The sequence below is a fragment of the Candidatus Latescibacter sp. IFSED24 genome, assembly GCF_058273205.1.
The window spans coordinates 1611603-1668779 of sequence record NZ_CM177850.1 but is presented as its reverse complement, the minus strand read 5'-3'; the positions used below and the strand labels follow the sequence as shown (position 1 = coordinate 1668779).

Annotated in this window: 53 protein-coding genes, 4 tRNA genes, 1 other RNA gene and 1 riboswitch (2 of these 59 running past the window's edge); of the genes, 56 read left to right on the top strand and 2 right to left on the bottom strand. The window is 69.9% G+C overall.

From position 1 onward, the window contains the following. From IFSED24_RS06915 to IFSED24_RS06720, 40 genes are all read left to right on the top strand, one after another. Positions 1–1557: the 3' portion of a hypothetical protein gene (locus tag IFSED24_RS06915; RefSeq protein WP_491334484.1), read on the top strand. 291 nt of this gene lie to the left of the window's left edge; 1557 of the gene's 1848 nt are visible here — the last part of the coding sequence; its start codon lies off the left edge, out of view; the stop codon is at positions 1555–1557. Next, positions 1554–3704 (top strand): SMP-30/gluconolactonase/LRE family protein, encoded by a 2151-nt coding sequence (locus IFSED24_RS06910; RefSeq protein ID WP_491334483.1) that lies wholly within the window; start codon positions 1554–1556, stop codon positions 3702–3704. The genes IFSED24_RS06915 and IFSED24_RS06910 overlap by 4 nt, the downstream gene beginning before the upstream one ends. Then, entirely contained in the window at positions 3701–4192 is a 492-nt protein-coding gene (tadA, locus tag IFSED24_RS06905; RefSeq protein ID WP_491334482.1) for a tRNA adenosine(34) deaminase TadA, read from the top strand. The genes IFSED24_RS06910 and tadA overlap by 4 nt, the downstream gene beginning before the upstream one ends. A 42-nt stretch (positions 4193–4234) precedes the next feature. After that, positions 4235–4322, top strand: a tRNA-Ser gene (locus IFSED24_RS06900). Positions 4323–4348: 26 nt separating this feature from the next. Continuing rightward, a tRNA-Ser gene (locus IFSED24_RS06895) sits at positions 4349–4438 on the top strand. 72 nt (positions 4439–4510) lie between these two features. Next, a tRNA-Ala gene (locus tag IFSED24_RS06890) sits at positions 4511–4586 on the top strand. A 36-nt stretch (positions 4587–4622) separates the two neighbouring features. Continuing rightward, positions 4623–4720: signal recognition particle sRNA small type (gene ffs / locus IFSED24_RS06885), an RNA gene on the top strand. A gap of 71 nt (positions 4721–4791) precedes the next feature. Then, positions 4792–6525, top strand: coding sequence for a DNA polymerase III subunit gamma/tau (dnaX, locus tag IFSED24_RS06880; RefSeq protein ID WP_491334481.1), 1734 nt, complete (start codon positions 4792–4794; stop codon positions 6523–6525). 41 nt (positions 6526–6566) lie between these two features. After that, positions 6567–6887: a YbaB/EbfC family nucleoid-associated protein gene (locus IFSED24_RS06875; protein WP_491334480.1), complete on the top strand. Its 321-nt coding sequence runs from the start codon at positions 6567–6569 to the stop codon at positions 6885–6887. A 1-nt stretch (position 6888) separates the two neighbouring features. Next, positions 6889–7527 carry a recombination mediator RecR gene (gene recR, locus IFSED24_RS06870; RefSeq protein ID WP_491334479.1) on the top strand — a complete coding sequence of 213 codons (639 nt, stop codon included), beginning with the start codon at positions 6889–6891 and terminating at the stop codon, positions 7525–7527. Between the two features lie 135 nt (positions 7528–7662). After that, positions 7663–8160, top strand: coding sequence for a roadblock/LC7 domain-containing protein (locus tag IFSED24_RS06865; RefSeq protein ID WP_491334478.1), 498 nt, complete (start codon positions 7663–7665; stop codon positions 8158–8160). Between the two features lie 39 nt (positions 8161–8199). After that, on the top strand, positions 8200–8796 hold the full coding sequence (locus IFSED24_RS06860) for a GTP-binding protein (protein ID WP_491334477.1): 597 nt from the start codon (positions 8200–8202) through the stop codon (positions 8794–8796). Positions 8797–8927: 131 nt separating this feature from the next. After that, positions 8928–9830 (top strand): ABC transporter substrate-binding protein, encoded by a 903-nt coding sequence (locus IFSED24_RS06855; protein WP_491334476.1) that lies wholly within the window; start codon positions 8928–8930, stop codon positions 9828–9830. Continuing rightward, complete coding sequence (locus IFSED24_RS06850) at positions 9802–10530, top strand: ABC transporter permease (protein WP_491334475.1); 729 nt, start codon at positions 9802–9804, stop codon at positions 10528–10530. The genes IFSED24_RS06855 and IFSED24_RS06850 overlap by 29 nt, the downstream gene beginning before the upstream one ends. Before the next feature lie 75 nt (positions 10531–10605). Continuing rightward, complete coding sequence (locus IFSED24_RS06845) at positions 10606–11091, top strand: phosphatidylglycerophosphatase A family protein (protein ID WP_491334474.1); 486 nt, start codon at positions 10606–10608, stop codon at positions 11089–11091. 11 nt (positions 11092–11102) lie between these two features. Further along, positions 11103–12362 (top strand): nicotinamide-nucleotide amidohydrolase family protein, encoded by a 1260-nt coding sequence (locus IFSED24_RS06840; protein WP_491334473.1) that lies wholly within the window; start codon positions 11103–11105, stop codon positions 12360–12362. Continuing rightward, the gene (gene thpR / locus IFSED24_RS06835) at positions 12359–12916 is read left to right on the top strand and encodes an RNA 2',3'-cyclic phosphodiesterase (protein ID WP_491334472.1); all 558 of its coding nucleotides are present in this window, start codon (positions 12359–12361) and stop codon (positions 12914–12916) included. The genes IFSED24_RS06840 and thpR overlap by 4 nt, the downstream gene beginning before the upstream one ends. 128 nt (positions 12917–13044) lie before the next feature. Beyond that, positions 13045–14157, top strand: coding sequence for a recombinase RecA (gene recA / locus IFSED24_RS06830; RefSeq protein ID WP_491334471.1), 1113 nt, complete (start codon positions 13045–13047; stop codon positions 14155–14157). Between the two features lie 12 nt (positions 14158–14169). Beyond that, a complete protein-coding gene (locus tag IFSED24_RS06825) occupies positions 14170–14793 on the top strand; it encodes a regulatory protein RecX (RefSeq protein WP_491334470.1) in 624 nt (207 codons plus the stop codon). Between the two features lie 70 nt (positions 14794–14863). Next, complete coding sequence (rfbD, locus tag IFSED24_RS06820) at positions 14864–15733, top strand: dTDP-4-dehydrorhamnose reductase (RefSeq protein WP_491334469.1); 870 nt, start codon at positions 14864–14866, stop codon at positions 15731–15733. Beyond that, positions 15730–16347: a D-sedoheptulose-7-phosphate isomerase gene (locus tag IFSED24_RS06815; protein WP_491334468.1), complete on the top strand. Its 618-nt coding sequence runs from the start codon at positions 15730–15732 to the stop codon at positions 16345–16347. Before rfbD ends, IFSED24_RS06815 begins: the two co-directional genes overlap by 4 nt. Further along, complete coding sequence (locus IFSED24_RS06810; RefSeq protein ID WP_491334467.1) at positions 16340–17533, top strand: glycosyltransferase; 1194 nt, start codon at positions 16340–16342, stop codon at positions 17531–17533. Before IFSED24_RS06815 ends, IFSED24_RS06810 begins: the two co-directional genes overlap by 8 nt. After that, a complete protein-coding gene (locus IFSED24_RS06805) occupies positions 17526–19001 on the top strand; it encodes an undecaprenyl-phosphate glucose phosphotransferase (protein WP_491334466.1) in 1476 nt (491 codons plus the stop codon). Before IFSED24_RS06810 ends, IFSED24_RS06805 begins: the two co-directional genes overlap by 8 nt. Then, positions 19001–19903, top strand: a complete 903-nt coding sequence (locus IFSED24_RS06800; RefSeq protein WP_491334465.1) for a decaprenyl-phosphate phosphoribosyltransferase — start codon at positions 19001–19003, stop codon at positions 19901–19903. The genes IFSED24_RS06805 and IFSED24_RS06800 overlap by 1 nt, the downstream gene beginning before the upstream one ends. A gap of 17 nt (positions 19904–19920) precedes the next feature. Beyond that, a complete protein-coding gene (locus IFSED24_RS06795; protein ID WP_491334464.1) occupies positions 19921–20889 on the top strand; it encodes a hypothetical protein in 969 nt (322 codons plus the stop codon). Next, on the top strand, positions 20886–21806 hold the full coding sequence (ispE, locus tag IFSED24_RS06790; protein WP_491334463.1) for a 4-(cytidine 5'-diphospho)-2-C-methyl-D-erythritol kinase: 921 nt from the start codon (positions 20886–20888) through the stop codon (positions 21804–21806). The genes IFSED24_RS06795 and ispE overlap by 4 nt, the downstream gene beginning before the upstream one ends. A 50-nt stretch (positions 21807–21856) precedes the next feature. Further along, the gene (locus IFSED24_RS06785; protein WP_491334462.1) at positions 21857–22189 is read left to right on the top strand and encodes a SpoVG family protein; all 333 of its coding nucleotides are present in this window, start codon (positions 21857–21859) and stop codon (positions 22187–22189) included. Between the two features lie 33 nt (positions 22190–22222). Further along, a tRNA-Gln gene (locus tag IFSED24_RS06780) sits at positions 22223–22297 on the top strand. Positions 22298–22383: 86 nt separating this feature from the next. Further along, positions 22384–23322 carry a ribose-phosphate diphosphokinase gene (locus IFSED24_RS06775; RefSeq protein WP_491334461.1) on the top strand — a complete coding sequence of 313 codons (939 nt, stop codon included), beginning with the start codon at positions 22384–22386 and terminating at the stop codon, positions 23320–23322. A 192-nt stretch (positions 23323–23514) separates the two neighbouring features. Beyond that, positions 23515–24171 carry a 50S ribosomal protein L25 gene (locus IFSED24_RS06770; RefSeq protein WP_491334460.1) on the top strand — a complete coding sequence of 219 codons (657 nt, stop codon included), beginning with the start codon at positions 23515–23517 and terminating at the stop codon, positions 24169–24171. Between the two features lie 81 nt (positions 24172–24252). Then, positions 24253–24927: an aminoacyl-tRNA hydrolase gene (locus IFSED24_RS06765; RefSeq protein WP_491334459.1), complete on the top strand. Its 675-nt coding sequence runs from the start codon at positions 24253–24255 to the stop codon at positions 24925–24927. Between the two features lie 187 nt (positions 24928–25114). Then, complete coding sequence (gene rpsF, locus IFSED24_RS06760; protein ID WP_491334458.1) at positions 25115–25480, top strand: 30S ribosomal protein S6; 366 nt, start codon at positions 25115–25117, stop codon at positions 25478–25480. Positions 25481–25548: 68 nt separating this feature from the next. Then, complete coding sequence (gene rpsR / locus IFSED24_RS06755; protein WP_491335035.1) at positions 25549–25800, top strand: 30S ribosomal protein S18; 252 nt, start codon at positions 25549–25551, stop codon at positions 25798–25800. 21 nt (positions 25801–25821) lie between these two features. Further along, positions 25822–26790 (top strand): DUF2232 domain-containing protein, encoded by a 969-nt coding sequence (locus tag IFSED24_RS06750; RefSeq protein ID WP_491334457.1) that lies wholly within the window; start codon positions 25822–25824, stop codon positions 26788–26790. A gap of 36 nt (positions 26791–26826) precedes the next feature. Continuing rightward, positions 26827–27285 (top strand): 50S ribosomal protein L9, encoded by a 459-nt coding sequence (rplI, locus tag IFSED24_RS06745; protein WP_491334456.1) that lies wholly within the window; start codon positions 26827–26829, stop codon positions 27283–27285. Between the two features lie 34 nt (positions 27286–27319). Next, a complete protein-coding gene (locus tag IFSED24_RS06740; protein WP_491334455.1) occupies positions 27320–28408 on the top strand; it encodes a mannose-1-phosphate guanylyltransferase in 1089 nt (362 codons plus the stop codon). Positions 28409–28488: 80 nt separating this feature from the next. Next, positions 28489–29706, top strand: coding sequence for a peptidylprolyl isomerase (locus IFSED24_RS06735; RefSeq protein WP_491334454.1), 1218 nt, complete (start codon positions 28489–28491; stop codon positions 29704–29706). Positions 29707–29814: 108 nt separating this feature from the next. After that, positions 29815–30234: a DUF2914 domain-containing protein gene (locus tag IFSED24_RS06730; RefSeq protein WP_491334453.1), complete on the top strand. Its 420-nt coding sequence runs from the start codon at positions 29815–29817 to the stop codon at positions 30232–30234. 6 nt (positions 30235–30240) lie between these two features. Beyond that, positions 30241–30702, top strand: coding sequence for a bifunctional nuclease family protein (locus IFSED24_RS06725; RefSeq protein WP_491334452.1), 462 nt, complete (start codon positions 30241–30243; stop codon positions 30700–30702). Then, on the top strand, positions 30699–32564 hold the full coding sequence (locus tag IFSED24_RS06720) for an ABC transporter substrate-binding protein (protein WP_491334451.1): 1866 nt from the start codon (positions 30699–30701) through the stop codon (positions 32562–32564). Before IFSED24_RS06725 ends, IFSED24_RS06720 begins: the two co-directional genes overlap by 4 nt. Here IFSED24_RS06720 and IFSED24_RS06715 read toward each other — a convergent pair. Both IFSED24_RS06715 and IFSED24_RS06710 read right to left on the bottom strand, forming a co-directional pair. After that, positions 32542–33327 carry an energy transducer TonB gene (locus IFSED24_RS06715; RefSeq protein ID WP_491334450.1) on the bottom strand — a complete coding sequence of 262 codons (786 nt, stop codon included), beginning with the start codon at positions 33325–33327 and terminating at the stop codon, positions 32542–32544. The two genes, IFSED24_RS06720 and IFSED24_RS06715, sit on opposite strands and share 23 nt — an antisense overlap. A gap of 13 nt (positions 33328–33340) precedes the next feature. Next, positions 33341–35746, bottom strand: coding sequence for an N-acetylmuramoyl-L-alanine amidase (locus tag IFSED24_RS06710; RefSeq protein WP_491334449.1), 2406 nt, complete (start codon positions 35744–35746; stop codon positions 33341–33343). A 183-nt stretch (positions 35747–35929) separates the two neighbouring features. On the opposite strand from IFSED24_RS06710, the gene selA reads away from it, so the two are divergent. From selA to IFSED24_RS06630, 16 genes are all read left to right on the top strand, one after another. Further along, positions 35930–37351: an L-seryl-tRNA(Sec) selenium transferase gene (gene selA / locus IFSED24_RS06705; protein WP_491334448.1), complete on the top strand. Its 1422-nt coding sequence runs from the start codon at positions 35930–35932 to the stop codon at positions 37349–37351. A 5-nt stretch (positions 37352–37356) separates the two neighbouring features. Continuing rightward, the gene (locus tag IFSED24_RS06700; RefSeq protein ID WP_491334447.1) at positions 37357–38994 is read left to right on the top strand and encodes an SPOR domain-containing protein; all 1638 of its coding nucleotides are present in this window, start codon (positions 37357–37359) and stop codon (positions 38992–38994) included. A 66-nt stretch (positions 38995–39060) separates the two neighbouring features. Then, positions 39061–42717 carry a chromosome segregation protein SMC gene (gene smc / locus IFSED24_RS06695; protein WP_491334446.1) on the top strand — a complete coding sequence of 1219 codons (3657 nt, stop codon included), beginning with the start codon at positions 39061–39063 and terminating at the stop codon, positions 42715–42717. Continuing rightward, on the top strand, positions 42717–43754 hold the full coding sequence (gene ftsY / locus IFSED24_RS06690) for a signal recognition particle-docking protein FtsY (protein WP_491334445.1): 1038 nt from the start codon (positions 42717–42719) through the stop codon (positions 43752–43754). Before smc ends, ftsY begins: the two co-directional genes overlap by 1 nt. A gap of 429 nt (positions 43755–44183) precedes the next feature. Further along, positions 44184–44302, top strand: a riboswitch (FMN riboswitch). Positions 44303–44396: 94 nt separating this feature from the next. Continuing rightward, on the top strand, positions 44397–45557 hold the full coding sequence (gene ribD / locus IFSED24_RS06685) for a bifunctional diaminohydroxyphosphoribosylaminopyrimidine deaminase/5-amino-6-(5-phosphoribosylamino)uracil reductase RibD (RefSeq protein ID WP_491334444.1): 1161 nt from the start codon (positions 44397–44399) through the stop codon (positions 45555–45557). After that, complete coding sequence (locus IFSED24_RS06680) at positions 45542–46249, top strand: riboflavin synthase (protein ID WP_491334443.1); 708 nt, start codon at positions 45542–45544, stop codon at positions 46247–46249. The genes ribD and IFSED24_RS06680 overlap by 16 nt, the downstream gene beginning before the upstream one ends. Further along, complete coding sequence (locus IFSED24_RS06675) at positions 46246–47487, top strand: bifunctional 3,4-dihydroxy-2-butanone-4-phosphate synthase/GTP cyclohydrolase II (protein WP_491334442.1); 1242 nt, start codon at positions 46246–46248, stop codon at positions 47485–47487. The genes IFSED24_RS06680 and IFSED24_RS06675 overlap by 4 nt, the downstream gene beginning before the upstream one ends. A gap of 25 nt (positions 47488–47512) precedes the next feature. Further along, positions 47513–47986, top strand: coding sequence for a 6,7-dimethyl-8-ribityllumazine synthase (ribH, locus tag IFSED24_RS06670; RefSeq protein WP_491334441.1), 474 nt, complete (start codon positions 47513–47515; stop codon positions 47984–47986). Positions 47987–48115: 129 nt separating this feature from the next. Next, the gene (gene nusB / locus IFSED24_RS06665) at positions 48116–48538 is read left to right on the top strand and encodes a transcription antitermination factor NusB (RefSeq protein WP_491334440.1); all 423 of its coding nucleotides are present in this window, start codon (positions 48116–48118) and stop codon (positions 48536–48538) included. Continuing rightward, positions 48535–49323, top strand: a complete 789-nt coding sequence (locus IFSED24_RS06660) for a class I SAM-dependent methyltransferase (RefSeq protein ID WP_491334439.1) — start codon at positions 48535–48537, stop codon at positions 49321–49323. The genes nusB and IFSED24_RS06660 overlap by 4 nt, the downstream gene beginning before the upstream one ends. Next, the gene (locus IFSED24_RS06655) at positions 49320–50444 is read left to right on the top strand and encodes a glycosyltransferase family 4 protein (protein ID WP_491334438.1); all 1125 of its coding nucleotides are present in this window, start codon (positions 49320–49322) and stop codon (positions 50442–50444) included. The genes IFSED24_RS06660 and IFSED24_RS06655 overlap by 4 nt, the downstream gene beginning before the upstream one ends. Beyond that, a complete protein-coding gene (locus IFSED24_RS06650; RefSeq protein ID WP_491334437.1) occupies positions 50441–51436 on the top strand; it encodes a lysylphosphatidylglycerol synthase transmembrane domain-containing protein in 996 nt (331 codons plus the stop codon). The genes IFSED24_RS06655 and IFSED24_RS06650 overlap by 4 nt, the downstream gene beginning before the upstream one ends. 160 nt (positions 51437–51596) lie before the next feature. Continuing rightward, a complete protein-coding gene (locus IFSED24_RS06645) occupies positions 51597–54857 on the top strand; it encodes a glycosyltransferase family 117 protein (RefSeq protein ID WP_491334436.1) in 3261 nt (1086 codons plus the stop codon). Beyond that, on the top strand, positions 54854–55906 hold the full coding sequence (locus IFSED24_RS06640; RefSeq protein ID WP_491334435.1) for an NAD-dependent epimerase/dehydratase family protein: 1053 nt from the start codon (positions 54854–54856) through the stop codon (positions 55904–55906). Before IFSED24_RS06645 ends, IFSED24_RS06640 begins: the two co-directional genes overlap by 4 nt. Then, positions 55896–56834 carry a glycosyltransferase family 2 protein gene (locus tag IFSED24_RS06635; protein ID WP_491334434.1) on the top strand — a complete coding sequence of 313 codons (939 nt, stop codon included), beginning with the start codon at positions 55896–55898 and terminating at the stop codon, positions 56832–56834. Before IFSED24_RS06640 ends, IFSED24_RS06635 begins: the two co-directional genes overlap by 11 nt. Further along, on the top strand, positions 56827–57177 hold the 5' end (the start) of the coding sequence (locus IFSED24_RS06630) for a glycosyltransferase family 2 protein (RefSeq protein ID WP_491334433.1). Its footprint extends 603 nt past the window's final position; the window shows 351 of its 954 coding nt (coding positions 1–351); the start codon lies at positions 56827–56829; its stop codon lies off the right edge, out of view. Before IFSED24_RS06635 ends, IFSED24_RS06630 begins: the two co-directional genes overlap by 8 nt.

Genomic DNA, 57177 nt, shown 5'->3' with positions numbered 1-57177 from the left:
GACGACGGGCGGCTGCTGGGCGCGGTGGCCTTCGGCTGGCCCGGCGCGCTGCGGCCCATCGCCGGGCTAACTCCGGCGGCGGAACTGGACGAAGCGGCCGCGCGCGACGACATTAAGGTCTCCCGGGCGACCATGTCGCCGGCCAGTCCGGTCGACCTGCTCGGCACCCCGGCCGCCACGAACCTGGCCGCGGCTCTCCTCGGCGGCACCGCCCCGCCCGCGATCACACCGGCCGCAAGCGAGCCCTGGCCGTCGCCCGAGGCCCTGGCCCTCCGCCTGTTCCCGCCGGCACCGGACGCACCGGCCGCGGGCAACCTCGCCCCGCTGGAGATGGGACTCTACGCCCTGCCCGCCGGCATGGCCGCCAGCGCGGTCACCACCGTGGCGCCAACGCTGGTCCCCGGCTCGGCCTGCGCCGTGGCCCTGGTCACCGGCGACGCCCAGCTCGGCGCCATCGGCACCGTCAGCACCGTCGACGGCGCGCGCGTGGTCTGCATGGCCCACCCGTTCATGCAGTTCGGTCCGGTGGATCTGCCGCTGGCCATCGCCGAGATCGTCACCCTGTTTCCGAGCCGCGAGATCAGCTTCAAGATGGGGTCGGCCGGTCCGGTGGTCGGCCGCATCACCCACGACCTGCGCGCCGGCCTGGCCGGCGAACTCGGCGCCAGCGCGCCCACCACGCAGGTGCAGGTCACGGTGGACCTGCCCACCGGCCGCCGCGACTTCCGGTTCGACGTGGCCCGACAGACCCAACTCACTCCGCAGCTCGTCCTCTGGTGCCTCTACAACACCCTGCTGGTGGAGGGCGACGACCGCAGCGACCAGCTCGTCCGCTACGACCTCTCCCTGGACCTGGCCGACAGCCGCGGACGACCCCTGGCGCCGGTGACCCTCGAAGGCGTCACCGGCGGACCCGGCGGGGTGGCCGCCCTGGCGGCGGACTGGCAGGCGCCGCTGGCCATCCTGCTGAACAACCGCCACGAGCCGCTCTCCGTCACCGGTATCGAGGCGCGGCTCGCAGTCGAGCGGCCGGCCCGCGCCGCCTGGATCAAGAGCCTGCACGCGCCCGCCCGTATCGCTCCGGGCGAGGAGTTCACCGTGGAGGTGGAGCTGGAGCAGCGCCACGGGCCCACCAGCCGCGAGCGCTTCACCCTCACCGCGCCGACCGACCTCGGCCCGGGGCCCCTGCGCCTGGGCGCCGCCAGCGCCCGCGAGTTCTTCCAGCTCGACGCGGTGCGCGCCGCGGGGCTCTTCGCCGACCACGGCCTGGCGGCGACCTTCGACCTGCTCAACCGGCCCCGCTCGCTGGACGAGCTGACCGTGGCCCTGGTGGCCGCCGAGCCCGGGCTCACCGCCGGCGGACGCGAGCTCGTCAACCTGCCCGAGTCGATCAAGCACACGCTGCGCGGCGGACCGCCGGGTGCGGTCCAGCCCACGATGGCCGCGTACAAGCTCCGCACCGCGCGCCGCCTCGGCATGATCCTGAACGGGTACGCCGTGCAGGACGTCGCCATCCACAACCAGTCCGCCCCCCGAGCCGAGGGAGACCGTCCATGATCCGCTGCTTCGTCACCGTGCTGTCGCTCCTGCCCGCGATCGTGGCCAGCGCCGCCGGTCCCGCGTTCTGGGACAGCCCCGAGATGGTGCCCTTCACCGACGGCGAGCTGCGCGGCGCCGGCCTCGACGCCCGCGGCAGCCTGGTGCCCGGACTGGTCGCCGAGACCCTGCTGGCCGACAGCAGCCTCGTGTTCTGGTCGGTGGCCAGCGCGGACGAGATGCTCTGGGCCGGCAGCGGCCACGAGGGGCGCGTCTGGCGTCTGAACCGCCGCGGCGACGCCAGCCTGCTGGCCGATCTGCCCGCCGAGGAAGTCTTCAGCGTGCTGGTCGACCAGGAAGGCGTGATCGTGGGCTGCGGTCCGGGCGGACAGCTCTACGCCATCGATGGCGAGGGCCGGAGCACCGCGCTCGGCGCCATCCCCGGAGGCTATGCCTGGGATCTGGAACGGGCGCCCGACGGTACGGTCTACATCGCGGCCGGCAGCCCGGCGGCGGTCTATCGCCTCGATTCTGACGGACCGGTGCTGGTCACCGAGCTGCCCGCGAGCAACGCCCTGGACCTGGCGGTCCTGGACGACGGCACGCTGCTGGTGGCGTCGCAGGGGCCAGGCCGCGTCTTCCACGTCGAGCCCGGGCCCCGGCGCTGGGCGCTGGTGCTGGCCATGGATCAGGACGAGGGGCGGCAGGTGCTCCGCGGACCGGACGGCTGGTATGCCCTGGGCTACCAGGGCGAGGACGGCCACGGCGGCCAGAACGGCAACGGCCGCCAGAGCATGGATTTCGACAACCCGTTCGACATCATGGTCACCGCCGACGCCGACGTGCAGCCCGTGCGCGCCGCGCTCTACAGGCTGGACGGCGGGGCGCCGCACCGGGTCTGGACCAGCGAGTACATCCTGACCAGCGTGGTCTGGAGCGCGGACCACGGCTGGCTCGGCGCCGGCTCCCGCGAGGAGGCCGGGCCCACGGTGATCTACGCGCTCGAGGCGCCCAACGGTCGCCGTCCGCTGGCCACCTTCGAGGGCGGCGACGTGGTCGACCTGGCGGTTCACGAGCGCGACGGCAAGACCGACGAGATCCTGGTGGCCCAGGCTCATCCCGGACGCATCACGCGCCTGCACGTGGCCGGCAAGAACGAGGCGGAGGCGCTGGGCCCGCCGCTCGACGGCAAGCTCCCCATGCGCTGGGCCCGCCTGACCTGGCGCGGTCCGGCCGGAGGCAACGAGCCCCGGTTCGCCGTGCGCACCGGCATGAGCCCGAGCCCCGACGAGTCCTGGACCGAGTGGCGGACCCTGGGCAAGGGTCGCGATCTCGACCTCGCCGATCTCCCGCCCGCCCGCGGCCTCCAGTGGCGCGTCACCCTCTCTCCGGGCAGCCGCGTGGACGCGGTCACGGTCTCGGCGGTGGAGCCCAACCTGGCCCCCGCCATCACCCATTTCACCGTGCAGCCCGACGGGCAGATCTACCAGGGCAGCATGATGCAGCCCCCCGGCAACGCGACCCAGAGCTTCCGCGACGGCCTGCAGGTGGAGTACTCCACCCAGAGCCGCGACGACCGGCGGCTCGACCGCGATCGCGCCGGTTCGCTGCGTCCGCTGCGCGCGCTCACCTGGCACGCCAGCGACCCGAACGAGGACCGCCTGGGCTTCCGCCTCTTCTACCGCCGCGAGGGCGATCAGGACTGGCGGACGCTCGACGGGCCAACCCGCGAGCAGGTGCGTAGCTGGGACACCGCGGGCCTGCCCGACGGCTGGTACGAGGTGCGCCTGGTGGCCAGCGACCTGCTCGATAATCCCGCCAGCGAGGCACGGACCGCCGAGAAGGTGATCGGCCCGGTGCCGGTGGACAACACGCCGCCGGAGCTCTCGAACTGGCGGCTCACCCACCAGCGCGACGGCTTCCAGATCGAGCTGCGCGCCGAGGACGCCTTCGGCCCGCTGGCGGGGGCCGAGGTGGAGCTGCCCGACGGCAGCGTCGAGCGGCTCGATCCCCGGGACGGGGTCTGCGATGCCGCCCGCGAGGAATTCGCGGTGGCGCTGCCCTACCCGCGGGCCTGGAGCCAGACCGCGCCGCGGCCCTGGCGCGTCCGGGTCCGGGTCTGGGATCTGCGCGGCAACGTGGCGCACGTCGAGGGGATGCTGCCGTGAGCGAGAGCTTGCTCGCGGGCTTCCAGAGCCACGAGCACTGGATGCGCCAGGCGTTGCGCGAGGCCGAACTGGCCGCAACCGCGGGGGAGGTGCCCGTGGGGGCGCTGGTGGTGCGCGACGGGCAGGTCCTGGGGCGCGGCCACAATCAGGTCGAGGGGCTCCAGGACGCCACGGCCCACGCCGAGGTGCTGGCGATCACCGCGGCGAGCACCGGCTGCGGACAGTGGCGCCTCGACGACGCCACGCTCTACGTCACCCTCGAGCCCTGCACCATGTGCTGCGGAGCGCTGCTTTTGAGCCGGATTCCGACGGTGGTCTTCGGGGTGCACGATCCGCGGGCCGGCGCGGTGGTCTCCACGGCGCGGCTGCTGCAGGGCCATCCTTACCGCTACCCCGTGGAGGTGGTCGGAGGGATCCTGGCCGGCGCCTGCGGCGACCTGCTGACGAGCTTTTTCCAGCAGCGTCGAGAAACGCCCGGGGAGTGTTGATTTCCCCGCAAGCCGATGTTATATTGCGCCCTCCGATTCGGCGGAGAGGTGCGAGAGTGGCTGAATCGGCACGACTGGAAATCGTGTGAGCCTCCGGGTTCCGAGGGTTCGAATCCCTCCCTCTCCGCCAGGCGACACGACGAGCCAGAACCTCGCGGAGAGGTGCCGGAGCGGTTGAACGGGGCGGTCTCGAAAACCGTTGAGCTCGCAAGAGTTCCCAGGGTTCGAATCCCTGCCTCTCCGCCAGTTTACGACGATCGCCCGGGCGATCGTTGGCGCCGGCCCGGGCCGGTGCTACGTTACAATCGAATACCGGGTGGGGATGTAGCTCAGCTGGGAGAGCGCCTCGTTCGCAACGAGGAGGCCGTGGGTTCAAGTCCCATCATCTCCACCACCGATTTTCCCGGGCACCCAGCCCGGGACACGGTTGGGCCAGGCCCGGCGTGACGTCGGAGCGCTAACCCCGCCAGGGCCGGAAGGCAGCAACGGTACGCTCACTCCGTCGTGTGCGTCGTCAGCCTGGCCCTCTATTTTGGCGGCGCTCCGGACCCAGGTCTGGCCGCCGGCCCCACTATCGCCTCGACCTGGAGCAACGCTGCATGTCCTACCAGGCCATCGCCCGCAAGTACCGCCCCGAGACCTTCGCCGACGTGGTGGGACAGGAGCATGTCACGGCCACGCTGCGCGCCGCGTTGCGCAAGGACAAGCTGAGCCACGCCTACGTCTTCAGCGGTCCGCGCGGCTGTGGCAAGACCACCGTGGCGCGGCTGCTGGCCAAGGCGCTCAACTGCACCGCCAGCACCGACGGCGACCCCTGCGGCGCCTGCGCCAACTGCCAGGCCATCGCCCGCGGCAGCTTCCTCGACGTGCTGGAGATCGACGCTGCGAGCAACACCGGGGTCGACAACATCCGCGAGCTGCGCGACATGGCCAAGCTCGCCCCCGGCGAGGGCCACAGCCGGGTGTTCATCATCGACGAGGTCCACATGCTCTCCAAGGGCGCGTTCAACGCGCTGTTGAAGATCCTCGAGGAGCCGCCGACCAAGGTCTTCTTCTTCTTCGCCACCACCGAGCCCAACAAGATCCCGCGCACCATCCTGTCGCGGTGCCAGCGCTTCGATTTCCGGCTGCTCTCGCGCGACCAGCTCGCCGGCCGGCTGGAGGCGATCTGCCGGCAGGAGGCGGTGGACATCGACGAGAGCGGCCTGCGAGTCCTGGTATCGCTGGCCGAGGGCAGCATGCGCGACGGCCAGAGCCTTCTCGATCAGGCCATCGCCAGCTGCGAGGGGACCATCGACGAGGCCGCGCTGGTGGCGCTCTTCGGCCTGGTGCGCTCCGAGCTCTACATCGAGCTGAACGCCGCCATCTGCGCCGCCGACGCCGCCCGCGCGCTGCGCCTGGTGGACCAGCTCGCCGCCGCCGGCCAGGACCTGACGGTCTTCGCCCGCGGCCTGGTCACCAATTTCCGCAACCTGCTCATCCTCAAGGTCGACCCGGGCCTGCGCGAGGCGGTCGACCTGACCGACGACCAGATCGCCCAGCTCCAGCCCGTGCTCGAGCGCTTCGGCGAGCAGGACCTGCTGGCCATGCTCGACCGCGCGGGCGTGCACTACGACCGCATCCACCGCAGCACCCAGCCGCGGATCCTGCTCGAGGCCGCGGTGGTGGAGCTGGCGCGCTGGGAGGAACGGGTGGTGCTCAGCGACCTGGTGCAGCGCCTGCGCCGGCTCGTGGCGTCCGGCGGCGTGCCCACCGCCGGCGGCAGCGGCGGCGCCCGCCCGGCGACCCCGTCCGCCAGCATCCGGCGTCCGGCCACCGGCAGCGGCGACCAGGCGGCGCCGGCGATCGCCACCGCGCCGTCCGGTCGCGACGCCCGGCCCGCGGCCGGAACCCTCGAGAGCTGGACCGAGTTCGTCAACACGGTCATGCAACAGAACCCCGGCCTGGCCTCGTGCCTGATGACCGGCCTGCCCGAGATCGACGACGCGACCAGCCGCCTGACCGTGGCCTTCGCCGCGGAGAATGCATTCAAGCTGAAGCTGCTCGAGGACGGCCGCGCCGAGATCGAGCGGCACGTCCAGGCGTTCTTCGGCCGCCCGCTGCGCCTGGAGCTGCAGCTCGTGGCCGACCACGCCGGCCCCACGCACGAGGTGCAGGAGGCCATCCGGCGCGAGGTGGCTCCCACCGATCGTGAGACCCTGACCCGCGATTGCGCCAGCGACCCCGACCTCGGCCGGCTGGTCGACCTGGTCCAGGGGCAGCCGCTGGCCGAGACCGAACGAGAGAAGTGGGCCGCGCCCGCGGCGCCCGACGAGGACCCCGACGAGGCCTGACGCCCCGTCACCATCGCGGCCCGGTGGCCGCTGGAGGCAAGATGGACATCCGACAGCTCATGAAGCAGGCCCAGCAGATGCAGGCCAAGATGCAGAAGACCCAGGAGGAGCTGGCCCAGAAGACCGTGACCGCCGAGGTCGGCGGGGGGCAGGTCACGGTGACCATGAACGGCAAGCACCAGCTCCTGGACCTCGTGATCAAGCCCGAGGCCATGGACCCCGACGACGTGGAATTCCTGCAGGACATGGTCCTCTCGGCGGTGAACGAGGCCGGCCGCAAGGTGGACGAGCTGGTGGAGCAGGAGATGGGCGGCGCCATGGGCGGCATGAACATCCCGGGCCTGAACCTGCCGGGGATGTAGCATGTACGCAGGCGGCGGGGCCGGCAATCCGGGCGGCGAGTTCCAGTCGCCCGCCCTCGAACAGCTCGTGCGCAACCTGCAGCAGTTGCCGGGGCTCGGCCGCAAGTCGGCCACCCGCATCGCCTTGCACTTGCTGCAGGATCACGATCATGCTGGTCGCCTGACCGCGGCCATCGAGACCGCGCGGGCCCAGGTCACCCAGTGCTCGCGCTGCGGTGCCATCACCGAGCCCGACCCCTGCACCATCTGCACCAGCGGCGCGCGCGACGCGACCCTGCTCTGCGTGGTCGCCAGCCCGGTGGATATCCTGCCCTTCGAGAAGGCGGCGTTCTTTCGCGGCCGCTACTTCGTGCTGGGTGGGCTGCTGTCGCCGCTGGACGGTGTCCGCGCCGAGGACCTGCCCTTCCCGAGGCTTCTCGAGAGACTCGACGAGGACCAGGTGCGCGAGGTGATCCTGGCGCTGGACACCAGCGTCGAGGGCGAGACCACGGCGCTGTATCTGCAGCGCCTGTTCGCGGGCCGCGACCTCCAGCTGACCCGCCTGGCCACGGGCATTCCCGTGGGCGGCGCCCTGGCCTACACCGACGAAGCGACCCTGCAGCGGGCGTTCCTGCACCGGCAGGGCGTCGAGGGCGAGTGATTTCCGCCGGGTCTTGAGGCTTTCTTCACATTCCGGGACACCGACGCTCAAGCTCCATGCTCCCGGGTCGATAACACCGGTGTACAGACGCCCGCACGTCGAATCGAGCCGCCGAGAGCGGTCGGGAGTGAACCCATGGTCAGAGCCGAATGGGCCATCTTCGAGGAAGATTACTGGGCCATCACCAACGCCCTGGAGGCGCTGGTCCAGAGCAGTCAAGCCAAGCACGTGCTCCTGGTGGATCGCACGGGACAGCTCATCGCCCAGACCGGCCTGGATCCCGAGTTCGACACCCAGAGCTTCGCCTCGCTCTGCGCCGCGGACTTCGAGGCCAACTACGCGCTGGCCAAGCTCATCGGCGAGGATGACTTCTCCACGCTCTACCACCAGGGCGCCCGCGACAGCATGTACCTCGGCAAGATCGAGAAGGGCGTGGTCCTGGCGGTGGTCTTCGACCGGAGCACCACGCTGGGGCTGGTGCGGTTGCGCGTGAAGAAGGCCGTGGAAGAACTGAACGTGATCATCGACGGGCTCTACGACAAACTCCAGTACCGCAACGAGGAATACGACCCCTTCGACGACGAGTTCTCCGTCGGGGTCGAGCAGGAAATCGACAATCTGTTCGTGGATTGAGTGCCAGCCGGCTGAGCCGGCCACGGAAGGGGCAAGGACGTGTCGCTGATCAACTACTCCTCCCGCGAGATCAATTGCAAGATCGTGTACTACGGTCCCGGTCTGGGGGGCAAGACCACGAACATCCAGTACATCTATGACAAGCTCGCTCCGGACACCAAGGGCAAGCTGGTCACCCTGGCCACCGAGATGGACCGCACGCTGTTCTTCGACTTCCTGCCGCTGGAGCTGGGGGAGGTCAAGGGTTTCAAGACGCGGTTCCACCTCTACACCGTGCCCGGTCAGGTGTACTACAACGCCAGCCGCAAGCTCATCCTGCGCGGCTGCGACGGCATCGTCTTCGTGGGCGACAGCAGCGAGGCGCGGTTCGAGGCCAACGTCGAGTCGCTGTACAACCTTCACGAGAACCTGAAGGAGTACAACCTCGAGCTGGGCAAGATCCCCTTCGTCATGCAGTGGAACAAGCGCGACCTGCCCGACGCCATGCCCATGGCCGAACTCAACGAGGAGCTCAACCCCGAGGGCTTCGAATCCTTCGCGGCGGTGGCCTACCAGGGTGACGGCGTGTTCGACACCCTCAAGTGCGTGGCCAAGCAGGTGCTCCGGCAGCTGCAGACCCAGCCCGCAGGGGTCTAGCTCGGATTTCCGCAGCGGGGCCGATCCGGATCTTCTCCGGATCGGCCTCGCTTTTTCTGTGCCTGGCTCCCGAGGTTGCTTGAGGCTGCGGCGAAATGGGGTATTGTTCGGCTGCCTGGAAGGAGCTGAACATGCGACGACTCGGATTCATGATCGTGGCGATCCTGCTGGCCGGCTGCGGCGGAACCGGCGACGAGACCTTGGTGCTGGGGCTGATCAAGCCCTCGCTCGACCATCTGCCTTACGATTTCGTGGAGCTCGCCGACGATCCGGCGCTCGCCGGTGTGTCGATCCGCTACTTCACCAGCGGCTGGGAGGCCAACGAGGCGCTGGCCGCCGGCAAGGTCGACGCGGCCATCCTGCCCTTCACCTACGCCTGGACCGACGTCGACCGCGGCCTGCCCGTGAAGATCGTGGGCTTCCTCGAGCGCGAGAGCGACGGCATCGTGGCGCGACGCGAGTTCGCCACGCTGGCCGACCTCGCCGGGCGCCGCATCGGCGTGCTGCGCGCCTCGACCCTGGAGGTCCTGGCGGTGATGGCGCTCGCGGAGCGCGGCATCGCGGCCGAGCTGGTCCCCCTGCGCAGCCCGGCCGAGATGGCGGCGGCGCTCCAGGCCGGCGAGGTCGACGCGCTCAGCTTCTACGTGCCGCCCATCCTCGGCTTCGGTGACGAGTACCACGTGGTGCACTGGTACGGCGACGACCATCCCGGGCATCCCTGCTGCGACCTGGCCGTGCACGCGCCCGCGGCCGCGCGCAAACGCGAGGCGCTCGATCGGCTACGCACCGCGCTGGCCGTGGCCGCCACGCGACTGGAGTCCGACCGCGACCAGGCGGTGGCGGCCGCCGCCGAGATCTTCGCGCTGTCGCCCGACCTCTCGACCCGGGCGCTGGAGCGGCTGCGGTTCCACGCCGGCCGCGAGGAGGCCGGCCGCCGCTTCGAACTCGCCGCGGCCAGGGTCATGCACGATCTGGGCTATCTCGAGGCCATCCCGGACACCAGCGATGTCTATCTCCAGCTCGCGGACCGCTAGGCTCGGCGGCTACTTGCTGCTGGCCGGCCTGCTGGTGGGGCTGCTGCGCTCGCTGCACCTCACGGCCGCCGACCTCGCCGAACTCCGCCTGTCGTGGCCGCGGCTGGCCCTCGACCTCCTCGTGTCGCTGGCCCGTACCACGGCGGCCTGCCTCGTGGCCTGGCTCGCCGGCAGCCTGGCGGGCTATCTGCTCTGGACCCGCCCCTGGCTCGACCGTCTCTGCTTGCCCCTGGTGAACTTCGTGCGCGCCGTGTCCCCCTTCGCCTGGCTGCCCTTCGCGGTGGTCTGGTTCGGCCTGGGGGAGCTGCCGGTGGCGTTCATCCTCCTGGTGGCGCTCTTCTTCCCCTGCGTGGTGGCTGCCCGCGACGCCTTCGGCCAGATCGACCGCGATTACGTCGACGAGGCCCGCGTCCTCGGCGCCGCCGGCTGGTGCCTGCTGGCGGAGGTCATGGGCCCGCTGGCCCTGCCCGCGCTCGTGTCGCTGTTGCGCGTGGCCTGGGCCCTGGGCTGGGGCACGGTGGTGGCCGCGGAGATGCTCGGCGTGGACAGCGGCCTCGGCTTCCGCCTGCTCGAGTTCCGCTTCCTGGTGCAGTATCCCGCCATGCTGGTCTACCTGGTGGTGATGGGACTGGTGGGCATCGGGGTCGACCGGAGCCTGCGCCGCCTGGCCGCCACGGTGGCGCGCTGGCGAGGGGAGTGACCCGCAGCAGCGTTGACCCTCGCGCGCACCCCGCCTATCTTCCCGCCGACGCGCACTCGCGAGAAAGGACCCCTCATGACCCGCGCCCTGGTTCATCTCATCGGCACCTTCTTCGGCTCCGGTTACGCTCCCATCGCGCCGGCCACCGCCGGCAGCCTGCTCTACGCCGTGCTCTGGTTCGGCGCCTGGACGCTCTGGGGCCCCATCCCCATCTGGATCCAGCTGGTGGCGCTGGCCCTGGTCACCGCGGTGGGCATCTGGGCCGCCGACCGGCTCGAGCGCGAGCACGGCGAGGATCCCGGCCTCTGCGTCATCGACGAGGTGGCCGGCATGCAGGTCACGTACCTGTGGTTGAGCGGCGGCCCCCTGGTCTGGCTCGGCGGGTTCCTCTGGTTCCGTTTCTTCGACATCCTCAAGCCCTTCGGCGTGCGCAAGCTGGAGCAACTGGGCGGCGGCGGCGGCGTGGGGATCATGGCCGACGATCTCGGCGCCGGCGTGCTCGCCTGCCTAGCCACCCACGCCTCGGTGGCCGTGGCGGCCTGGCTGGGGTTCACGTTGTGAACGAGGTGCCGGTGCGGATCATCGCGGTGGGGGACGAACTGCTCGAGGGCCGCACCAGCGACACCAACAGCACCCGCATCCAGCGTGCGCTCGGCAGCCACGCGGTCACCGTCCGCGACATCACCGTGGTCCACGATCGCGAGGAGGACATCACCGCGGCGCTGGACCGCACCGCGCCCGGGGACATCGTCTTCCTCTGCGGCGGCCTGGGCTCGACCCGCGACGACCTGACCCGCGAGGCGCTGGCCGCCTGGGCCGGCGTGCCGCTGCACTTCCGCGCCGACGTGGCCGCCGAGCTGGCCGCGCTGCGCCGCCGCCGCGGCCTGCCCTGCCACGTCGAGGGCGACAAGCAGGCGCTGGTGCCGGCGGGCTGCGAGCCGGTGACCAATCCGGTGGGGTCGGCACCGGGCCTGGTGGGCGCGCTGCACGGCCGGCGGCTGGCCGTGCTGCCCGGGGTGCCGGCGGAGCTGCAGGGGTTGCTACCCGGGGTCCTGGCCGGTCTGGAGCGGCTGGGCGCCTTGCCGGCGGCCCGGCCCATGCGGTTGTGGCGCATCGCCCAGGTGGCCGAACTGCCCGTGGCTCGCCTGACCGAGCCGATCCGCGCCCGCTTCGCGCATCTGAGCTGGTCCTGGTGGCTGGTGGAGTGGGGCGTGGACGTGCGGATCGCCGCTGGACCGGAGCAGCAGGCCGATCTCGTCGCGGCCGCCGACGCGGTCGACCGTGTCCTGGGCGACGTGGTCTACGCGCACGAGATGGTGGATCTGCCCGCGGTCGTGCAGGCCGCCATGGTGGCCCGCGGGGCCACGCTGGCGGTGGCCGAGAGCTGCACGGGCGGCTTGCTGGGCGCCGCCGTCACGAGCCAGGCCGGCAGCAGTGGCTACTACCTGGGGGGTGTGCTCAGCTACGCCGATACGGTCAAGACCGGGCTTCTGATGGTCGATGCGGCGCAGCTCGCGGAGCACGGAGCCGTGTCGCGGCCGGTGGCCGAACAGATGGCCCGGGGCGTCCGGTTGCGGACCGGATCCGATTACGCGCTGGCCGTCACCGGCGTCGCCGGTCCCGGAGGCGGCACCGAGGAGAAGCCCGTGGGAACCACCTGGATCGCGCTGGCTGGTCCCGAGGGGGTCGTGGCCGGTCGTTACCGGTTCACCGGCGACCGCGAGCGTATCCGCCGCCTCGCCGTGGCCGCGGCGCTGGACGCGCTGCGCCGGCAGCTGGCCGGACTGCCGGTCTACGTGCCCGCGGTCCACAGCTGGGGGCAGGCGGAGTGAGGCTCTTCGTCGCCGTCAACCCGCCGTCACGATTGCGCCAGGACCTGGCCACGCGGCTCGACACCATCCAGGGCCGCGTGCGCATCGCCTGGACCGACGCCGAGACCTGGCACCTGACCCTGGCCTTCCTCGGCGAATGGCCGCCCGCCCGCTTGCCGGCGTTGACGACGGCCCTCCAAGAGGCCACGGCGGCGCAGGGGCCGCTGACGATCCAGCCGGGAAAGGTGGGGGCGTTTCCCGGTCTCCAGCGTCCCCGGGTCCTCTTCCTGCATCTGGATGGGGGCGAACCGCTGGGGATGCTGGCGTTCCGCGTGCAGCAGGCCGTGGACCGGGCCTGGCCCGACGGTCCTCAGGACCGCAAGGACTTCCGGCCGCACCTGACCCTGGCCCGCATCAAGCGCCCGCTGCTGGGCGCCGAGGCGACCCTGTTGCGGGCGCTGGATCTGGGCGAGTTGCCGCCCTTCACCGTGTCCAGCGTGGCGCTCATGGCCAGCCAGCGGCGCCGTGACGGAGCCCGCTACACCATCCAGGCCGACCTGCCGCTGGATCGTTGAGGGGCGTTCCGCCCGGGGGGCGAAAATTTCACGAAAGAGCTTGCTGCGTCCACCACGGTCGTGCTATCTTGCGGCTCGGATCGAGCGATCCGCCCGCCCACCCGGTCACGAGACAACAGGAGATGCCCATGGCGCAGAAGAACGACGAGAAGACCAAGGCCCTGGAACTCACCCGCGCCCAGATCGAGAAGCAGTTCGGCAAGGGCGCCATCATGCTCCTCGGCGACAACAAGATCTACGACGAGACCGACGCCATCTCCACCGGCAGCCTCGCGCTGGACATCGCGCTGGGCGTGGGGGGCCTGCCCCGCGGGCGCGTGGTGGAGATCTACGGGCCGGAGGGCAGCGGCAAGACCACCGTGGCGCTGAGCACGGTGGCCAACATGCAGAAGAACGGCGGCGTGGCGGCGTTCATCGACGCCGAGCACGCCATGGATCCCATCTACGCGCGCAAGCTGGGCGTGGACATCGACAACCTGCTGGTGTCGCAGCCGGACACGGGGGAGCAGGCGCTGGAGATCACCGAGATGCTCGTGCGTTCGGGCGCGGTGGACATCGTGGTCATCGACTCGGTGGCGGCGCTGGTGCCGCGGGCGGAGATCGAGGGCGAGATGGGCGACCAGCACGTGGGCCTGCAGGCCCGGCTCATGAGCCAGGCGCTGCGCAAGCTCACGGGCGCCATCGCCAAGACCAACACGCTGGTGCTGTTCACCAACCAGATCCGCATGAAGATCGGCGTCATGTTCGGCAATCCCGAGACCACCTCGGGCGGCAACGCCCTGAAGTTCTACAGCTCGGTCCGCCTGGACATCCGCCGCATCGGCGCCATCACCCAGGGCGAGGACGTCATCGGCAACCAGGTCCGCGTCAAGGTCGTCAAGAACAAGGTGGCCGCCCCCTTCAAGAAGGCCGAGTTCGACATCCTCTACGGCGAGGGAATCAGCAAGGAAGGCGACCTCATCGACCTGGGCGTCGCGGCGGGAGTGGTCCAGAAGAGCGGGGCCTGGTACAGCTACGGCGAGGAGCGGCTGGGGCAGGGGCGCGAGAACGTGCGCGTGTTCCTCAGGGAGAACCCCGACCTCTACGAGGATCTGGCGGGCCAGGTCTTCGATTTCTACGGCATCCGTCGCAAGAAGAACACGGCCGCGGCTGCCAGCGCGGCGCCGGCCAAGGACGAGAAGAAGCCAGAAGCCCCTGCCGTCGCCGCCGACGCCAAGGCCACGCGCAAGGCCGGGGCCTAGCGGGCCGCTGCCGTGGTCGAGGACGCGCAGATCATCGCCAGCATCACCGAGCAGCCCGGCGCGGTGGTGATCCGGCTGGCGGGAGGCGAGACCCTGACCGTGGCACCCGACGCGGTGCCGCCCGAAATGCCTGGCGTGGGGGGGAGCCTTGGGTCCCCCCTGCTGCACGTCCTGCGGCAAGCCGCCGCGCGCAAGCTGGCGGCCCGAAGGCTCTTCGAGCTGCTCAACCGCCGCCTGTGGACCATGGCCCGGCTCCGGCGGAAGCTCTGCGACGAAGGGTTCGAGCCCGACGCCGTCGACAGCGTGCTGGCCGCTGCCGAGGCCCAGGGCTTGCACTCGGACCGCGCCTTCGCCGAGGCCTACTGCCGTGATACCCTGCGCGGCAAGGCGGTGGGGCGGGCCTGGCTCGAGGTCAAGCTGCGCGATCAGGGTGTGCCGCGCGAGCTGGCGGTGGCCGTGGTGCGCGACCAGCTCTCCAGCGAGCAGGAGCGCACCCTCGCCCGGCAAGCTGCCAGCCAGCGGTGGCGGCGCGAGGCCGCCCGCGATGACCGTGCCCGCTCGCGAGTGCTGCGGTTCCTGGCCTCGCGGGGGTTCCCGGCCTCGGTGGCGCGGGAGGCGGCGCAGACCGAGAAATGACGCCTCACTCTTGCAATTCCACCGCCGAGGACCCATCCTGACGCCGGACTTCCAGCCCTAAGGACTCGTCATGCATCTCCTCGTGACCGGCGCCGGGGGTCAGCTCGGCAAGGCCTGCTGCGAGGCCGGTACCGGTGCCGGCCTGACCGTCAGCGGGGTCGATCTCGCTGACGGCGACCTGGCCCTGGCCGGCGTGGCCGCTGACCTGCTCGCGGCGCACCGCCCCGACCGTGTGATCCATTGCGCGGCCTACACCGCGGTCGACCGGGCCGAACAGGAACGCGATCTGGCGCTCGCCGGCAACGCCACGGCCACCGCCCACCTGGCCGCCGCCTGCGCCAGGTCCGCGGTCCCCCTGACCTACGTGAGCACCGATTACGTTTTGGCCGGAACGGCACCCGAGGGGTACGCCGAGGATGCGACGCGCCAGCCGGTGAACTGGTATGGCGAGACGAAGGCCCGTGGCGAGGAAGTGGTTGAGAAACTGACGGTTCCGTGGCAGATTGTGCGCACCAGCTGGCTCTTCGGCCAGGGGCCGACGAACTTCGTGCGGACCATCCGGCGCCTGTTGCGGGAACGTTCCACGCTCTCGGTCGTTGACGACCAGCGCGGCTGTCCCACCTATGCGCCGGACCTGGCGGATCTGCTGGTGGCGCTGGCGAGCAAGGATGCGACTGGCGTGTTCCACGGCAGCAACCGGGGGATCTGCACCTGGTTCGAGTTCGCCCGGGAGATCGCCCGGCTCGCTGGCCACGATCCCGGGCGGGTCCAGCCGTGCACCACGGCGGATTTCCCCACCCCGGCGCGGCGACCGGCGTGTTCGGTGCTCCGGGAAACGCGGCTGGCCTACCTGGGCCTGGCCGGTCTGCCACCGTGGCAGGACGCCCTGGCTCGCTACAGCGCCTGGCTCGACCGACACGAGGAGACGTCGTCTTCATGACTGTTCCGGAGCACGATCGCCCCGATGCGGCGGCCATCCTGAAGCGGACCCTGGCGGGGCATCGTGCCGCCCTCGACGGGCTGGGCCCGGCGCACCTCGCGGCGCTCGATCGCCTCGCCGCCGATGTGCTGCGTGCCTGGCGAGCCGGCGGCAAGCTGCTCGTCTGCGGCAACGGCGGCTCGGCCGCCGACAGCCAGCACCTCGCCGCCGAGCTGGCTGGACGCTATCTCGCCACACGCCCCGGCTGGGCGGCTCTGGCGCTGACCACGGACACCTCGGCGCTCACCGCCATCAGCAACGATTTTGGCTTCGAGCAGGTCTTCGCGCGCCAGGTCGAGGCCCTCGGCCAGCGCGACGACGTGCTGCTGGTCATCTCCACAAGCGGCAACTCGCCCAACTGCCTCGCGGCGGTGCGCACGGCCGCCGACCGCGGACTGCGCACCCACGGCCTGCTGGGACAGGACGGGGGCGCGCTCGAGGGCCTGGTCGACTCGGCGCTGGTGGCCCCTGGCGAGGGCACGCCGCGCATCCAGGAGATGCACCTGATCCTGATCCACGCGCTATGCGAACTGCTCGAGGAGCGCCGGCTGGCGCGGGAGTCCGGCGATGCCTGACGCGGCGGCCATGGCCCTGCCGGCACGGCTCAAGGTGGCGCTGGTCCATGACTGGCTCACCGGCATGCGTGGCGGCGAAAAGGTCCTCGAGGTCTTCTGCGAACTCTGGCCCCGGGCCGACATCTTCACACTGCTGCACGCACCGGGCAGCGTGAGCGGCACCATCGAGCGCCACCGTATCACCACCGCCAGCAGGATCCAGAACCTTCCCGCCGCCGAGAGGGTCTACCGCTGGGCACTGCCCCTGATGCCCGGGGCGGTGGAGAGCTTCGATCTGAATGCCTACGATCTGGTCCTCAGCAGCAGCCACTGCGTGGCCAAGGGCGCTCGTCCGGCCGTCAACGCGCTGAGCGTCTGCTACTGCCACACCCCCATGCGCTACATGTGGGACCGCTTCGACGACTACTTCGGCGGCAAGTCCTGGCCCGTACGCACGGCCATCGGTTCGCAGCGTTCGCGGCTGCAGGCCTGGGACCGCGCCACCACCGGTCGCGTTCATCGCTGGGTGGCCAACAGCAACATGGTCCGCCAGCGGATCCAGGACTGCTACGGCGTCTCGGCCGACGACATCACGGTGGTCTACCCGCCGGTGGACATGGCGCGATTCGCCGCGGGTACTCCGGCCCTGCCCGGCCTGTCGCCTGGATCCTACGACCTCGTGCTCTCGGCGCTGGTGCCCTACAAGCGCATCGACCTGGCCGTGGCGGCCGCGGTGCAAGCAGGCCGACACCTGGTGGTGGCCGGTCAGGGTAGCGAACGGGCGCGGCTCGAACGCCTGGCCAGCACCACGGATGGTCCGGGGCGGGTGACTTTCCTGGGCGCGGTGGCCGACATGGCGGTGCCGGGCCTCTATGCCAACGCACGCTGCTTCGTGTTCCCGGGACTGGAGGATTTCGGCATCACGCCGCTGGAGGCCATGGCCAGCGGCACTCCCGTGGTGGCCTATGGAGCCGGCGGTGCGCTGGACACGGTGGTCGAGGGTCTCACCGGGATCTTCTTCGCCGAGCAGAGCGTGGCGTCGCTGGTCGCCGCGCTGAACGATCCCCGGCTCGCGGAGCCCTGGGACGCTTCGGCCATGCATCGTCACGCCCGTGGCTTCGGACGCGATCGGTTCAAGCGCCAGATCGCCGCGGCCGTGGCCGAGGCCTGGCACCGGCACCGGGCGGGGATGGTGGTCCATGGTTGAGAACAAGGACCGCAGCGACCTGGTCGAACCCACCATCGCCATGGTCATCGACGCACTCATGCTGGTGGCGGCCTTCCTGGCCACCTACTGGTTCCGGTTCCACAGCGGCCTGATCCTCGTGCCGCTGGGAGTTCCGCCCATCGGACCGTACCTGGTGGCCAGCCTGGTGGTCGTGCTGGTCTTCCTGGGCATCTTCTACAGCCAGGGATTGTACAGCGCACGCGGGGGGCGGCGGGTCGAACGCGACTTCGTCGAGCTGTTCCGCGGCGTGGTGCTGGGCAGCCTGCTGGTGCTGGCACTCACCTTCTTCTTCCGCGCCATGACGTTCAGCCGCTGGTTCTTCGGCCTCTTCTTCTGGTCGAGCTGGCTGGCGCTCTGCTGCGGACGCGTCGTGGCGCGGCGCATCCTCGCACGCATCCTGCATCGAGGCATGCGCCGGACCCGCATCCTGCTCGTGGGCTCGAATCCCATGCGCCGGCGCCTGCTGGGCGCCGTCCGCGAGTTGCCCGGGCTGGCCCTCGAGCCGGTGGGCTGGTTGCGGATCCCCGGCGAGGACGACCCGGGACCGGCGTACGATGTGATGCCCTCGGTCCCGCTCGACGCCGACGGCCAGGCGCATGGACCGGCGGAAGTCCCCGACATCCCCTGCCTCGGCGATGTGGACGACGTGCGTGCCCTGGTCCAGAAGCACGACATCGATCGCGTGGTCCTGACGCTGAGCTTCGACCAGCTCCCGCAGATCACCGCCACCGCCGCCGCGCTGGCCAACCTCACCACCGAGGTCCAGTGGGTGCCCGACCTCTTCGCGCTGCACACCAGCAAGATGCGCCTGCGCGAGATTGCCGGCATCCCGTTCATCTCGGTGCGCGAGGTGTCGCTCAGCGGAGCCGATCGCATCGTCAAGCGGACCTTCGACCTCGCGCTCTCGGCGCTGGCCCTGGTCGCCTTGCTGCCCGTCCTGCTCCTGCTGGCCGTGCTGGTGGCGCTGACCAGCCGCGGACCGATCTTCTACCGGCAGGCGCGGGTCGGTCGCGACGGCCGCGAGTTCGGCATGATCAAGTTCCGCACCATGCGGACCGACGCCGAGTCCCGCAGCGGTCCAGTCTGGACCACCGAGGGTGACCCGCGCATCACGCCGGTCGGCAGGTTCCTGCGGCGCTGGAGCCTCGATGAACTGCCCCAGTTCTGGAACGTGCTCCGTGGGGACATGTCGCTGGTGGGCCCGCGGCCCGAACGCCAGGTGTTCGTCACCGAGTTCAGCCAGCAGATGCCGCGATATTTCGAACGCCACCGGGTGAAGTCGGGCCTCACAGGCTGGGCCCAAGTCAATGGCCTGCGTGGGAATACCAGCATCGAGGACCGCACCCTCTACGACCTCCACTACGTGGAGAACTGGTCGGTGTGGCTCGATCTGCGCATCCTGCTCATGACCTTCCACCACGTCTTGCGGGGGGAGAATGCGTACTGATGAACCGTGACGTCCTGATCGCCATCGTGCAGAACCTGCGGCCGCGCCAGTGGACCAAGAACCTGATCCTCCTGGCTGGCGTGATCTTCGCCCAGCAGCTCGACGACCCGGCCAGCGTACTGCGGTCGGTGGCCGCGGTCCTGGTGTTCTGCCTCGCCTCGGGGGCGGTGTACATCTTCAACGACCTGGTGGATGTGGAGCAGGACCGGCTCCATCCCTACAAGCGTCTGCGTCCCATCGCCAGCGGGCGGCTGCCGGTGCCGATGGCCTGGCGGGCATGGGCGATGCTCGTGCTGATCTGCCTGGCCGCAGGGATTCTCCTGGGCTGGCTGTTCCTGACATCGGTCCTCGCGTTCTTCGTCTGGAACTGGGCTTATTCCCGTTTTCTCAAGCGGATCCCCATTCTCGACGTGGTGGGCATCGGGATCAGCTTCGTGATCCGGGCCCTGGCCGGGGTGATGGTGCTCTTGCCGCTGCACCCGGATCTGGTGCTGTCGTTCTGGCTGCTGGTCTGTCCCTTCTTCCTTTCGCTGTTCCTGGGGTTCTGCAAGCGGCGCAACGAACTGGTCAAGCTCGCCGATGGCAGCGGCTCGACGCGTCCGGTGCTGCTGTCCTACAGCGAGACCATGCTCAACGCCATGATCGGCGCCACTTTCGGCCTCTCGCTGGCGGCTTACGCGGTGTACACCGTGTGGCCCTCCACCGTGCAGCATTTCGGCACCCGGGACCTGGTGTGGACCACCGGCTTCGTGTTCGCGGGGCTCTGGCGTTACCTCTACCTGGTGTTCAAGGAGGGGCGGGGCGGGCGTCCCCACGAGATCCTGTTGAACGATCCTGGCCTGCAGGTCCTGGTGGTGGGCTGGATCCTGGTCACCGTGGCCATCATCGGCCTCGGTGGCTGAGCCGAGGGAGGATGAGCATGGACAGCACCGTCGCCATCGTCACGACCCGCCCCGAGACCGTGCTCGACGATTATGCGCGGCTGCTCCGTGTCTCGGGACTCGCGGCAGGACCCGATCCCTCGTCGTCATCGGTACTCCAGCTCTTGCTGGGTCCGGCCACCGGGCGGAACATTCCGGGGGCAGCCTGTCCGCCCTGGCAGATCGAGGGCGTGGTGCGGGCGCTGCAGGCCGGCGGCTGGTCCGACCATCGGTTGCTGGCAACCGCGTCGGCTGCCACTCCGCGCGAGCGCGGGGAGGCGGTGGCCTGGCGCCGGGTGCTGGCCGGCTGCGGCCTGAACGACGATCTGACGGCGGTGGCGGACGCACCCATGCTGGCCCTCTCCGCCCTGTGGACCTCGCGCCGGTTGGGTCTGGCGGGAACGCTCCTGAGCCTGGCGGGGCGGCTGCTGACGGCAGCGGAGATGGCCGAACTGGGAGACGATCCGCGGCTCCTGGTGGCGGCCTGGACGCGTGCCGACCGGCCTCCGTTGCTCGGCGGTATTCTCGACGCCGCCGTGTGCGGGGACGGCCCCGGCCTGAGCGCCCTGCGACCGGTGGCGGCCAACGTCCTGCTGGCCGGAACCGATCCCGTGGCGGTGGATGCGGTGGCGGCCAGCCTCACCGGATTCGCACCGCAGGCGCTGCCGCTGGTGCGCGCGCTCACCGAGGCCGGGCTGGGCTGTGGCGAGCTCTCCCGCATCACCCTGGTGGGTGATGTCAGGGCGGCGGCCGATCCGCTGTCGCTCCACGAGGCGCGACGTTTCCGCAGCCCGACGCCGCACGGACCTTCGACGCGCCGCTGGTGGCGCTTCTGGCAGTCCCGGCATGATGCCGGGCTGCAACCCTGGCGGCTGCGACGCGCCCGCCAGCGCTACGAAACCATGCCCTGGGGTCGGCTCCATGCGGAGTACGGCCGGCAGGGCTGCATCGGTGGAGGCAACGCTTGAACACGACCCCGGGCAAGGTACGCAGGCGCGTCCGTGTGAGTGCGCCGGCCAAGGTGAACCTCCACCTGGAGGTCCTCAAGCAGCGGCGCGACGGCTACCACGAGATCGAGACCATCCTGCAGGCGGTGGATCTGCAGGACCGTCTCCAGGTCACGCTGCTGGAGGTCCGCGAGGCGGGGACGCCCGAGATCGAGCTATTGGTGCGGCCGCGCGGCGCGGTGCCCGAGGATGAGACGAATCTCTGCTGGCAAGCCGTGGAGCTGTTCTGCAGGGAGCAGGGCGTCAGCGGGAATTTTCAGCTGGAGCTGGACAAGGAGATTCCCGTAGGTGCCGGCCTGGGTGGCGGCAGCAGCGATGCCATGGCCACGCTCGTGGCCTGCGACCGGCTCTTCAACACCGGCCTCGATCGCCGAGAGCTCGAATTGCTGGGAGCCCAGCTAGGATCGGACGTTCCGTTCTTCGCGGCCGGCGGCACCCAGCTGGCCCGGGGGCGGGGCACCGACCTGACCCCGGTTCCGACCCTGCGCAAGGGGGTCTTCGTGATCTTCAAACCAAGGTTCGGAATCGTTACAGGAGACGCTTATAGGGCGCTTAAAATGGGATTGACAGTGCAATCGCCTGCCGCTAACCTGCAAGTAATAAAGCCATTATTGGCCAGGTTCCCATCTCGGACCTGGTTCGGTTATAATCGTCTGGAGGAGGTCGTGCTGCCCGCACATCCCGAATTGGCCAGACTTCTGTTACAATTACGGGATGTGGCTCCTGTGGCCATGCTCGCCGGCAGTGGATCGGCGGTGTACTGCGTGGTCGAGCGGGCGGATGAGGCCGAGGCTCTGCTGAAGGAATTCTCGTCGACCGTTGATTTGGCGCGCTCCGTGGATCCCGTGCCCTGCGGTGTCCAGCTGCTGGAAGGATGAGTTGCCGGTGACACCTCGAATACGGCGGCTGAAGCCGAAAGTGAGTTGGCGTGAAGATTACCGAGATCAGGATCACCTTGCGGGACGACAACAAACTCAAGGGATTCGCCAGCATCACCCTGGACGATAGCTTCGTCATCAGGGGTCTCAAGATCATCGAAGGCGTTTCAGGACCATTCATCGCCATGCCGAGCCGTAAGCGGAAGGACGGAACCTTCCAGGACATCGCGCATCCCATCAACATGGAGACGCGCGAATGGATGGAGACCCAGATCATCGCCGCCTACAAGGAGGAGGTTCGGCGCGCCGAGCAAGGACTGATCAGCCCTCACGACGGTGATGATTACGACGGACCCGGTTCGGCCATGGAGGAGAAGTTCTAGGTCGTCGGCGCGAGTCGGCGACCTCGAGATCGCTGGGGCGTCGTCAAGTGGTAAGACACAAGGTTTTGGTCCTTGCATTCGCAGGTTCGAATCCTGCCGCCCCAGCCAGATGTCCAGGGCCCCCCTGAGGGGTCTTTTGCTTGCCCGGCGCGTGACGCCCGCCGCGCCGGGCGCCGTCAAACGAGGTTGCTGGCATGTACAACGAACTGGTGCTCATCAGCGGGAACGCCAACCCCGAGATCAGCCAACGCATCGCCGAGGAACTCGGCGCCGAACTCCGCGCAGTGGCGGTGAAGCGGTTCAGCGATGGCGAGATCCAGGTCAAGATCGAGGAGAATATCCGCGGCACCGATGTCTTCATCATCCAGCCGACCAACCCGCCCGGCGACAACTGGCTCGAACTGCTGCTCCTGCTCGACGCGGTCAAGCGCGCCTCCTGCCGGCGGGTGACCGCGGTCCTGCCTTATTTCGGGTACGCGCGGCAGGACCGTAAGGACCAGCCGCGGGTGCCCATCGGGGCCAAGCTCATGGCCAACCTCGTCACCGCCGCCGGCGCCAACCGCGTGCTGACCATCGACCTGCATGCCCCGCAGATCCAGGGGTTCTTCGACGTGCCACTGGACCATCTCTACTCGGCGCCGGTCCTGCTCAAGCATTTCGAGAACATCGACGCCGAGAATACCGTGGTGGTGGCGCCCGACGTCGGCAGCATCAAGATGGGGCGGTCGTTCGCCAAGCGACTGCAGGTGCCCATGGCGATCATCGACAAGCGGCGGCCGCGGCCCAACGACCTCGAGGTCATGAATTTCATCGGGGATGTGGACGGCAAGGATGTGATCATCTTCGACGACATGGTCGACACCGCCGGCACGCTGTGCAGCGCGGCCCAGGTCTGTGTGGAGAAGCAGGGCGCCCGCTCGGTGGTCGCCTGCTGCACCCATCCCATCCTCTCCGGCCCGGCGCTCGAACGGATCTCCAGCTCTCCGCTGCTCGAACTGGCGGTGACCAACACCATCCCCTTCAAGCGACATGACGAGTGTCCCAAGATCAAGGTCCTGGACGTGGCGCCGCTGCTGGCCGACGCCATCGACCGGATCCATCTCGAGAAGACGATCAGCGCGCTTTTCCGCTGACCGCGCGGGTCACCGTCTTGACAGCGCCTCGCCGGGATGCTTTCTTTTGCGGTCCTTTCGCGCCATGCGCGTGACCGCCCTGGTACCATTTCCGACCAGGGGGCGCGGACGCCCACGGGGGCGTCTCCGCAGAGGTTCCTTGCCGCCGTGGGCGGCGAGCCCGACGGGTCGCGCCGAACAAGGAGTCAAACCATGGGTCTGGTCAAGATCAACGTCTATCCTCGCAGCACCACGGGCAAGAACGAGAACCGTCGCACCCGCGCTGGCGGTCACATCCCCGCGATCCTCTACGGCAACGAGCGCGCGGCCACCATGGTCCAGCTCGATACCGTGCAGTTCACCCGTGTGCTGCAGAAGACCGGTGGCCGCTCGGTCATCTACGATCTCGACCTCGAGGGCGAGAGCGAGAACCCGCTGGCGCTGATGCGCGAGTTGCAGCAGCACCCGGTGACCGACGAGATCCGCCACGTGGACCTCTTCGAGATCCCGCGCGGCGTGCCGGTGACCGTCGAGGTGGCGCTGGAACTGCAGGGCGAGCCCCAGTGCGTGAAGTTCGGCGAGGGCGAGATCATCCAGACCGCCCTGACCGTCGAGCTGAGCTGCCTGCCGCGCGAGCTGCCCGAGTCCATCATCGTCGACGTGAGCGAACTCGAGATGAACGACAAGCTCTTCGTCAAGGACCTGCAGGTGCCCATCGGTGAGGTCATCACCGACGAGGAGACGCAGATCCTCGTGGTCAAGGCCGCCACCATCTTCGCCGAGGAAGAGGAGGCCGAGGCAGCCGAGGGTGAAGAGGGCGAAGCCGATGCCGAGGGCGAAGGTTCGGATGACAAGTCCGAGGACGCATAGGTCCTCCGCGCACAGATCCGATGCGCTGGCGACGGGGTGGGGCCGGGCCTCACCTCGTCGCTGCGTCTGGAGACATGAGCCATGCAGCTGGTGATGGGACTCGGCAATCCCGGCGAGCGCTATGCGGGGAACCGGCACAATATCGGTTACCGGTGCCTCGATCTGGTGGCCCGCCGGCTCAAGATCGCGTTCATGCGTGAGGATCCGACCTACATGGCGGCGGTGGGTGACGGCCCCGGTGGGCCGCTGACCCTGCTCAAGCCGCTGACCTACATGAACCGCAGCGGCCAGGCCCTGGCTGCCTGGGCCTGGCGGACGAGTACGATCGTGGGGACCGCTCCCGCCATCGAGTCCGGCGCCGACGAGGCCGAGGCGGTCGCGATGCCGTCGGGCCCCCTGGTGATCCCGGTCGTGGTCTGTGACGACATCCACCTGCCCCTGGGGTCGCTGCGCATCCGGGCTCAGGGCAGCGACGGTGGACAGAACGGCCTGGCCTCGGTGATCGACGTGGCCGGTGGGCCGGGGCTGCCACGGATGCGCCTCGGAGTGGGACCCCGCCAGGCCTCGCTCGATCCGGCGGACTGGGCCGACTTCGTGCTGCAGGACTTCGCCGCCACCGAGCAGGCGATGGTGGATGAGCTGCTCGAGGTGGCCGCCGACGCGTTGCTGTGTCTGCTCGAATCGGGGCCCGCGGTGGCCGGGTCGCGGTTCAACCGTCGCTTCCGGCCGCAGACGGACTTGCCCCAGGACCCCTGATGGGATATATTGCTTGATCCGCCGGGAGGCGGGAACGGGCTGCGGCCCGTGCGACAACCCAATAGCGAGACGTTCCTGAACGTCTGGCAAAGTTCCATCCCTACCCGGATTGACAGCGCCGCAGGCCACCCGGCCATCGGGCGCTGAACAGCATACCGGGTCGATCTGTCCGAAGGGAGGTGTTCCAGTGCAGAAGTACGAGTGTGTCTTCATCCTGCGGGCCGATCTCCCCGAGTCGGAGATGAGCCGGTGCGTCGAACGCGTCGGTGCCATCGTCGCCGAAAACGGGGGGAAGATGACCCAAGAGGACCACTGGGGCGTGCGGAAGCTGGCCTACGAGATCGAGAAGCAGATCAAGGGCGATTACATGCTCCTGCGTTTCGAGAGCGAAGGCACCGCCGTCACCGCGGTCGACAAGTTCCTGCGCCTCGACGATCAGGTGCTCCGTCACCTGGTGGTCCGGGACGAGGAGTGGGAGGAGCGCAACCGCGCGGCCATGGCGAAGCGACGCCAGCAGATGGCCGACGACGATTCCTCCGACAATCAGGAATGACCGGTGGGGCCGTTCCGCGAGGAGCGGTCTGACTGCCAGGAAGGAGTGAGGACATGGCGCGTAAGAACATGCGCATCAAGAAGAAGAAGAAGAAGAGAAGGCCAGGGAAACAGAAGCCCTGTTACTTCTCGAAGATGGGCTATGTGTGCATCGACTACAAGGATGAGGAACTCCTGCGCCGGTTCGTGACCGAGCGCGGCAAGATCGCCCCGCGCCGCAATACCGGCACGAGCGCCAAGTACCAGCGCATGCTGTGCACGGCGGTCAAGCGGGCGCGGCACCTCGCCTTGCTGCCCTTCGTGAGGGAATACTACCGGTAGAGCCGGGAGGGAGGCCAAGACATGACCTCCTGGCGGACCTGGCTCGTGGCCGTCGCCGCGGTGGTGACCGCGGTCCTGGCCTGGCTGGGTTCACGCGGTGAATCGGCGACGGCCCTCACCGCCGGGTTGACGGCGCCCTTCGTGGTGCCGGCCCTGTGGGTGGCGGCCCTGCTGGCGACCCGTCGGCTCGCGCTGGTCGCGGTCGGCGCCTTCGCGACGATCGCGGTCACGATGGTGCTGGCGGCCTGGCCTCTCGATGTGGTGACGGCTGGATTCGTGGTGGCGGGAGTGGTCGGCGGCTGGTCCCTGGGCCGGCGCTGGCGCGTCCTGCCCGTGCTCGGAGTGACGGCGCTGTGCCTCGTGCCGGGGTTCGCCATCGAGATGGCGGGGACCTCGGTATCGGAGGTCTTCGCCGAATTCTCCGGGCAGTTGCGTGACGAGTACGAGGCCGAGATGCCGGCGGACCTCTCGCCGGCCGATCGGCAGGCTGCGCTGACGGCCTTCGACCGGACCATGGCTGGCGCGCAGTCCTTCCAGGAACGGCTCTGGCCCTGCACGGTGGCCGTGGGTCTTCTAGGTTCGGCGAGCATCGTGCTGGCCCTGGGCTGGCTGCTCGCCCGCCTCTTCGACCCGGCACCGCCGCTGCCGGCGGTGCGGCCCTTCACGACCTGGCGGGCCCCGTTCGCCACGGTCTGGGTGCTGATCGGCGGTCTCGCCCTCGCTCTTCTGGGCGGGGATCCGGGCGAACTGATCGGCTGGAATGTGGTCCTGGCTGCCGCCATGCTCCTGGCAGCCCAGGGCCTGGCGGTCCAGGCCTGGCTGGTCAAGCAGGCGCTGCCGCCGCTGGCGCAGATGTTGTACTGGGTCGTGGGGGCCCTGCTCTTCGCTCCCCTGGTGGTGGGGAGCGGTGCCCTGATTGGCCTGGTCGATCAGTGGTTCGACTTGCGGAAACGGCGATTGCCGCCCGGGGACGAATCCGACGAGACCTGAGCGCGGCCGGGTGGCCGCACTGACTCAAGGTGGTTGATGATGGACGTGATCCTGCTGCAAAGCGTGGAAAACCTCGGCAACATGGGCGAGGTCGTGAGCGTGGCTCGAGGCTACGCGCGCAATTACCTGCTTCCCAAGGGCCTGGCCATGGAAGCTTCCGACGGCGCCAAGAAGGTGGTGGCGGACAAGCTGGTCCTGGAGACCAAGCGCGACCACCAGCAGAAGGAAGCCGCCGAGGTGCTGGCGGGCGAGCTGACGGCCAAGGGCCTCAGCCTGACCCTGCACGCCAAGGCCGGTGAAGAGGACAAGCTGTATGGTTCGGTGACCGCTCGCGACATCGCCGCGGCCCTGGCCGAGCACAAGTCGCTCGAGGTGGACCACCACCAGGTCCTGCTGGACGAGCCCATCAAGACCCTGGGCGAGTTCGAGGTCGGACTGAAGCTGCACAGCGAGGTCCAGGTGCAGGTGCACGTCGTGGTCAAGCCGACCGAATAGCTGGCAACCTCGTTTCCAGCCGAACGGGGGAACCATGTCGGACGATGCGTGCCGTGGATTCTGCGTGATCATGGCGGGCGGTCGGGGCACTCGCTTCTGGCCGCTCAGCCGGACTGACCGGCCCAAGCAGTTGCTGCCGCTGGCCTCGTCGTGCAGCCTGCTGCGCGAGACCTACGAACGCGTGGTGGATCTGGTGGGGCCCGAGCGGATCCTCATCGTCACCAGTGGCGACCTGGCTCCGGCCATCGCCGCCCAGCTGCCTGAGTTGCCCGCGGCGCACATCGTGGCCGAGCCCCGGGGCCGCAACACGGCACCCTGTGCGGTCCTCGGCATGGGGCTGGCTGCGCGGCTGGCCCCCGGCGCTCCCGTGGCTCTCTTGCCCGCCGATCACGCCATCGCCGATGGCGATCTCTTCCGCCAGCAACTCGCTGCCGCTTTCGCGCGCGCCGTGGCCCGGGCGGGTGTCGTGACCTTCGGCATCCCGCCCACCCGGCCTGAGACCGGTTACGGCTACCTCGAGACCGGCTCCGCCGAAAGCGACGCTCCTGCGGATCTGCTGCCAGGCGTCGCCTTCGTCGAGAAACCCGATCGCGCGCGCGCCGAGGAATACCTCGCGGGGGGGCGGCATCTGTGGAACAGCGGCATCTTCGTCTGGGATGCCGGCGCCTTCGCCGCCGCCGCGACCCGGCATGCACCGGCCATCGTCGACACGCTGGCGCCCGCCATCGCCGCCTTCGCTTCCCCTGGCTTCGCCCAGGCCTTATCGTCAGCCTACGCCGCGTGTCCCGCCGACTCCATCGACTACGCGGTCATGGAGAAGCTGCCATCCTTCGAGGTTCTCCGCGCCCGCTTCCGCTGGTCCGATCTGGGGAGCTGGAACGCCTGGGGCGATCTGGCCAGGGAACTTCCGGGCGGCAATCGGGGTCTCACGGAATTGGTGGCGCTGGATAGCCGGCACAACGTGCTGCACGCACCGGACAAGCTGGTGGCGTTGATCGGCGTCGAGGATCTGATCGTGGTCGATACCGGGGATGCGCTGCTGATCGCTCGCCGCGAGGACGACCAGCGCGTCAAGGACGTCATCCTGAGCCTGGAGGAATCCGGGCGCCAGGACCTGCTCTGATTAGCCCGATCGCGGGCCGCCGTTCGTGTGCACGGGCCGCACGACCGGCGTTTCCATCGCCCGTCACGAGGACGCACCGCATGAAGCTATTGCGAATTCTAACGCTGCTGACACTGATCGCCGCTGGCCTGGGTCTGGGTGGTTGCGGCGAGCAGGACACGGCCGTCGTGGACGAGACCGCCATCTTCGGCGACGGATCCCTCGACGGGTCCCGGGTGATCGCCGAGGTCGATGGATTCGCCATCACCGAGCAAATGCTGGATCTGCGGTTCGACGAACTCCAGCGGAGAGATCAGAACCGCTTCCGGGGCGAGGAGGGCCGGCGCATCTTCGTCCGTCAGATGATCGACGAGGTGCTGCGGGTGCGGGCCGCCGAGAAGCAGTTGCTGCAGCGCGACCCCAACGTGGCCCGGGTGCTGATCTCCCAGCGCCGCAACGCCCTGGATCTGGCATTCCGGAAAAACCTGGTCAAGGATCGCGAGCCGGACATCGAACAGGTGCGGGCCTATTTCGAGCAGCACCGTGACGACTACAAGCGTCTTGGCTCCATGCACGCTTCGCACATCGAATGCGCCACCCAGGAAAAGGCCGCCGAGGCCTACCGGAAGATCGCCGAGGACAACCGCGCCTTCGCCTACGTCGTGGCGGAATACACCCAGAACGACGAGACCCTGATCAACAAGGGCGATCTGGGCTGGTTCAACAAGGGTGGATTCATCGCCGGCATCGATAACCCCCGGGGGTTCACCGAGGCGATCTGGGACCTGGAGGTGGGGCTCAACCCACCGCTGGAATTCGAGGGCAAGTGGCACGTCGTGCAGGTCCACGAGCGCAAGTACGGACGGCGACAGACGCTCGAGGAAGCCTACGACCGGGTGGTCACCGACATGATGCCAGAGTTCCAGGAGCAGCTGCTGGAAGAATGGCTGCGTGAACATCGTCAGCAGTCGAACATCACCTACTACGGCGAATTCCGGCCGGGACACGGCAAGTCGGCCAAGGAACTGTTCGAGCGGGCGTTCTACGCCAAGGACGAGCAGCAGAAGCTGGACCTGCTCGGCCTGCTCGTGGACGACTACCCCGAGAGCGAGTATGCGGACGACGCGCTCTTCATGGCCGGCAACGTGACCCTGGACACCTGGGGCGACCTGGCGAGGTCGGCGTTCTTCTTCCGCGAACTGCTGGATCGGTATCCTGAGAGCGATTACGCCGCCGACGCGGAGTACATCCTCGCCAACATGAGCAAGCCTGATTTCGTCAATCCCCGCTCGATCGAGGATCTGCAGCGGGATAAATGAGCCTGGGCGGCATTCCATGAGGGCGGGTCGTTGACACCGGCCCGCCCTTTGCTATGGTGCCACGAGAGACCGGCATTCGCCCGGTCCCCCCGAACCTGGAGGGATGACATGACCGCCAAGAGATTGTTTTTCGGTGCGCTGCTCCTGCCCCTGATCCTGGCCCTGCCCGTTGCTGCGCAGGACGATGCGGCCGCCGCGGCCACGTTGACCGTGGCCGAGATCGGCGTCGGCAGCGGGTACGATGCCGCGACCCGGGACCTGGTCGGCGAGGCCAGTACCTTCGCGGCGGGCACCGGGCAGCTCTGGTGCCGGACACGGATCTTGGGCGCGGCCGAACCGACCACCATCTCGCATGTCTGGTACCGCGAGGGCAAGACCATGGCCCGCGTCGAGCTGAATGTGGGCTCGTCCAACTGGCGCACGGTCTCGAGCAAGAAACTCCTGCCCGACTGGACCGGTGCCTGGGAAGTGAAGGTCCTCGACGCCGCTGGGACGGTCCTCGCGACCACGACCTTCACGGTGGAGTAGCGACTCGTGATCAAGCTCGACGTTGCCGGCATGAGTCTGGATCAGAACACCGAGGCGCCGGTGGTGCTGCTCTATGTGCCCAGCGAGGAGATGTGCCTGCCCATCTGGATCGGGCCGGCCGAGGCCGCCAGCATCGCCCTGGCGCTCCGCGGGGAGACCTTCTCGCGGCCGTTGACCCACGACCTCATGGCCATGGTCATCGACGGCCTGGACGGCCGGGTCGAGCGGGTCGTGATCACCGACCAGCGCGACAGCACCTATTTCGCCCGCCTCTTCCTGGGCCGGGACCACGACGTCGTCGCCGTCGATGCCCGGCCCAGCGATTGCATCGCCCTGGCTCTGCGCACCGACGCCCCCATTTACCTGGAAGAAGCGGTGCTGGACAAGGTCCGCGACAGTCTCGTGCCGCTGGACGTCCAGGACCGCAGACCTCCTGGCCAACAGGGACCCAACGAGGAGACCGAATGACCCGGCCACCGCTTCCGGCGCTGGCGGCCCTGACCGCCGCGCTGCTGCTCGTCGTGCTCGTGTCCGCCTGCACCAAGACCGGCCCGACACCCGCCCCGGGTGCCGGGGACACCCAGCTGGCCGAGGCGGATCGCCTGGCCTTCGCCCAGATCGAGCAGGATCATCAGCTGCATCGGGATCGCGAGGTCCTCGCGGCCGGCAGTGAGCAGCTGGCACGACGCACCCCGCATCCCTGGGCCGACCGCATCGCCCACCTGATGATCGAATCGGCGGTGCGTCTGCCCGACCTGGATGCCGCCCGTCGGCTCGCCCTCGATTTTCCCGAGCGCTTCGCCCGGAGTGCCGAGCTGCCGGACGCCATGCTGACCGCCGCGGCAGGCCTGGCGGCGGACGATCGACCATGGGATGCCGTGACCGTGTACGCGGCCCTCACCGACTGTCGCCGGGACCCGACCCTGGCCAGGACCGTCGCCCTGGCTGCCGAGGAGTCGCTGCTGGCCCTCGACGAGCCCACGCTGCTGGATCTCTACACGCAGCTGGCGGACCAGCCATTGCAGCCGCTGGTGGGACGGCATCTGGCGGCCCGACGGCAAGCCCTGGGCGATCTCGCCGGCGCCGAGGCCATCGTTCTCGAGCTCGAGGCGACCGCACCTGGCCAGGAGCAGACCATCGCCGCCCGACAGGCGCTCACCGGCGGCACGGCGCCGGTGATCAGCGGCGCGACCCGTCCCGGTCGCCTGGGCGTCCTCTGCCCGCTCACCGGCCGCTACGCCCGGTTCGGCAATGCGTTCCAGGCCGCGGTACGCCAGGCCGTCGAGGCGGTCGACCCGGCCGGGACCGGGCCCTGGGAACTGGTCCTCGAGGACACCGAGGCCGATCCGGTGACCGCCGCCCTGGCCGCGCGCAAGCTCTGCGCCGAGGACGGGTGCCAGCTGGTGATCGGAGCGCTCCTGTCCTCGACCACCGCCACGGCCGCCCTGGTGGCCGAACGCTACGGCATCCCGCTGGTCTCGCCCACGGCCACCAACGAGCGGCTGGGACTGCTCGGCGACCACGTCCTGCAGACCAACCTCACCGGACCGCTCGAGGCCGAGGTCCTGGCGCGCCTGGCCGGCGAGGTGCTCCTCAAGCGCCGCTTCGCCATCATCCGCCCCGACACCCCGGAGGGCGCGAGCCTCGCGGCGGCCTTCACCGCGGCGGTGGCGCGCTACGGCGGCCAGGTTGAGCTGGAGGAGATCTTCGACCCCACCGCCACCGACTTCCGGACCCAGGTCCACGCGGTCCGCGCCATCCGGCCCGAGGTGGTCTTCTGCCCCGCCTCGGTGGACCAGATGGTCCTGCTCGGACCGCAACTCGATTTCTACAAGGTGGGCGCCCTGGTGCTCGGTCCCAGCGAGTGGAACAGCTCGCGCCTGATGCAGCGCGCCGGCTCGGTCCTCGAACGGGCGGTGTGCGCCGCGAGCCAGGTGGTCTATCCGGCCGAATGGGCGGTGGATTTCCGCGCCCACTGGCCTGGCGCTCGCCACGACGAGGAGTCGACCAACATCGCCCGCAGCACCTACCTGGCCACGCGGCTGGTGCTCGACACTCTCGAGCAGTCGGCGGTGCAGAGTCCGCGCCTGCTTGCCGGCGAGCTCCGGCAACGTCTGGTGGGTCGCGACGTGGAGGTGGCCGGGCCCGAGAGCTACGCCGCCTCGGTGCGCCTGGTGCAGGAGGCCAAGCTCACGCCGTTCCCGGGCCACCTCTATACCGAGGCCTGGCAGCGCCAGGTCCTGGCCGACAGCCTGGCGGCCGCGGACAGTCTGCTGGCGCCGGCCGACACCTTCGGCGTGGTGGAGACTAGTCCGCCAGGACTGGACTGAAGGGGCTGCGGAAACGCCAGGTGACCACGAGCCAGCGTGGCGCGGGCGGCTTGCCGTCGCGCAGGCGCGGCGCGAATTCCCACTGCTCCATGGCGGCGGTGACGGCGGTGGCGAACTCGTTGCCGCCGTCGTTGCTCTGGATCATCACCGCCACGATCTCGGCCTGCTCGTTGAGGAAGAACGCGGCCTCCACCACGATCAGCGGCTTCTGCCGGTCGGTCACCGACGCGCCGGCCGGGTACAGCGGCCGCACCAGCTTGCGGATGATGAAGTCGCTGTCGGCGTGCTGGCTGGGCATGAACATGTCCACCGCCGACTGGCCGTCGCTGTCGGCGGTGGCCTCGGCGTCCTCGGAGGCCTCGCGGCTCTCGCCGTCGGCCACCACGGGGGCTGTCTGGTCGGTCACCTCGGGCACGAGCCGCTGGGCGTCGGGCGTGACCTCCTCGGGCTCGACCTCGTATTCGGGCGCGGGCGGGGGCGACGCGTCGTCGCGAGCCGCCCGGCGCTGGGCCACGTCTCGGCCGTCATCCACGGAGATCTCGGGCATGATCTGCAGCGGGCCGTCGGCACCGTAAGGCGTGAACTTGCGGTCGATCTCCTCGGCGCTCGGCCCCAGCAGGACCAGCAGCAGGAGCAGCCCCAGCGCCGCGGGCAAGGCCCACAGGAGACGCTTGCTCACACGCGCCCGCTCGGCCTCGCTGGTGGGTGAGAACAGGCGTCCCTCATGGGGCGGCCGATCGTCGGGATGCTGCGGCGCGTTCATCACCAGGCCTCGGTCAGCGGTTCTCCAGGAGTATGCGGCCACGCCAATCCCCCGAGGGCAGACGGTCCAGCGCCCAGAGCTGCCAGAGCGGGCCGGCGTGCAGTTCCAGGACGTGGCGGTCGCCCCGTACGGGCAACCCGGGATCGCCGTCCGCCCATGAGGTTACGGGTGCCTCGACACCATGTCCAGACGGCGGCAGCCACAGGAAGTTTCCGTCGAGGCGGGCGTGATCGAGCTGGGCGGCGGGCAGGGCGCGCTCGCCGAGGGCGGCGAGGAGAGCATCGATGGGGACCGTCCCCGTGTCCGGCTGCAGCAACGCCGCCGTGCCGCGCAGCAGCGCCCGGGCCACGGCGTTCTGCCAGGCGGGCGCGGCCAGCCGGTTCTCCACGGTCACCGAGGTCGGTTCTTCCAGCAGGACCACCATGGCCGGGCAGGCGGTATGACGCAGGACGTAGTCGTAGGCCGTCACGGCGCGCACGGTGTCGGGCAGGAGCGGGTCCAGGGCGGCGGCGCAGGCGGTGGCCCAGGGGCCGCCGATGCTGCTGCCCGGGTGGTGCCTGACGGCGGGCTGGCCGCGGCCGATGGCCAGGTAGAGGTCGGCGCCGAAGGTGTCGGCGCGGCGGACCTTCTCGGGGTCGGGGGTCCAGAGTTCGCCCTCGCGCACCACGGCGACCTCGCAGCCGGCGCCGCGGAGCAGGGCGGCCAGGCGCGCGGCCACCTGCAGGTTGAGCTCGCTGCCGGTGGTGCCGAAGGGGCCGCGGCCCTGGTCGTCGATGCCGCCGCCGCGCGGGTCGAGCGCCACGCGCTTGCCGACGAGCGCGGGCAGCAGCGGTTGCCAGGCGAGGGTCTCGGGGGCCGCCGTGGCGGGGTCCTGCCAGGGCGAGCGGCCGGTCTCGTCGAGGACGATTGGCCGAGTGCCGTCGGCCTCGAGCCAGAGGGGACGACCGACCTCGTGGGCGACGGCGGGCCAGTCATGGTGTCGGGAGGTCTGGGCCTGGCCGGCGTTGGTGCTGCGCAGGCGCCACTGGCCGCCGGGGACGAGTTGCCGTGGCCAGAACGCAGGGTCGGCGGTCAGCAGGCGCCAGGAATGGTCCGGGGGCAAGACGCTGATGGCGGGAGCGCTGTCGCGGTCGGATTCGATCACGTCGGCAAGCCGGTGTTCGATGATGACCCGATCGGCGAGGTCGCCCGGCGCGGGGTCGAGCAGGAGGGTGCCCAGCGGGCCTGGCGGACGGGGCAAGGGGAGGCCGCTGGTCGGATCGTCGGCGGAACCAAGGAACAGCGGTGAGAATCTGTCGAGGTCCTGGCCGTCGTTCCGATAGACGAAGAGGGCCCGGCGGGGCGAATCCGCGGCGCCGTCGAAGATGGCCTGGGTGTGCCATGGTCCGCGCTGTCCGCCGACGAAGGCGTGCTCTGCGGTGGGTGTGGCGCGGCCGGCCAGGTTGCGGCCCGTGATCGCGAGCGTACGGGTGCCGGCCAGGTCGCGACCCTGGAGCGTCAGGCTGCGCATGGCGGCGTCGAGTTCATGGGGAACCGGCTTGCCGTCGGCTGTCACGGCGATGGTGGTGGGATCGAGGCCGGGAGCGCCGGCGGCGCCGGGATCGAAGGTCCAGGTGGCCAGGGCGGGGATCTCGGTCGATGCGATGGTGTCGGGCAGATCGCTCACCCAGTGCGGGGTCCCGGCGGCGAAGAACTCGCGCAGGCCCAGGAAATACGCGCTGGCTTCCAGCTCGAGGCTCCGCGCCAGCGAGAGGCGGCCCTCGATCACCGGGTTGGAGATCATGGCCGGCTCGCCCAGCACCGCCGGCACCGGGGCGTGTCGCAGCACGTAGAAGCCGCCGGGCAGGATCTTGGCCGGCTCGATGTCCAGGGCGCGCACGAGCTGGCGGTGGATCGCCCGGGCCAGGTCGAGATCGGCGCCCTCGCGGCCGAGCGGGTAATAGGTCTGGGTCTCGTTGATGTCGGGATCGCGGCTGGCGGTGCTGTTGTGGTGGATGGAGACGAAGACGTCGGGCTGCAGACTGTCGCAGAGCGCGACCCTGGCGGCGAGGTCGCCGGTGAGCGAGCTGTCGGCGGGGGTGAGGAAGTCCACGTCGGCGGTGCGCGTGAGCGTGACCTCGGCGCCGGCCCATTGCAGGAGGCCCTGGAGGTAGAGCGCCACGCCCAGGTTGACTTCGGCCTCGGTGAGGCCCTGGTCGCCCACGGCGCCGCGGAAACGCCCACCGTGCCCGGGATCGACCAGGATGCGCCGACCACGCAGGGGGGACGGGTCGATCCCCGCCAGCTCGGGAGGGGCCTGGAGGTAGCCCGGGACGTCCGCCGGGTCGCGGGGCACCACCTGCTTGGGGCCGCAACCGCCGGCCAGGACGACGAGGGTGCCGAGGATCATGGCGATCAGGGCTAAGTGTCGGTTTGCCAACGTATCTTCCTTCCGGTTTGCCCGCAGGTTACGGGAGCCGGCCCGGGCTGTCCAGTCGCCAGCGTGGGGTGTCTGGACATCGGCCCCGAGGTCTGATACCTTTGGCGGCCAGCCGGGGCGCCATGCCCCGACCGGAGGCCGCTCCGTTGCGGCCTTTTCGACGTGCTTTCTCAAGGATGACCCATGCCCCATCCCCTGCTCCGCGAACTGCCGCCGGTGGGCGCCCTGCTCGACCATCCCGAGATCGCCGCCCTGGCCGGCGGCCGCCGCCGTCCGTGGGTGACCCGGGTGGTGCAGCGCGTGGTCGACGAGCTCCGTCGCGACCTGTCGCGGGGCGAGGGCGATCTGCCGCGCGATCGCCAGCAGCTCGAGCAGGCCGCGCGCGAGCGGATCAAGGCCGAAGTCGAGCGGTATCTGGGGCCGACCCACACCCGCGTGATCAATGCCACCGGGGTGGTGGTCCACACCAACCTGGGGCGTTCCTGCTGGCCCGAGCGCGCGGTGGCGTGGGCCGGCGAGGTGGCCGCCGGCAACAGCGATCTCGAGTTCGTCCTGGCCACCAACAAGCGGGGCCACCGTGGGCGCCGGGTCGAGGAGAAGGTGGCGCTGCTGGCCGGCTGCGAGGACGCCCTGGTGATCAACAACAACGCCGCGGCGGTCTGGCTGGCGGTGCGCCACGCCACCCATGGCGGGCGGCTGGTGCTCTCGCGGGGCGAGGTGGTGGCCATCGGCGGCAGTTTCCGCCTGCACGAGATCCTGGCCGAGACCCATTGCGAGCTCGTGGAGGTGGGGACCACCAACCGCACCAGCCTGGCGGACTACGAGGCTGCGCTCACTCCCGGCTGCACCGTGATGAAGGTCCATCGCAGCAATTTCACCGTCTCGGGATTCACCGAGGAAGTGGCGGTGACCGATCTGGCCGCCCTCGCCCACCGCCATGGCGGCCGGCTGGTCTACGACGCGGGCAGCGGCGCGTTCTTCCCTTTCCATGAGCTGGGCCTGCCCGCCGAACCCACCCTGGCCGAGGACATGGCCACCGGGGCCGACCTCGTGACCTGCAGCGGCGACAAGCTGCTGGGCGGTTGCCAGGCCGGCCTGATCCTGGGTACGAGGGCGGAGATCGCGGCGCTGCGCGAGCATCCCATGCGGCGCGCCTTCCGGGTCGACAAGACCACGCTGGCGGCGCTGGACGCGGTCCTGACCCTCTATCTCGAGGCGACCGACGTGCCCGCGCTGCCCACCCTGCAGAACCTGGCCCGACCGGTGGCGGAGATGGAGCAGGCCGCCGCCGCGCTGACCGCCGAACTGCAGCTTGCCGCACCTGTCGGCTGGACGGTGCGGACAGCCGAGTCCGTGGCCAGCGTGGGCGGGGGCAGCTTCTCGGACGCCGAGATCCCGACGCGGCTGCTGCTCTGGGAGGGCCCGCGCGACCAGCTCGAGAACATTCACACCTGGCTACGTCTGGGGGATCCGGCCGTGGTGGCCCGCATCTCCCAGGAGGGACTGGGTTTCGATCTGCGGACGGTCCAGCCGGCGGATTACGGACCGTTGGCCGCGGCGCTGCGGTCGGCCTGGCAGCGATTGAACGGGGAACAGACGAGGTGACGTCCATGAGCAACGACAAGCTGGAGATGCGGCCCGGTGGCCTGGAAGTCCTGAGCACGGGCACGAACCTGGCCGAGCTGGACCTGCATGGCGGCGAGGGCTTCTGGGACGAGGTGCTGCGCTTCACCCGCGAGTCGGGGATCGAGCGTGTGGTCGACACGGCCATGGGCGGCCGCTCCGCGCCGCGGATCTGGGCCTTCCTGGAATCGCCCGGCGCCGGTCCTGCGGCGGCTGCTGCTGCGGTCGGAGCCGCCCGGGTCCTGGCCGATCGCGGTCAGGCCGTCGTGCTCGTGGATGTCGACGAGCAGGAGCCGCGCATCACGCGCTGGCTCGGACGCAACGAGGTCGAGGGCTGGATCGACATGGTGCGTTTCGGGGCCTCGCTGCACGCCGCCAGCGACGCGCTGCCGTCGGACAACCGGCGCGGCTCGGTGCTGGGCGTGGGCTCGTTCGCGCCCACCGGCGTGACGCCCGAGGAGGTGGCCGACCTGCTGGCGCGCCTGCGCCGACAGGCCGATGATCTGGTGCTAGTGTTGCCGGCCAAGCTCCGCTCCCTGCCCTGGCTGGAAGCGGCCCACATCCGGCTGCTCTGCTGGGACCTGCTCTCGCGCGGGGCCAGCGACACCGAGCAGATCATCACCGAACTCGAGCGCATGGGGGCGCGTCCCGAGGCGCTGGTGGGGTTCGGCGTCGAGGAATTCAGCGCGATCCAGAGCCGATTGCGCGAAGAGGCCGATCCTCTCGCACCAGCAGCCGGGCCCGAGCCGGTCGCGACACCGGTCGCGACACCGGTCGCGACTCCCGTCGATCTCACCGACGAGCCCGCGGTGCCGGTGGACGAGGTGCAGGAGCCGGCGCCAGAACCGCTCGTCGAGGCCGTGGCCGCGGCACCCGGGCCGGACGACCCGCCGGGGCCGGATTTCGAGACGGAGTCCGTCACGGTCAGCACTCCTGCCAAGCGGCGCTCATCGGGGATCTTCATCTTCACCGCGGTTGTGGCGGTGGCCTGTCTGGGCCTGCTGGGGTACTTCCTGGCCGGCCAGATGGGTGGCGTCGGCGAGCAGGAACAGCCGCCGCAGCTGGCGCAGCTCCAGCCCGAGACCGGGACGCCTGTCGAGGCTGACGCCGAAGTGGACGCTGGCCCGACCACCGCGCAGCCGGCGCTGTCCGACGGCGCCGAGGATCCGGCGCAGAGGCCTGTGCCCGAGGAGTCCATGACCGGGGAGGCCGTGGCCGGGGAGGCGCCGGTGGCGACGCCTCCGGTGGCCGAGATCGCCGCCGGACCCGCCGCCGAGCCCCGGTCCGAGCCCGAGGTCATGCAGAACCCGCCGACCGTTCCCGCTGGCGAGCCGGCAGCGGCTATTCCCGAGCTGAACTGGGAAGCCTACCGCAAACCCGTGGGCAGCGATGGCTGGGCGCTCTGGCTCTATTCTTTCCCCGACGCCGAGGGGGCCGCGGTGGAGATCCGCCAGCTCGAGCGCCGGGGCTTCAATGCCGTGGTCAAGGAAGTCGAGATTCCCGATCGCGGCCGCTGGTATCGTGTCTATGTCGGCAGCTTCGCCGATCGTGACGCGGCCCGCGCCGCGGTGGCCGGCGTGCAGGCCAAGCTGAAACAGGACTGGGTCGTGCCGGCGAAATTCTAGCACCAATCCCGCCGCCGGCGTGCCCGTCGTCCGGCACGTCGGCGAGATCGCGGAAGGATCCGTTTCGTGAAACTCAAGCGTATCGAACTGCAGGGCTTCAAATCGTTCGTCGACCGCACGGTTCTCGACTTCGACGAGGGCATCACGGCCATTCTCGGCCCCAACGGTTGCGGCAAGAGCAACGTGGTGGACGCCGTGCGCTGGGTGCTGGGCGAGCAGTCGGCCAAGAATCTGCGCGGCGGCAAGATGGACGATGTCATCTTCAAGGGCACCACCAAGCGCAAGCCCGTGGGCCTGGCCGAGGTCACGCTGACCTTCGACAACGACGACGGCCGCCTGCCCGTCGAGTTCGAGGAAGTGGCGATCAAGCGCCGGGTGACCCGTGACGGCACCAGCGACTACTTCCTCAACGGTTCCGCCTGCCGGCTGAAGGATTTGCGCGACCTGCTCTGGGATTCGGGCGTCAACAACACCAGCTACTCGATCATCGAGGAGTCGATGATCAAGCAGATCCTCAACGAGAACAACCAGGAGCTGCGGCGGCTGCTGGAAGAGGGGTCGGGGATCACCAAGTACAAGGCGCGCCGCAAGGAGACCCAGCGCAAGCTCGACCGTACCAGCCAGGACCTGCTGCGCCTCGACGACATCATCGAGGAGATCGGCCGCGAGGTCCGCTCGTTGCAGCGCCAGGTGGGCAAGGCGCGCCGACACAAGCGGTTGTTCGGCGAGATCCGCGCGCTGGATCTCAGCCTGGCCCGCCGGCGGCGCGAGGCCCTCGATCACCGTGAGGTGGAGATCAAGGAGCGCACCGAGGAACTGCGGACCGTGGCCGAGACCGACAGCGGCGAGCTGAACGAACTGCGCGCCCGGATCGAACAGCAGCGGCCGCTGGTGGACGAGCGCGAGGCCGAGCGGCGCCAGCTCGAGGAGGCGTTGCAGGTCTTCGAGGAGGAGCTGCAGGAGAGCGAGCGCCAGGTGGTGGTGCTCGAGCAGCGCATCGAGGAGTTCCAGCGCCGCGCCGAGGAGGCCACCGGCGCGAGCAGCGAGGCCCGGCAACGAGGCACCGAGGTCCAGGCCCAGATCGTGGCACTGGAGACGCGGCTGCGCGAGCTGCGCACCGAGGTCGAGGGCGGCGGCGAGCAGCTGGCCACCCAGGCCGAGGAACTGCAGGTGCTGGAGAGCCAGCTGGCGGACGACCGCGCGTCGCTCGAGGAGGCGGTCCAGCTCAACCTCCAGTTCATCGAGAACGATGCGGCGAGCAAGAGCCGCCTGCGCGAGTTGCAGATCAAGCGCGAGAACCGGCAGGAACGCCTGAACCTCCTCGAGGACGAGGAAGCCGAGCTGGTGCGCGAGGCCGAGCTGGCCACCACGCGGCGGGCGGAGAACCAGGAGCGCCGCGACGGGCTGGCGCAACGGCGTCGTGAACTGCTCGAACACCTGGCGACCACCGAGCGCCAGGTCACCGACCTGGACGTGGGCGCTCAGGACATCCAGCAGGAGATCTCGGCGGCCACCGGCCGGCGCGAGGCCGCCGCCGGTCGTCTCGAATTGCTCCAGAGACTGCAGGAGAACTACGAGGGTTACGGCAAGGGCGCGCGGCATGTGTTGACCAGCCACGGCGACGACGCCGCGGTGCGCGGCGGCCTGGCCGACCGGCTGCAGGTGGAGGACGCCTGGACCGACGCCTTCGAGACCCTGCTGGGCGAGATGCTCGATGCGGTGGTGGTGGATCTGCCCCGCACCGCGGCCGCGCTGGCGCGCGAGCTGCAAGACGGCGGGCTGGGTCAGGCCGCCTTCCTCTGCCCCACCGGCGAGCAGCTGCCCGCCGTTGCCCAGCCACCTGCCGGCGGGCGCGCGGCGGGGGAGGCTGTCCGCGGCGACGTTGCCGAGCTGCCGCATCTGCAACGACTGCTGGCGAGGACCTACCTCTTCGCCGACGACGATGCCGCGGTAGCCGCAGCGCTGTCGGCCGCGGGCGAGCCGCCGGTCTACTGCCTGAGCCGCAGCGGGCTCCTGGTGACCAGCGACGGCCTGCTGCGTGGCGGCGCCGGCGAACGCGGCGAGATCAGCGTGCTCGGTCGCGGCGAGAAGCTGGACCAGCTCCAGGGTGAGGTGGTCCAGCTCGAGGGCAAGGTCGAGGCCGCCCGCGAGAAGCTCGCCGCCAACAGGGCCCGGCGCGAGGAGATGCGCGGCCTGCTCCAGCAAGGGCGCGAGGACCTGGGCACGCTCGACGGCGAGCTGCAGCAGGTGCAGGTGGCGCTGGCCCAGGTCGAGGACCGGCTGCGCACCGCCGATGAGCGGCGCGAGGAGATGGGCGCCGAGCGGGTCCGCCTGGGCGAGGAGGTCGCGCGGCTGCAGGCCGACGAGGACGAGCTGGCCGGCAGCCTCGCCGAGACCGGTCGCCAGCGCAGCGACAGCACGCTGAAGCGCGACGAGCTGCGGACGAGGGTCCAGGAGAGCGAGGCCCGTCGCGACGAGCTGCGCTACGCCTACGAGGAGCTCCGCTTGATGCAGCAGCGGCGCGAGGGCGAGTGCCGCGAGACCGAGACCGCGCTCAGCCACATGCGCGCCAACGTGGCCGAGCTGGCCGGCCGTGCCGAGCGGCTCCGCGACGAGGCAGAGCACGGGCGCCGCGAGGAGGTCAAGCTCTCCGAGGAGCTGGCCGCGCGCAAGGAGACGCTCGTCAGCGCCTTCCAGGAGCGCGAGCGCCGGCGGCAGATCGTGCGCAACGCCGCCGAGGCCATCCAGCAGCTGCGCCACGACACCGACCAGTGGCACGACCGCATCAAGGCCATCGAGGAGCAGCGGTCGGGCTGCCGCGATCAGATCCACCAGCTCGAGACCGAGCTGGCGACCCTCGACCTGCGCCGCAACAACCTCGAGGAGCGGGTGGAGGAGCAGTATTCCGGATCGTTCGCCCAGCTGATCGCCGCCATCGTCGAGGACGACCTGCCGCGCGAGCTGGAGCGCGAGGGCGGCGTGTTCCAGACCGAACAGGCCGAGGCGCTGCTCGAGAGCAACCGTCAGAAGCTCGCCGGCCTCGGCCCCATCAACCACCTGGCGCTCGAGGAGTACGAGACCAAGAAGGAGCGCCTAGACTTTCTCGAGGGCCAGCGCAGCGACGTGGCCAAGGCGAAGGAGGATCTGGAGAAGGCCATCGCCGAGATCAACCGCACCGCGCGCAAGCTCTTCGCCGACACCTTCGAGGAGGTACGCCGCAACTACGTCGCGGTGTTCCAGACCCTGTTCAAGGGCGGCCGCGCCGACTTGCAGCTCCTGCGCACCGACGACCCGCTCGAGAGCAACATCCTGATCACGGCGCAGCCCACGGGCAAGGTCATCGACCACGTGTCGCTGCTCTCGGGCGGCGAGCGCTGCCTCACCGCGCTGTCGATCCTCTTCGCGGTCTACCTGGTCAAGCCGTCGCCGTTCTGCCTCCTCGACGAGGCCGACGCGCCGCTCGATGACACCAACATCGGCCGCTTCGTGAACATGCTGCGCGAGTTCTCGCGGAACACCCAGTTCCTGGTGATCACGCACAACAAGCTGACCATGGAGACGGCCAACCATCTGTACGGCGTGACCATGATGGAGAAGGGGTGCTCGAGCATCGTCTCGGTGAGCTTCAACGACGTGGCCGAGACCCGCAGCGACCAGGAACTGGCCGGCGCCATCGCGTTGCGCCGCGAGCAGGTCGACAACACGCTGGAGGCGCAGGAGTAATGGGCCTGTTCGAACGGTTCCGCACCGGACTGCGGAAGACGCGCAACAACTTCGTCGGCGGGCTGCAGCGCCTGCTCGGCGGCGGGGTCAAGCTCGACGAAGACACGCTGGACGAGATCGAGGAGCTGCTGATCACCGCCGACATGGGCGTGCAGTCGGCGGTGCGCATCACCCGCAGCATCGAGTCGCGCCTGCGCGAGGAGGGCGGCGAGGCCACCCTCGAGTCGGTGCTCGGCGTGATCCGCCACGACGTCAAGGCGATCCTCACCGAGGCCAGGCCCAAGGTGCATCCGCCCACCTGGGAGGACGCGCTCGAGACGGGCGGGAAGAAGAAGAAGCGCAAGGGCAAGGGTGGCGAGATCGCCGTCGAGACTGTGGCCGATGATCACGCCGATGTGCGTGTGATCTTCGTGGTGGGCGTCAACGGCACCGGCAAGACCACGAGCATCGCCAAGCTGGCCCACCTGCTCATGCAGCAGGGCCAGCGGGTGCTCCTCGCCGCGGGCGACACCTTCCGGGCCGCCGCCGTGGAGCAGCTTTCGGTCTGGGCCGAGCGCATCGGCGCGCCCTGCGTATCCCAGGGTCAGAACGCCGACCCCGCCGCCGTGACCTTCGACGCCATCAACGCCGCGGTGGCCCGCGGCTGCGACACGGTGATCGTCGACACCGCCGGTCGCCTCCACACCAAGACCAGCCTCATGGACGAGCTCGCCAAGGTGGCCCGCGTCATCCGGCGCCGCACCGGCCGCGACCCCGAGACGCTCCTGGTGGTCGATGCCAACACCGGCCAGAACGGCCTGGCCCAGGCCCGCGTCTTCGCCGAGACCATCCCCGTGGAGGGGCTCATCCTCACTAAGCTCGACGGCACCGCCAAGGGCGGCATCGTCGTGGCCATCGCCGAGAGTCTCGGTCTGCCCGTGCGCTACGTGGGTATGGGCGAGACCGTCGACGACATCGCCGACTTCGATCCCGACACCTTCTGCGACGCCCTCTTCTCCGCTTGGGGGGGAGAGGACGACCCCGCCGCGGCGGAGTGAACTTCGTAACACTCCGCCGCGGCGGTATTTCTCTCTGGCGCGGGTGCCCTCCGGAACCCACGCTTCCTGGCTGGTGGTGGGGCCGTGCGGGAAGTGTTGCGAAGCACACTTCCCGCACGGCCCCACCACCAGCCAGGGCGGCGAGCCGAGGGGGGAACGGGACAACAGGAGCCGGGGGCCGAACGTCTGGCTGCTCCATAATGCGACTCATGGGGCCAGCCGGAGTCGCATGGGTCCCCGGAACCAGGGAGCGGTCGCGATCGGTGCGGAAGTTCCGCCAGATCCCGACCCGCCGCACATGAAGCTACGGATTCCCCCCTCCCCACACCACCCCTCGCGGGGAGAGTGGCGTGCCACGGCTGCCCTTGACTGAAAACGGGGTGCTAACTAACTTTGGCCGGTCGGGGTCGCTCACGTGGCGACCGGTGGAGCCAACTTCAGGGCGGGGTGCAATTCCCCACCGGCGGTGATAGCCCGCGAGCCTTCACAGGCAGGATCCGGTGGAATTCCGGGGCCGACGGTGACAGTCCGGATGGGAGAAGTTGGGGCCGTGTGGACGGAGTGGTGGGGTGCGCCTCGCTGAAAACGTTCGCTCAAGACCCCCGCTTTTCCCTTCGCGCCAGGTGCACGAAGGGTTTTTTCATGCCCGAGGCCTCGTTGCCCTCGACCAGCGCGATCAACGATCTGGACCGGCGCCACCTGCGCCAGGCCCTGGCACTGGCCGTGCGCATCCCCGCGCGCCCCTGGCCCAATCCCCCGGTGGGTGCGGTGGTCGTTCGCGATGGGAAGGTGGTGGGACAGGGCGCCCACCACGGCGCGGGCCAGGCGCACGCCGAGCGCGTCGCCCTCGCCGCGGCGGGAGGCGCAGCCCGTGGCGCCACGCTCTACTGCACCCTCGAACCGTGCCGCCACCAGGGACGGACGCCGCCTTGTACCGAGGCGATCCTCGCCGCGGAAATCGAGCGCGTGGTGATCGGCATGCGCGACCCCAATCCCGAGGCCGCCGGCGGGGCCGAACAGCTCCGGGCCGCGGGCTTGACGGTGACGGTCGGGGTGCTGGCCCGCGAGTGCCTCGATCTGGTCTGGCCCTTCGTCTGCACCGACCAGTTCCAGCATCCCTATGTCGAGCTGAAGACCGCCGCCAGCCTCGACGGTTTCTTCACCGGTCCGGACGATCCCGCCGGCCATCCCGTCTACCTGACCGGTGAGGCGGCCCGCCGAGACGTGCATCGCCGGCGCCGCTGGATGGACCTGGTGCTGGTGGGGCAGGGGACCGCCCGGCAGGATCGGCCACGGCTGGACACCCGCCTGCTCGGCGCCGACGCGGACTGTCCGGCGGCCGAGCCGCTGGCCGGCTGTGTGGCCGGCCGCCAGGGGAGCGCGGCGCTGTCCCGCGATCACTGGCTCCTGTTCCATGCCGATCCGTCCCGCAAGTCGTGGCCCATGGGCGCCGAACCCGTGGCCTGCCCGGCCGCCGACGGTGGGGTCCACCCCGCCGGCGTGCTGGCCGCCTGCGCCGCGCGCGGCCTGTCCACCATCATGCTCGAGGGCGGCCCCCGCCTGGCGGCCGCGTTCCTGGCGGCCGGCCTGGTGGACCGCTGGGTCCAGTACACCGCCCCCCGGACCGTGGGCTGCGGCGCGGGCTGGCCGACAAAGGCAGCCGCCGCTCCGGCCCGCTTCCACCTGACGTCCTGCGAACCGATCGGAGACGATCTGCGCACGGTCTGGGACCGCCGCGACTTCGCCACGGTCCTCGCCCAGGTCGGCGAGGGACAGGAGGTGCGCCCGTGTTCACCGGCCTGATCCGCGAGATCGGCACGCTGCGGCGGCAGACCAGCAGCGGCGAACTGACGCGGCTACAGATCAAGGCGCCCGCCACCGCGTCCACACTGGCCGTCGGCGACAGCCTCGCCGTCAACGGCATCTGCCTGACGGTGACCGCGGTGCGCGGTCCGGTGGTCACGGTGGAGGCCGCCGTGGAGACGCGACGCGTCACCACGCTGCGCGGCTGGCGGATGGGCGACCCGCTCCATCTCGAACCCGCGCTCCGCGCCGGCCAGGCGCTCGACGGCCACCTGGTGCTGGGGCACGTCGACGGGGTCGGCAAGATCGCGGCCGTTCAGCAACGCAGCGGCAGCCTGCTGATGACCGTGTCCTGCGGCCCGGAGCTGGCGCGTTGGCTCATGCCCAAGGGGTCGGTGGCCGTGGACGGCGTCTCGCTCACCGTGGACGCCGGCCCGCACACCGACCGCTTCACCGTCAACCTCATCCCGCACTCGCTGCGCTGGACCTTCTTCGACCGCGTCCGCCCGGGCCACCCCGTGAACCTGGAGATGGACGTGCTGGTGAAGGCCGCGCGCACCGGACGCACCGCCGAGGCCCTTGCCGGTCTCGGCACCCCGGATCCTGCCGCCGACACTGCCGACCGGACGGGCCGCGTGCCCTCTCTGGCCTACATCCTGGACCGCGGCTACGGCCGCAAGGGGAAGGCATGAGCGAAGACCTGCGTCTCGACACCATCGACGAAGCCCTCACGGCGCTACGCAACGGCGAGTTCATCATCGTGGTCGACGACGAGGACCGCGAGAACGAGGGCGACTTCATCATGGCCGCGGAGAAGGTCGACGCCGGGGCCATCAACTTCGTGGCCAAGCACGGACGTGGGCTGGTCTGCCTGGCCGCCACGCAGCAGCGCATGCGTCAGCTCGATCTGCAGCCCATGGTCGCCCGCAACACCGCCGCCCTGACCACCCACTTCACCGTGTCGGTGGACGCCGCCGAGGGCACCACCACCGGGATCAGCGCCGCCGACCGCGCGCGCACCGTCCAGGTCTTCATCGACCCCTCGACCCGGCCCGACGACCTGGCGCGTCCCGGCCACATCTTCCCGCTCGAGGCTCAGACCGGCGGCGTGCTGCGCCGTGCCGGCCACACCGAGGCCGTGGTCGACCTCTGCACGGCCGCGGGCCTGTACCCCGCCGGCATCCTCTGCGAGATCATGGATGAGGACGGCACCATGGCGCGGCTGCCGCGGCTGCGCGAGATCGCCGACGAGTTCGACCTCAAGCTGGTCTCCATCGCCGAACTGATCCGCTGGCGGCGCAGCCACGAGCGGCTGGTCGAGCGCGCGGTGGAGGTGGACATGCCCACGCGGTATGGCCACTTCCGGATGGTCGCCTACCAGACCAGCCTCGACAGCGCCCAGCACGTGGCGCTGGTCAAGGGCGAGATCGCTCCCGACGAGCCGGTGCTGGTGCGCGTGCATTCCGAGTGCATGACCGGCGACCTCTTCCACAGCCTGCGCTGCGACTGCGGCGAACAGCTCGAGGCCGCGCTCTGCGCCATCGAGGATGCGGGCCGCGGCGTCCTGCTCTACATGCGCCAGGAGGGCCGCGGCATCGGGCTGATCAACAAGCTCAAGGCCTACAACCTGCAGGATGAGGGCGCCGACACCGTGGAGGCCAACCACAAGCTGGGCTTCGCCGCCGACCTGCGCGAGTACGGCCTCGGCGCCCAGATCCTGCGCGACCTGGGCGTGCGCCGCATGTACCTGATGACCAACAATCCGCGCAAGATCGTGGGCCTGGACAGCTATGGCCTCGTGGTGGAGGACCGGGTGCCGCTGGAGATCCGGCCCAACCTCCGCAACCTCCGCTATCTGACAACCAAGAAGGATCGCATGGGCCACCTGCTCGATCACCTCAAGGACACCGGGCAGGAGAACCGGGCCTAGCCGCCAGGCAGGCCGAGGAGAAGACATGGGCAAGAACTTCGAGGGTCGGTTCGATGCGGGCCAGGCGCGCATCGCCATCGTCGCCAGCCGTTTCAACGACTTCTTCACCCGCGAGCTCATGGACGGCGCCCAGGATTGCCTGCGCCGCCACGGGGTCGCCGACGAACAGGTCGACACCTGCTGGGTCCCCGGAGCCTGGGAGGTGCCGCTGGCCGCCAAGCGCTTCGCCAAGACCGGGCGCTACGCCGCGGTGATCTGCCTCAGCTGCGTGATCCAGGGCGACACCCCGCACTTCCACTACGTCTCGAGCGAGATCTCCAAGGGCATCGCCCAGGTGAGCCTCGAGGCCGAGATTCCCGTGGTGTACGGCGTGGTCACCGCCGAGACCCTGGACCAGGCCATCGAGCGGGCGGGAACCAAGGCCGGCAACAAGGGGTTCGATGCCGCACTCACCGCGCTGGAGATGATCGACCTCTTCACGCGCATCGACGAGGGCTAGCGCGAGCCGACCATCCCCACCGACCGCGCCGCGGCTTGCGGCGGCGCGGCCGGTGGTGCATGATCCCCGCTGTCGACCGCGGTCAGCCCGGGCTGACGCGGTCCCTCACGACCAAGGATCGGAGACGTTTTGGGCAAGCGCAGCAAGGGACGAGCGCTGCTGCTGCAGGCGATGTACGCCGCGCGGCTCAGCGACCGCACACTCACCGACTGTCTCGCCGAGCAGCTCGATCGCCGCGATTCGGCGGACGAGACCGCCATCTTCGCGCGCGAGCTCTCGCGCAAGGTCATCAACCACGGACCGGCCCTCGAGAAGTCGGTGGGGCCGCTGCTCGCCAACTGGGATCTGGAACGGGTCGGCCTCCTCGAGCGGCTGATCCTGACCATCGGTCTGGTCGAGCTGAACCACAGCCCCGAGGTCCCCTACCGAGTGATCATCAACGAGGCCTGCGAACTGGCGCGATCGTTCTGCGACGAGGGTGCGGTGAAGTTCGTCAACGGGGTGCTCGACCGCGCGGCGGCCGGCATGGAACGCGAGGAACCGGGGTCGTGAGGGAATCCACGCCGCGGCACTGGCAGGATTTCTGGGAGGAGGCCGAACGCCACGGCCTAAACGACGTCTACGACAACGACGGGCGGCTGGTGCGCGAGATCACCGCGCTGGGCGACCTGCGCGGCAAGCGGATCCTCGAGGTTGGGGCGGGGACCGGCCGCGACGCGGTGGCCCTGGCCCGCGCCGGCGCCGTGGTCGTGACCCTCGACTACGTGGCCGGTTCGCTCGACCTGACGCGGCAGGCGGCCGACCAGGCCGAGGTCTCCGCCGGGCCGGTCTGCGGCGACGGCCTGCGCATGCCCTTCGCCGACCAGACCTTCGACGTGGTCTTCCACCAGGGTCTGCTCGAGCACTTCCGGACGCCGCTCGACCTGCTTTGCGAGAACGTGCGCGTGCTCAAACCCGGCGGCCACCTGGTGGTCGACGTGCCGCAGACCTTCCACTACTACACCCTCGGCAAGCAGGCGCTCATCAAGGCGGGACGCTGGTTCGCCGGCTGGGAGACCCAGTTCACCGTGGCCCAGCTGGAGCGGCTCATGCGCCAGACCGGCACCGAGGTCGTCCGCAGCTATGGCGACTGGATGCTGCCGGGACTCTGGTACCGCGCGCTGCGCAAGGTGGTGCTCCGCCGCACCGGACGTCGGCTGCCCAAGTATCCGCGGCCGCTCTGGCCCTTCGGCGCGCTCGGCCGCGCCTGGCGCGGCTGGTTCGGACGCCGGCGCCTGTCGCTCTACACCACGCCGACCATCGGCGTCATCGGCCGCAAGCCCGGGGGCCCGGCGTGAAGATCCTCGCGGTGAACTGGCGCGACATCGACGATCCCCTCGGGGGCGGCGCCGAACAGCACCTGCACCACATCCTGGCGGGCGCCGTGGCCGCGGGCCACGAGGTCGAGCTGGTCTGCGCGGCATACGCCGGCGCCCCCGCGCGCGACACCATCGACGGGGTGCGGATCCGCCGGCACGGCGACTGGCGCGTGGCCAACTTCGTGCTGCCCTGGGTGGTGCGTCAGCGGCTGCGGCAAGAACGCTGGGACCTGCTGCTGGAGGATATCAACAAGATCCCGTTCTACACGCCGCTCTACGCCGGCGAGGTGCCGGTGGTGGCGATCGTGCCGCACCTCTTCGGCCGCACGGTCTACCGCGAGACCAACCCGCTGGCCGCCACCTACGTCTGGGCGGGGGAGTGGCCCATCCCAGCGGTCTACCGGGACGCCTGGTTCGAGGTGATCAGCCCCAGCACCGGCGAGGACCTGGCCGGCCGCGGCCTGCGGCGCGAACGCATCGAGGTGATCTACTGCGGGCTCGAGCACGGGCGCTTCGCGCTGGCCTCGCCGCCGCCCCGCGCCGAACAGCCGCTGGTTGTGTGCTGGTCGCGGCTCCGCCGCTACAAGAGCACCGACGTGGCGATCCGGGCCTTCGCCCACATCCGCGAGGAACTGCCCGACGCCGAGATGCTGGTCATGGGCCGCGGTCCCGACGAGCCGCGACTGCGCCGGCTGGTCGACCAGCTCGGCCTCGCCGACCATGTCGTCTTCACGGGCCACCTGCCCTGGGACGAGCTGGTGGACACGCTCCACCGTGCCCACATCTGCCTCAATCCGAGCCCCAAGGAGGGCTGGGGGTTGACCGTGGTCGAGGCCAACCAGTGCGGCGTGCCGGTGATCGCCAGCGACCGCCCCGGGCTGCGCGACTCGGTGCGCGACGGCCAGACCGGCCTGCTCGTTCCCTACGGCGAGCCCCGGGCCATGGCCCAGGCCGCGCTGCGCCTGCTCCACGACCGCGACCTCTGGGCCTGCTACAGCGACGCGGCCCGGGCCTGGGCCGGCACCTTCAGCTGGTCGCGGTGCATCGACGAGTCGCTCGCGCTCTTCCGGCGCGTGGCCGCCAGCCGGAGCGCACCATGAACCGCAGCCGGCTCACCTTCGGCCTCAAGCTGGTCCTCAGCGGCGCCCTGCTCTGGTTCGTGCTCTCACGGCTGACCTGGAGCGAGGTCCGCGCCGCCCTGACCGACCCCGCCTGGGGCTGGCTCGCGGCGGCCCTGTTGGTCTACGGCGTCTCGGCCTGGGGCGGCGCCCTCCAGTGGTCCTGGCTGCTGCAGGCCGCCGGGCTGCGCACCGCGCCAGGCGAGCTGCGCCGCCTCTACCTCGTCGGCCTCTTCTTCAACAACTTCCTGCCGGCCAACATCGGCGGCGACGCCTACAAGATCGTCGACCTAGGCCGCCGTGAAGGCTGCCCCGCAGCGGTCTTCAGCGCCACCTTGCTCGACCGTCTGGTGGGTCTCAGCGCGCTGACCATCTTCGCCGCGCTGGCGGCGCTGGCCTGCCGGCTGCTCGGCATCGATCTGCCCCGGGTGGTCTGGGTGCTGGCTGCGGTCCTCGCCTTGCTGCTGGTGGTCCTGGTCGCGCTGATCAGCCGCCGTTTCGGGCGTTTCGTGCAGCGCACCCTGCGCACCCTGCACCTGTCGATCCTGGCCGATCGCGCCGAGCTCATGGCCCGCGAATTCTTGGTCTACCGCCAGCGCCTGCCCTGGCTCGGCCGGCTCCTCGGCTTCAGCGTTGGAGTGCAGGCCCTGCGTCTGGCGGTGCATCTGCTGGTGGCGTCGGGCCTGCGCCTCGAGCCCACACCCGAGCAGATCCTGCAGCTCCTCGTGCTGGTCCCCCTGCTGGCGCTCAGCCTGACCTTGCCGGTGACCATCAATGGCATCGGCCTGCGCGAGACGGTCACCGGGGCGCTCCTGATCAGCACCGGCCTGTCCTCCGAGGGCGTGGTGGCCATGGAGATGGTGGCCTTCCTCGTCATGGTGGCTTTCAGCCTCGTGGGCGGCGCCCTCTGGTGGCAGCGCCGCGGTCTCATGGTCGCGCCGGCCTCGCCGACCGAACAGCCGCCCGGAAACTGACCAGCGCCGCCCCGGAACCTCCTGGCCAGGGGCCGGTTCCAGGGATTCCTGCCCTGTCCGGCCCCACCGCCGGGCTTGTCGACCGATTCGGCGTGTGTTAACTTCACGCGCTGAAGTGCTTCATTCGTCGCCGTTTACGTAAGGGGAAAACGTGGCTCCCATGTGGTATCGCCGCCTGGATACCTGGCTGCCCTTGGCCGTGTTCCTGGCCGCGCTCGGCGTCTATACCGCCACCCTCGGTCCGACCATCGATTTCTGGGACTGCGCCGAGTACGTCACCACCAGCCACATCGTCGGGGTTCCCCACCAGCCGGGCACGCCGCTGTACGTGCTGGTCGGCCGGGTCTTCGACATCGTGCTGGGCCAGCCGGACATCACCCAGCCCTCGCTGCGCACCGCCTGGGCGGTGAACTTCATGTCCGCGCTGTTCTCGGCGCTGGCGGTGATGATGGTCTACGTGATCATCGCCCGGGTGGCGCGCCGCAACGACCCCGACAGCGGCTGGCTCGCCCGCGCCGGCGGCCTCATCGGCGCCGGCTTCCTGCTCTTCTCGGACACGTTCTGGAACAACGCCATCGAGGCCGAGGTCTACGGCCTGGCGGGCTTCATGATGACCATGCTGACCTGGGTCAGCCTGCTCTGGTACGAGTACCGGAGCGAGCGGCGGAGCGACTGGCTCCTGCTGCTGTTGATCTACCTCTGTGGTCTGGGGGTGGGGTTCCACCTGGGCTCGCTGCTGGTCTATCCGGCGTTCTTCTTCATGGTCTGGCTCGCCACCGATCGCCAGCTGCCGGTGCTCGACCTGACCCTGGTCTCGGTCGCCCTGGCGCTCTTCCTCGCCTCCACCACCTTCATCACCGACAGCGGCGTGCTGCTGACCCTGGTGGTGCTCTACGCGCTGGCCTGCGTGTTGCGCACGGTGTGGCCGCTCGTGCGCCGGGCGCTGGGCCGCGCCGAGCCCGGCGAGCCGTTGCTGCGGCCCTTCGCGCTCTACGGCCTCCTGCTCTTCCTGGTGGGCCTGTCGGTGCACGTGGTCCTGATGATCCGGGCCGGCGCCGTCCCCGAACCCGCCATCAACCAGACCATCCCCGCGGATTTCCAGACCCTCCTGTCGGTCCTCCGGCGCGAACAGTACCCGCCGCTCAACCCGCTCGAGCGCCAGGCCCCGCTGGCCTTCCAGTTCGGCTACTACTACGACTTCTTCCTGCGCCAGTTCTCGTTCCTGCCGCAGCGCGCCGACTGGCTCGACCGGGCCTCAGTGCTGGTGGGGCCGGTCCTGCTCATGCTCCTGGGCGCCGTGCATACCGTCCGGCGGGCGCGTCCCGTGGTCTGGCTGCTCCTGCTGGCCTACGTCATCAACGCCGACGGCCTGACCCTCTATCTCAACTTCACCGACCACGAGGTCCGCGAGCGCGACTATTTCTTCTTCGCGGCGTTCCTGTTCGGCAGCGTCTTCATCGGACTGGGGGCGTCGGCATTGCTGCGGTGGACCAGCGGTGCGCTGGGATCCTCGCTGGCCCAGCTCGAACGTGAGGCCGCCAGCCGTCTGCCGTCGCGCCCCTTCGCCCCGGGCGGGCTCGTTTATCGCGTGGCGGCGGCCTTCGTGTTCGCCCTGCTCTGCATGGCCGCGGTGGGCGCCGAGGCCAAGGCGCGCTGGCTTGGCCTCTACCTCTTCGGCACCGTCTTCCTGGGCCTCTGGGTGGCCCCCCGGTTCGACCAGCTGGCCTCGCCGAAGCGCCGCGAGACGGCCCCGCCGGCCTGGGCCGAACGACCCTGGACCTGGCGCCTGGGCCTCGTGGTCGGCATGCTGGCCCTGGGGCTGGCCGGGGCCTGGCTGCTCTCGCTCTTCGCCACGCCGACCGACCGGGTGTTCGTGCTGGGGGTCTACGGCGCGCTGATCGCCGGCTCGCTTTTGGCCTTCGGCGAGCGCCGCGGCGGTCCGCGTCCGCGCCCACGGCCGGCCCTGCCGCAACCGGCCCGCGTCGACCTGCTCAGCAAGGTGGCCGCCGGGTGCCTGTTGATCCTGGCGGTGCTGCCCGCGGTGTGGAGTCTGGGGCCGGGCACCCATCGCAAGTGGTTCACCCATGATCGCAGCCATAACCGCATCGCCTACGAGTACGCCTACAACATCCTCGCCGGCCTCGACGAGAACGCGGTGGTCTTCACCAACGGCGACAACGACACCTTCCCCATCTGGTACCTCCAGGAAGTGGAGCACTTCCGCCGCGATGTCACCGTGGTCAACCTCTCGCTGGTGAATCTGCCCTGGTACATCAAGCAGCTGAAGCGGCTGGAGACCCCGGTGGCGCTCTCCTACAGCGACGAGGAGATCGACAAGCTGCGGCCCATCGCCTATCGCGATCGCGACACCGGCGAGGTGGTGGTGGTGCTGGTGCGCGAGTACGTGGTCAAGGACATCGTGGACACCAACCGCAAGCTGGCCGAGCCGCGGCCGGTGTTCTTCGCGGTCACCATCCCGCGCGAGAACATGGACCGTTACTATCCCTTCCTGCAGATGGAAGGGCTGGCCTATCGCCTCACCGAGAAGCGCAGCGAGGACGGGATGCCCACCACCGATCCCGAGCGCCTGCTGGCCAACGTCCTCGGCGCCTACCGCTTCGATGCCCTGACCACGGGGGATACCCAGGTCCGCCTCGACGCCTTTGCGGCCCAGGCCGGCTGGGCCGCCGACCAGCCCAAGGAGGAGCTGCTCACGGGCTTGGACGAACCGTTGCCGGTGAATAAGGAGTCACTGCTCGACCTCATCGGCTACGACCGCCAGGATGTCCACCGCAACAGCAGCACCGTCAACCTGCTGGGCAATTATCCGGCGTCCATCGCCCGCGCCGGGTTCTCCTACCTGGCCCGGGCCGAGATGCTGCGCCAGCCCGATGGCGGCGTGGCGCCGTCCGACACCCTGCAATACGACCAGCTCACCGCCGACGCGCTGCTCTGCTACGAACTGGCGCGTCGCTTCGACCCGAACAGCGCGCTGGTGGCCGCCGGGTACTATCCCTCGCTCCTGCTCGAGAACGGCCGGATCGAGGACTGCCTGGCCTATCTCGAGGAGATCCACAACCAGGTACCGGTCGACATCGAGCAGTCGGCGGTGCTCAACGCCGTCCGTGGTCTGGTGGCCATGGATCGCTCGCCGCTGGCGGTGGCCTGGCTCGAACAGCGCATCGCTCGCGAACCGGACTGGCGCCTGGGCTACGACCTCCTCTTCCGCATCCACGAGGCCGCCGGTGCGGTGGGCGACGCCGGGGCGGTGGTGGAGCTGTGGCGCCAGAACAACGGCCAGGACGATCCGGTGCTCCGCGAGCAGCTCGAGCGCCTGCGCGCCAGCGCGCGCCAGCAGGAGCAGCAACGACTCCAGGACGAGATCCGCGACAGCGGCATCCTCGAAGGGGAGGGACGATGAGCGGTCTCGATTGGAACTCGCTCCGGGCGAGCTTGCCCGCCGCCGCCAGCGAGTTGCTGGCTCCCGGAACCCCGGTGGTAGTCACCGGCTGCGCCGGCTTCATCGGTAGCCACCTCAGCGAGGCGCTGCTGGCGCTGGACTGTCGGGTCACCGGGGTCGACAGCCTCAACGACTATTATGATCCCGCCCAGAAGCGCCAGAACCTGGCCGGATTCCAGCACGACCCGCGGTTCACCTTCCTCGAGTCGACCCTCGGGGATCTCGATGCCGAGGATCTGCTGGCCGGGACCCGCGTGTGCTTCCACCTCGCGGCCCAGGCCGGCGTCCGCGCCAGCTGGGGCCAGGAGTTCGACCGCTATCTCGACTGGAACGTGCTCGCCACCCAGCGCCTGCTCGAGGCCTGCCGCAGCGAACGGGTGCGGCCGGGACTGGCCCGGCTGGTCTACTCGAGCAGCAGCTCGGTCTACGGCGATCAGCCGCGCTATCCGGTGAGCGAGGACGACCTGCCCATGCCGCGGTCGCCCTACGGGGTGAGCAAGCTCGCCGCCGAGCACCTCTGCGTGCTCTACGGCGCCAACTTCGCCGTGCCCACCAGCAGCCTGCGCTACTTCACGGTCTACGGACCCCGGCAGCGGCCCGACATGGCCTTCCGCATCTTCCTCGAGAAGGCTCTCGACGGTCAGCCCTTCACCGTCTATGGCGACGGCGCCCAGACCCGTGACTTCACCTTCGTGGCCGACGCGGTGCGCGCCAACCTGCTCGCCGCGGCCGCGCCCGAGACCACCCAGGTCTTCAACGTCGGGGGCGGCGCCCGGGTCAGCCTCGAGGAGTCGCTCGACCTGCTCACCGAGCTGCTCGCCGCGGAGGCTCCCGAGGCCCGGCCTCAGCTCAGATTCGCGGAGACTGCCAAGGGCGACGTGCGGCACACCTTCGCCGACGGGTCGCGCGCCCGGACCCTGGTGGGATGGGAGCCCACGGTCGGCCTGCGCGAGGGCCTGGCCCAGGAAGTGGCCTGGACCGTGGCCAGGAGGCGTGCCGGTGAACGTTGAAGCGACCCTCGATCTCTCGGTGGTGGTCCCGGCCTGGAACGAGGCCGAGAGCCTGCCCGAGCTGACCGACCGGGTCCGCTCGGTGCTGGAGACGAGCGGCGACAGCTGGGAACTGATCATCGTCGACGACGGCTCCAGCGACGAAACCTGGGACGCCATCACGCGCTTGCATGCGGCCGACCAGAGGGTCCACGGGATCCGCTTCGCGCGCAACTACGGCAAGGCCGCCGCGCTGGCTGCGGGTTTCGCCGCCGCCGCCGGCGCCCGCCTCATCACCATGGACGCCGACCTGCAGGACGACCCCGACGAGATCCCCGCGCTGCTGGCCCGCCTCGACGAGGGCTACGATCTGGTCTCGGGCTGGAAACAGGACCGCAAGGACTCCTGGCTGAAGAACAATTCGAGCAAGATCTTCAACTGGGCCACGGGCAGGATGTGCGGCCTCGCGCTGCACGACTTCAACTGCGGGCTCAAGGCCTACCGCCGCGAGGTGACTCGCCGGGTCCGCCTCTACGGCGACATGCACCGCTACGTGCCGGCGCTGGCCCACCTGGACGGGTTCCGGGTCACCGAGATGCCGGTCCGGCATCACGCGCGCAAGCACGGTGTCACCAAGTACGGCTGGGATCGCTTCCTCAACGGATTCCTCGATCTGTTGACCGTCTATTTCCTCCACGCCCGCGGCACGTCGCCGCTGCATTTCTTCGGCCGCGTGGGGACCCTGTTCGGCGGGGTCGGCGGACTCATCTCGCTCTATTTCCTGATCTGGTGGGCCACCGGCCACGCGCTCCGGGTGCGGCCCATGCTGATCCTGGCGCTGGTGCTGATGGTCCTGGCGGTGCAGTTCGTCAGCCTGGGTCTGATCGCCGAACTGATGGTGAGCGGGCGGCATCCCGAATCGAGCTACCGGGTGTCCGATCGTGTCTGAGACCGCTGCCGCTTTGCCCTCGCTCTGCGTGGTGGTGGTGAACTGGAACGGTCGCGACGTGCTCGAGGACTGCCTGCGCTCGTTGACCGAGAGCGGCTATCCCGGGCTGCGGGTGCTGCTGGTGGACAACGCCTCCAGCGACACCTCGGTGGCGTACACCCGTAAGCATTATCCGCAGGTGGATATCCTCGCGGCCGCCGAGAACCTGCGCTGGGCCGGGGGCAACAACCTGGCGCTCGAGCGGCTGCTCGCCGAGGGCTGGCCCCAGGACCAGGTGCTCCTGCTGAACAACGACACCATCGTCCCGCAGGGCAGCCTCGAACGGCTGACCGCGGCCCTGGCC

Bases quoted from the DNA above. Each gene is read 5' to 3' on its own strand.
- IFSED24_RS06910 (WP_491334483.1), top strand. From the start codon at position 1,554: ATGATCCGCTGCTTCGTCACCGTGCTGTCGCTCCTGCCCGCGATCGTG.
- dnaX (WP_491334481.1), top strand. From the start codon at position 4,792: ATGTCCTACCAGGCCATCGCCCGCAAGTACCGCCCCGAGACCTTCGCC.
- IFSED24_RS06875 (WP_491334480.1), top strand. From the start codon at position 6,567: ATGGACATCCGACAGCTCATGAAGCAGGCCCAGCAGATGCAGGCCAAG.
- recR (WP_491334479.1), top strand. From the start codon at position 6,889: ATGTACGCAGGCGGCGGGGCCGGCAATCCGGGCGGCGAGTTCCAGTCG.
- IFSED24_RS06865 (WP_491334478.1), top strand. From the start codon at position 7,663: ATGGTCAGAGCCGAATGGGCCATCTTCGAGGAAGATTACTGGGCCATC.
- IFSED24_RS06855 (WP_491334476.1), top strand. From the start codon at position 8,928: ATGCGACGACTCGGATTCATGATCGTGGCGATCCTGCTGGCCGGCTGC.
- IFSED24_RS06850 (WP_491334475.1), top strand. From the start codon at position 9,802: ATGTCTATCTCCAGCTCGCGGACCGCTAGGCTCGGCGGCTACTTGCTG.
- IFSED24_RS06845 (WP_491334474.1), top strand. From the start codon at position 10,606: ATGACCCGCGCCCTGGTTCATCTCATCGGCACCTTCTTCGGCTCCGGT.
- recA (WP_491334471.1), top strand. From the start codon at position 13,045: ATGGCGCAGAAGAACGACGAGAAGACCAAGGCCCTGGAACTCACCCGC.
- rfbD (WP_491334469.1), top strand. From the start codon at position 14,864: ATGCATCTCCTCGTGACCGGCGCCGGGGGTCAGCTCGGCAAGGCCTGC.
- IFSED24_RS06815 (WP_491334468.1), top strand. From the start codon at position 15,730: ATGACTGTTCCGGAGCACGATCGCCCCGATGCGGCGGCCATCCTGAAG.
- IFSED24_RS06810 (WP_491334467.1), top strand. From the start codon at position 16,340: ATGCCTGACGCGGCGGCCATGGCCCTGCCGGCACGGCTCAAGGTGGCG.
- IFSED24_RS06805 (WP_491334466.1), top strand. From the start codon at position 17,526: ATGGTTGAGAACAAGGACCGCAGCGACCTGGTCGAACCCACCATCGCC.
- IFSED24_RS06800 (WP_491334465.1), top strand. From the start codon at position 19,001: ATGAACCGTGACGTCCTGATCGCCATCGTGCAGAACCTGCGGCCGCGC.
- IFSED24_RS06795 (WP_491334464.1), top strand. From the start codon at position 19,921: ATGGACAGCACCGTCGCCATCGTCACGACCCGCCCCGAGACCGTGCTC.
- IFSED24_RS06775 (WP_491334461.1), top strand. From the start codon at position 22,384: ATGTACAACGAACTGGTGCTCATCAGCGGGAACGCCAACCCCGAGATC.
- IFSED24_RS06770 (WP_491334460.1), top strand. From the start codon at position 23,515: ATGGGTCTGGTCAAGATCAACGTCTATCCTCGCAGCACCACGGGCAAG.
- IFSED24_RS06765 (WP_491334459.1), top strand. From the start codon at position 24,253: ATGCAGCTGGTGATGGGACTCGGCAATCCCGGCGAGCGCTATGCGGGG.
- rpsR (WP_491335035.1), top strand. From the start codon at position 25,549: ATGCGCATCAAGAAGAAGAAGAAGAAGAGAAGGCCAGGGAAACAGAAG.
- IFSED24_RS06750 (WP_491334457.1), top strand. From the start codon at position 25,822: ATGACCTCCTGGCGGACCTGGCTCGTGGCCGTCGCCGCGGTGGTGACC.
- rplI (WP_491334456.1), top strand. From the start codon at position 26,827: ATGATGGACGTGATCCTGCTGCAAAGCGTGGAAAACCTCGGCAACATG.
- IFSED24_RS06740 (WP_491334455.1), top strand. From the start codon at position 27,320: ATGTCGGACGATGCGTGCCGTGGATTCTGCGTGATCATGGCGGGCGGT.
- IFSED24_RS06735 (WP_491334454.1), top strand. From the start codon at position 28,489: ATGAAGCTATTGCGAATTCTAACGCTGCTGACACTGATCGCCGCTGGC.
- IFSED24_RS06730 (WP_491334453.1), top strand. From the start codon at position 29,815: ATGACCGCCAAGAGATTGTTTTTCGGTGCGCTGCTCCTGCCCCTGATC.
- IFSED24_RS06720 (WP_491334451.1), top strand. From the start codon at position 30,699: ATGACCCGGCCACCGCTTCCGGCGCTGGCGGCCCTGACCGCCGCGCTG.
- IFSED24_RS06715 (WP_491334450.1), bottom strand. From the start codon at position 33,327: ATGAACGCGCCGCAGCATCCCGACGATCGGCCGCCCCATGAGGGACGC.
- selA (WP_491334448.1), top strand. From the start codon at position 35,930: ATGCCCCATCCCCTGCTCCGCGAACTGCCGCCGGTGGGCGCCCTGCTC.
- IFSED24_RS06700 (WP_491334447.1), top strand. From the start codon at position 37,357: ATGAGCAACGACAAGCTGGAGATGCGGCCCGGTGGCCTGGAAGTCCTG.
- ftsY (WP_491334445.1), top strand. From the start codon at position 42,717: ATGGGCCTGTTCGAACGGTTCCGCACCGGACTGCGGAAGACGCGCAAC.
- ribD (WP_491334444.1), top strand. From the start codon at position 44,397: ATGCCCGAGGCCTCGTTGCCCTCGACCAGCGCGATCAACGATCTGGAC.
- IFSED24_RS06675 (WP_491334442.1), top strand. From the start codon at position 46,246: ATGAGCGAAGACCTGCGTCTCGACACCATCGACGAAGCCCTCACGGCG.
- ribH (WP_491334441.1), top strand. From the start codon at position 47,513: ATGGGCAAGAACTTCGAGGGTCGGTTCGATGCGGGCCAGGCGCGCATC.
- IFSED24_RS06650 (WP_491334437.1), top strand. From the start codon at position 50,441: ATGAACCGCAGCCGGCTCACCTTCGGCCTCAAGCTGGTCCTCAGCGGC.
- IFSED24_RS06645 (WP_491334436.1), top strand. From the start codon at position 51,597: ATGTGGTATCGCCGCCTGGATACCTGGCTGCCCTTGGCCGTGTTCCTG.
- IFSED24_RS06640 (WP_491334435.1), top strand. From the start codon at position 54,854: ATGAGCGGTCTCGATTGGAACTCGCTCCGGGCGAGCTTGCCCGCCGCC.